The 57102-nt window shown below is 71.7% G+C and carries 53 protein-coding genes and 2 rRNA genes (1 of these 55 only partly in view); 35 read left to right on the top strand and 20 right to left on the bottom strand.

What is annotated here, in order from left to right:
• Positions 1-255: ribosomal RNA gene (locus tag BLS99_RS05235) — 23S ribosomal RNA — on the top strand; the annotation flags it as partial.
• 171 nt (positions 256-426) lie between these two features.
• Positions 427-543 (top strand): 5S ribosomal RNA (rrf, locus tag BLS99_RS05240).
• A 124-nt stretch (positions 544-667) separates the two neighbouring features.
• Here the strand turns inward: rrf and BLS99_RS26030 are convergent.
• Positions 668-817: a hypothetical protein gene (locus BLS99_RS26030; RefSeq protein WP_176953212.1), complete on the bottom strand. Its 150-nt coding sequence runs from the start codon at positions 815-817 to the stop codon at positions 668-670.
• Positions 818-1143: 326 nt separating this feature from the next.
• Between BLS99_RS26030 and BLS99_RS05245 the strand changes: the two genes are divergently transcribed.
• Positions 1144-2589, top strand: a complete 1446-nt coding sequence (locus tag BLS99_RS05245; RefSeq protein ID WP_091044960.1) for a sugar porter family MFS transporter — start codon at positions 1144-1146, stop codon at positions 2587-2589.
• A gap of 71 nt (positions 2590-2660) precedes the next feature.
• Here BLS99_RS05245 and BLS99_RS05250 read toward each other — a convergent pair whose 3' ends face one another.
• The 7 genes from BLS99_RS05250 to BLS99_RS05280 form a co-directional block, all read right to left on the bottom strand.
• Positions 2661-5207 carry an ABC transporter permease gene (locus BLS99_RS05250; RefSeq protein WP_091044962.1) on the bottom strand — a complete coding sequence of 849 codons (2547 nt, stop codon included), beginning with the start codon at positions 5205-5207 and terminating at the stop codon, positions 2661-2663.
• A 3-nt stretch (positions 5208-5210) separates the two neighbouring features.
• The gene (locus tag BLS99_RS05255; RefSeq protein ID WP_218126293.1) at positions 5211-6002 is read right to left on the bottom strand and encodes an ABC transporter ATP-binding protein; all 792 of its coding nucleotides are present in this window, start codon (positions 6000-6002) and stop codon (positions 5211-5213) included.
• Between the two features lie 224 nt (positions 6003-6226).
• Positions 6227-8755: an ABC transporter permease gene (locus BLS99_RS05260; RefSeq protein WP_091044967.1), complete on the bottom strand. Its 2529-nt coding sequence runs from the start codon at positions 8753-8755 to the stop codon at positions 6227-6229.
• Between the two features lie 2 nt (positions 8756-8757).
• Positions 8758-9534 carry an ABC transporter ATP-binding protein gene (locus BLS99_RS05265; protein ID WP_245712166.1) on the bottom strand — a complete coding sequence of 259 codons (777 nt, stop codon included), beginning with the start codon at positions 9532-9534 and terminating at the stop codon, positions 8758-8760.
• 305 nt (positions 9535-9839) lie between these two features.
• Positions 9840-10517: a response regulator gene (locus BLS99_RS05270; RefSeq protein WP_091044973.1), complete on the bottom strand. Its 678-nt coding sequence runs from the start codon at positions 10515-10517 to the stop codon at positions 9840-9842.
• The gene (locus tag BLS99_RS05275) at positions 10514-11752 is read right to left on the bottom strand and encodes a sensor histidine kinase (RefSeq protein ID WP_091044974.1); all 1239 of its coding nucleotides are present in this window, start codon (positions 11750-11752) and stop codon (positions 10514-10516) included. The genes BLS99_RS05270 and BLS99_RS05275 overlap by 4 nt, the downstream gene beginning before the upstream one ends.
• Positions 11753-11817: 65 nt before the next feature.
• Positions 11818-12648: a RecB family exonuclease gene (locus tag BLS99_RS05280; RefSeq protein WP_091044975.1), complete on the bottom strand. Its 831-nt coding sequence runs from the start codon at positions 12646-12648 to the stop codon at positions 11818-11820.
• A 78-nt stretch (positions 12649-12726) separates the two neighbouring features.
• On the opposite strand from BLS99_RS05280, the gene BLS99_RS05285 reads away from it, so the two are divergent.
• The 3 genes from BLS99_RS05285 (at position 12727) to BLS99_RS05295 (ending at position 15604) form a co-directional block, all read left to right on the top strand.
• Positions 12727-13494, top strand: coding sequence for a class I SAM-dependent methyltransferase (locus BLS99_RS05285; protein WP_091044978.1), 768 nt, complete (start codon positions 12727-12729; stop codon positions 13492-13494).
• Positions 13495-13557: 63 nt separating this feature from the next.
• The gene (locus tag BLS99_RS05290) at positions 13558-14661 is read left to right on the top strand and encodes a M50 family metallopeptidase (RefSeq protein WP_143034700.1); all 1104 of its coding nucleotides are present in this window, start codon (positions 13558-13560) and stop codon (positions 14659-14661) included.
• A gap of 37 nt (positions 14662-14698) precedes the next feature.
• Complete coding sequence (locus BLS99_RS05295; RefSeq protein ID WP_091044981.1) at positions 14699-15604, top strand: tRNA (adenine-N1)-methyltransferase; 906 nt, start codon at positions 14699-14701, stop codon at positions 15602-15604.
• 100 nt (positions 15605-15704) lie between these two features.
• On the opposite strand, the gene BLS99_RS05300 is transcribed toward BLS99_RS05295, so the two are convergent.
• Positions 15705-15992, bottom strand: a complete 288-nt coding sequence (locus BLS99_RS05300) for a ferredoxin (RefSeq protein WP_091044982.1) — start codon at positions 15990-15992, stop codon at positions 15705-15707.
• Between the two features lie 117 nt (positions 15993-16109).
• Here BLS99_RS05300 and arc point away from each other — a divergent pair, with 117 nt between their 5' ends.
• From arc to BLS99_RS05335, 7 genes are all read left to right on the top strand, one after another.
• On the top strand, positions 16110-17891 hold the full coding sequence (gene arc, locus BLS99_RS05305) for a proteasome ATPase (RefSeq protein ID WP_091044992.1): 1782 nt from the start codon (positions 16110-16112) through the stop codon (positions 17889-17891).
• 206 nt (positions 17892-18097) lie between these two features.
• Complete coding sequence (dop, locus tag BLS99_RS05310; RefSeq protein WP_091044996.1) at positions 18098-19603, top strand: depupylase/deamidase Dop; 1506 nt, start codon at positions 18098-18100, stop codon at positions 19601-19603.
• Between the two features lie 111 nt (positions 19604-19714).
• Positions 19715-19930: a ubiquitin-like protein Pup gene (locus BLS99_RS05315; RefSeq protein WP_091028433.1), complete on the top strand. Its 216-nt coding sequence runs from the start codon at positions 19715-19717 to the stop codon at positions 19928-19930.
• Between the two features lie 193 nt (positions 19931-20123).
• On the top strand, positions 20124-20918 hold the full coding sequence (gene prcB, locus BLS99_RS05320) for a proteasome subunit beta (RefSeq protein WP_091044999.1): 795 nt from the start codon (positions 20124-20126) through the stop codon (positions 20916-20918).
• 15 nt (positions 20919-20933) lie between these two features.
• Positions 20934-21731, top strand: coding sequence for a proteasome subunit alpha (prcA, locus tag BLS99_RS05325; RefSeq protein ID WP_091045002.1), 798 nt, complete (start codon positions 20934-20936; stop codon positions 21729-21731).
• Between the two features lie 172 nt (positions 21732-21903).
• Complete coding sequence (gene pafA, locus BLS99_RS05330) at positions 21904-23262, top strand: Pup--protein ligase (protein WP_091045005.1); 1359 nt, start codon at positions 21904-21906, stop codon at positions 23260-23262.
• A 9-nt stretch (positions 23263-23271) separates the two neighbouring features.
• On the top strand, positions 23272-23529 hold the full coding sequence (locus BLS99_RS05335) for a hypothetical protein (RefSeq protein ID WP_091045008.1): 258 nt from the start codon (positions 23272-23274) through the stop codon (positions 23527-23529).
• A gap of 323 nt (positions 23530-23852) precedes the next feature.
• On the opposite strand, the gene BLS99_RS05340 is transcribed toward BLS99_RS05335, so the two are convergent.
• Entirely contained in the window at positions 23853-24944 is a 1092-nt protein-coding gene (locus BLS99_RS05340) for a DUF3866 family protein (protein WP_091045011.1), read from the bottom strand.
• A gap of 162 nt (positions 24945-25106) precedes the next feature.
• Between BLS99_RS05340 and BLS99_RS05345 the strand changes: the two genes are divergently transcribed.
• From BLS99_RS05345 to tatC, 5 genes are all read left to right on the top strand, one after another.
• On the top strand, positions 25107-26084 hold the full coding sequence (locus BLS99_RS05345; RefSeq protein ID WP_091045021.1) for a helix-turn-helix transcriptional regulator: 978 nt from the start codon (positions 25107-25109) through the stop codon (positions 26082-26084).
• Between the two features lies 1 nt (position 26085).
• Positions 26086-27021, top strand: coding sequence for a helix-turn-helix transcriptional regulator (locus BLS99_RS05350; protein ID WP_091045023.1), 936 nt, complete (start codon positions 26086-26088; stop codon positions 27019-27021).
• 30 nt (positions 27022-27051) lie between these two features.
• Positions 27052-27261: a hypothetical protein gene (locus BLS99_RS05355; protein ID WP_091045025.1), complete on the top strand. Its 210-nt coding sequence runs from the start codon at positions 27052-27054 to the stop codon at positions 27259-27261.
• Positions 27262-27489: 228 nt separating this feature from the next.
• A complete protein-coding gene (tatA, locus tag BLS99_RS05360) occupies positions 27490-27768 on the top strand; it encodes a Sec-independent protein translocase subunit TatA (protein ID WP_091045027.1) in 279 nt (92 codons plus the stop codon).
• A 22-nt stretch (positions 27769-27790) separates the two neighbouring features.
• Positions 27791-28771 (top strand): twin-arginine translocase subunit TatC, encoded by a 981-nt coding sequence (gene tatC / locus BLS99_RS05365; RefSeq protein WP_091045029.1) that lies wholly within the window; start codon positions 27791-27793, stop codon positions 28769-28771.
• Between the two features lie 75 nt (positions 28772-28846).
• Here tatC and BLS99_RS05370 read toward each other — a convergent pair whose 3' ends face one another.
• Entirely contained in the window at positions 28847-29581 is a 735-nt protein-coding gene (locus BLS99_RS05370; RefSeq protein WP_091045032.1) for an HAD family hydrolase, read from the bottom strand.
• Positions 29582-29713: 132 nt separating this feature from the next.
• Between BLS99_RS05370 and BLS99_RS05375 the strand changes: the two genes are divergently transcribed.
• Positions 29714-32440, top strand: a complete 2727-nt coding sequence (locus BLS99_RS05375) for a DEAD/DEAH box helicase (RefSeq protein WP_091045035.1) — start codon at positions 29714-29716, stop codon at positions 32438-32440.
• Between the two features lie 99 nt (positions 32441-32539).
• On the opposite strand, the gene BLS99_RS05380 is transcribed toward BLS99_RS05375, so the two are convergent.
• On the bottom strand, positions 32540-33439 hold the full coding sequence (locus tag BLS99_RS05380) for a 5'-3' exonuclease (protein WP_218126295.1): 900 nt from the start codon (positions 33437-33439) through the stop codon (positions 32540-32542).
• Positions 33440-33595: 156 nt separating this feature from the next.
• Between BLS99_RS05380 and BLS99_RS05385 the strand changes: the two genes are divergently transcribed.
• The 7 genes from BLS99_RS05385 (at position 33596) to BLS99_RS05415 (ending at position 41026) form a co-directional block, all read left to right on the top strand.
• Positions 33596-34378, top strand: coding sequence for a transporter substrate-binding domain-containing protein (locus tag BLS99_RS05385; RefSeq protein ID WP_091045038.1), 783 nt, complete (start codon positions 33596-33598; stop codon positions 34376-34378).
• 41 nt (positions 34379-34419) lie between these two features.
• The gene (locus BLS99_RS05390) at positions 34420-35202 is read left to right on the top strand and encodes an ABC transporter permease subunit (protein WP_091047629.1); all 783 of its coding nucleotides are present in this window, start codon (positions 34420-34422) and stop codon (positions 35200-35202) included.
• Positions 35199-35945 carry an amino acid ABC transporter ATP-binding protein gene (locus BLS99_RS05395; RefSeq protein WP_091045042.1) on the top strand — a complete coding sequence of 249 codons (747 nt, stop codon included), beginning with the start codon at positions 35199-35201 and terminating at the stop codon, positions 35943-35945. Before BLS99_RS05390 ends, BLS99_RS05395 begins: the two co-directional genes overlap by 4 nt.
• 13 nt (positions 35946-35958) lie before the next feature.
• Positions 35959-37515 (top strand): amidohydrolase, encoded by a 1557-nt coding sequence (locus BLS99_RS05400; RefSeq protein ID WP_091045045.1) that lies wholly within the window; start codon positions 35959-35961, stop codon positions 37513-37515.
• 535 nt (positions 37516-38050) lie between these two features.
• Positions 38051-39697, top strand: coding sequence for an apolipoprotein N-acyltransferase (gene lnt / locus BLS99_RS05405; RefSeq protein WP_245712196.1), 1647 nt, complete (start codon positions 38051-38053; stop codon positions 39695-39697).
• Between the two features lie 13 nt (positions 39698-39710).
• On the top strand, positions 39711-40502 hold the full coding sequence (locus BLS99_RS05410; RefSeq protein WP_091045051.1) for a polyprenol monophosphomannose synthase: 792 nt from the start codon (positions 39711-39713) through the stop codon (positions 40500-40502).
• On the top strand, positions 40499-41026 hold the full coding sequence (locus BLS99_RS05415) for an FxsA family protein (protein WP_176953213.1): 528 nt from the start codon (positions 40499-40501) through the stop codon (positions 41024-41026). The genes BLS99_RS05410 and BLS99_RS05415 overlap by 4 nt, the downstream gene beginning before the upstream one ends.
• A gap of 13 nt (positions 41027-41039) precedes the next feature.
• Here the strand turns inward: BLS99_RS05415 and BLS99_RS05420 are convergent, their stop codons facing one another.
• A complete protein-coding gene (locus BLS99_RS05420; RefSeq protein ID WP_091028371.1) occupies positions 41040-41381 on the bottom strand; it encodes an RNA polymerase-binding protein RbpA in 342 nt (113 codons plus the stop codon).
• A 399-nt stretch (positions 41382-41780) separates the two neighbouring features.
• On the opposite strand from BLS99_RS05420, the gene BLS99_RS05425 reads away from it, so the two are divergent.
• The gene (locus BLS99_RS05425) at positions 41781-43139 is read left to right on the top strand and encodes an Hsp70 family protein (RefSeq protein WP_091045056.1); all 1359 of its coding nucleotides are present in this window, start codon (positions 41781-41783) and stop codon (positions 43137-43139) included.
• 14 nt (positions 43140-43153) lie between these two features.
• On the opposite strand, the gene BLS99_RS05430 is transcribed toward BLS99_RS05425, so the two are convergent.
• Genes BLS99_RS05430 through BLS99_RS05440 form a run of 3 tightly spaced genes read right to left on the bottom strand, consistent with a single transcriptional unit; the run spans position 43154 to position 45305 of the window.
• Positions 43154-44302, bottom strand: coding sequence for an aminotransferase class I/II-fold pyridoxal phosphate-dependent enzyme (locus BLS99_RS05430; protein ID WP_091045059.1), 1149 nt, complete (start codon positions 44300-44302; stop codon positions 43154-43156).
• A 44-nt stretch (positions 44303-44346) separates the two neighbouring features.
• Positions 44347-44910, bottom strand: a complete 564-nt coding sequence (locus tag BLS99_RS05435) for a YdeI/OmpD-associated family protein (protein WP_091045064.1) — start codon at positions 44908-44910, stop codon at positions 44347-44349.
• Positions 44907-45305, bottom strand: a complete 399-nt coding sequence (locus BLS99_RS05440; protein WP_091045066.1) for a VOC family protein — start codon at positions 45303-45305, stop codon at positions 44907-44909. Before BLS99_RS05440 ends, BLS99_RS05435 begins: the two co-directional genes overlap by 4 nt.
• Before the next feature lie 86 nt (positions 45306-45391).
• Here BLS99_RS05440 and BLS99_RS05445 point away from each other — a divergent pair, with 86 nt between their 5' ends.
• Positions 45392-46336 (top strand): helix-turn-helix transcriptional regulator, encoded by a 945-nt coding sequence (locus tag BLS99_RS05445; RefSeq protein ID WP_091045069.1) that lies wholly within the window; start codon positions 45392-45394, stop codon positions 46334-46336.
• Positions 46337-46492: 156 nt separating this feature from the next.
• Here the strand turns inward: BLS99_RS05445 and BLS99_RS05450 are convergent, their stop codons facing one another.
• Positions 46493-46981 carry a MarR family winged helix-turn-helix transcriptional regulator gene (locus BLS99_RS05450; RefSeq protein ID WP_091047632.1) on the bottom strand — a complete coding sequence of 163 codons (489 nt, stop codon included), beginning with the start codon at positions 46979-46981 and terminating at the stop codon, positions 46493-46495.
• A gap of 31 nt (positions 46982-47012) precedes the next feature.
• On the opposite strand from BLS99_RS05450, the gene BLS99_RS05455 reads away from it, so the two are divergent.
• From BLS99_RS05455 to BLS99_RS05465, 3 genes are read left to right on the top strand one after another with little or no spacing between them, the layout of a single operon-like run.
• Positions 47013-47636 (top strand): mycothiol-dependent nitroreductase Rv2466c family protein, encoded by a 624-nt coding sequence (locus BLS99_RS05455; RefSeq protein ID WP_425432605.1) that lies wholly within the window; start codon positions 47013-47015, stop codon positions 47634-47636.
• Entirely contained in the window at positions 47617-48864 is a 1248-nt protein-coding gene (locus tag BLS99_RS05460; RefSeq protein WP_091045075.1) for an MFS transporter, read from the top strand. The genes BLS99_RS05455 and BLS99_RS05460 overlap by 20 nt, the downstream gene beginning before the upstream one ends.
• Before the next feature lie 59 nt (positions 48865-48923).
• Positions 48924-51353, top strand: a complete 2430-nt coding sequence (locus BLS99_RS05465) for a S8 family serine peptidase (RefSeq protein ID WP_091045078.1) — start codon at positions 48924-48926, stop codon at positions 51351-51353.
• Here the strand turns inward: BLS99_RS05465 and BLS99_RS05470 are convergent.
• The gene (locus tag BLS99_RS05470; RefSeq protein ID WP_218126297.1) at positions 51340-51669 is read right to left on the bottom strand and encodes a hypothetical protein; all 330 of its coding nucleotides are present in this window, start codon (positions 51667-51669) and stop codon (positions 51340-51342) included. The genes BLS99_RS05465 and BLS99_RS05470 overlap by 14 nt on opposite strands.
• Before the next feature lie 197 nt (positions 51670-51866).
• Here BLS99_RS05470 and BLS99_RS05475 point away from each other — a divergent pair, with 197 nt between their 5' ends.
• The gene (locus BLS99_RS05475) at positions 51867-52721 is read left to right on the top strand and encodes a serine hydrolase (protein ID WP_176953214.1); all 855 of its coding nucleotides are present in this window, start codon (positions 51867-51869) and stop codon (positions 52719-52721) included.
• A gap of 21 nt (positions 52722-52742) precedes the next feature.
• On the opposite strand, the gene BLS99_RS27290 is transcribed toward BLS99_RS05475, so the two are convergent.
• The gene (locus BLS99_RS27290; protein WP_091047640.1) at positions 52743-53042 is read right to left on the bottom strand and encodes a LysR family transcriptional regulator; all 300 of its coding nucleotides are present in this window, start codon (positions 53040-53042) and stop codon (positions 52743-52745) included.
• A gap of 92 nt (positions 53043-53134) precedes the next feature.
• Here BLS99_RS27290 and BLS99_RS05485 point away from each other — a divergent pair, with 92 nt between their 5' ends.
• The gene (locus BLS99_RS05485) at positions 53135-54082 is read left to right on the top strand and encodes an MBL fold metallo-hydrolase (RefSeq protein WP_091045084.1); all 948 of its coding nucleotides are present in this window, start codon (positions 53135-53137) and stop codon (positions 54080-54082) included.
• Complete coding sequence (locus tag BLS99_RS05490; RefSeq protein WP_091045087.1) at positions 54072-54905, top strand: MBL fold metallo-hydrolase; 834 nt, start codon at positions 54072-54074, stop codon at positions 54903-54905. Before BLS99_RS05485 ends, BLS99_RS05490 begins: the two co-directional genes overlap by 11 nt.
• Before the next feature lie 35 nt (positions 54906-54940).
• Here the strand turns inward: BLS99_RS05490 and BLS99_RS05495 are convergent, their stop codons facing one another.
• On the bottom strand, positions 54941-56131 hold the full coding sequence (locus tag BLS99_RS05495) for a sensor histidine kinase (protein ID WP_091045090.1): 1191 nt from the start codon (positions 56129-56131) through the stop codon (positions 54941-54943).
• 359 nt (positions 56132-56490) lie between these two features.
• Between BLS99_RS05495 and BLS99_RS05500 the strand changes: the two genes are divergently transcribed.
• Positions 56491-57102: the beginning of a SpvB/TcaC N-terminal domain-containing protein gene (locus BLS99_RS05500; RefSeq protein WP_176953215.1), read on the top strand. Its footprint extends 7083 nt past the window's final position; only the first 612 of its 7695 coding nucleotides appear in the window; it begins with the start codon at positions 56491-56493; its stop codon lies beyond the right edge, outside the window.

A 57102-nucleotide genomic window follows, 5' to 3' on the forward strand; every position in this document is an offset into this window, starting at 1 on the left:
CTGTCCCTAGTACGAGAGGACCGGGATGGACGAACCGCTGGTGTGCCAGTTGTACCGCCAGGTGCATGGCTGGTTGGCTACGTTCGGGAGCGATAACCGCTGAAAGCATCTAAGCGGGAAGCGTGCTCTAAGATGAGATCTCCGTCAGCAGCAATGCTGGTGAGGCGCCCTAAAGATGATGGGGTTGATAGGCTCGACATGGAAGAGCAGCAATGCTTGGAGTGGACGGGTACTAACCGCCGAGAACTTAACACAACACTACGGCCGGCAACGGTCAGGTAGAAACCACATTCACGCACACTATGCGATTCTGAGACAACACACCTCAGACTCGAAGGACCCCGGCAGGGGTCCGACAGCTCTGGCTTGACGCCCCCCAGGGGCTCGCCAGACGAACCGACACCCGAGCGGGTGTCCACAGGTTTGTTTGGTGGTGAGAGCGGAAGTGACACACCCGGTCCCATTCCGAACCCGGTCGTTACGGCTTCCAGCGCCGATGGTACTGCACTCGAGAGGGTGTGGGAGAGCAGGACACCGCCAAACATGAAACACAAAAGGAAGGCCCCCACCACAGGTGGGGGCCTTTCCTCATCTTCAAGGACAACGCCGGCCGCACCAGGCCGCAACGAAGAAGGCCCCCACCTCGCGGTGGGGGCCTTCTTCATGTCTACGAGGAAGTCGAGAGCGCGTCTCTGAGCCTGGCGACGCCGACACCGATTCCGAAGATCGCGCCGGTCACCAAGAACGTCAGTAGCGACACTGTCACTAGCGCGATCGCGATTCCGATAGCACCGACGACACTGAAGAATGTGCTCACGTGGCCTCCTCCGTTGCAGGCTCTGGGTGTTGCCCTTTAGGTATTGTCCCACATCGATGCATCAATCATGGTAGGCATCACAAGTTAGATAGGTCACATTAGTGGACTCTGGTCTCATCACCTGTCTTCCTGCCGCTCCCCTCGCTCTGGCGTCACTCCGTCGGTGCTCCGAAGTGTGCTTCTGAGTCCTCTGGGGCGGAACAGGGTTCGACGCACACTTGCCCGGGTAGATCTGGTGATTCCGGCAATTCGTGATGTACAAGGCAATAGCGGCTTAGGATTCGTGCACGTGTGGTATCGGTTCAAGTCGCCTACGGGAGTGAGTGATGACGACAGACAATGACGGTCTGATGCGGGGCGAGCCCGCGTCGCCCACCGGGTCGGCGCTGTTCGTGTCGATCGCCGCCGCACTGGGCGGGTTCCTGTTCGGGTACGACACGGCCGTGATCAACGGGACCACCGGCGCCCTGGAGACGCAGTGGGGGATCGGCTCGGTCGAGACCGGCATCGTGGTCTCCTCAGCACTGCTGGGCTGCGCGGTCGGTGCGTGGTTCGCGGGATCATTGGCGAACAAGATCGGCCGACCGAAGGTCATGATGATCGCGGCGATCGTCTTCTTCATCACCTCGCTGGGCAGCGCGTTGGCGACGGGCCCGGTGGACCTCACGATCTGGCGCATCATCGGCGGCTTCGCGATCGGTGCGGCGAGCGTCATCGCGCCCGCCTACATCGCCGAGATCTCGCCCGCGCACCTGCGCGGCCGGCTCGGCTCGCTCCAGCAGTTCGCGATCGTGCTCGGCATCTTCGGCGCTCTGATCGTCAACTACGGCATCCAGGCGTCGGCGGGTGGCGCGAGCGGTGAGGTCCCGTGGGGCGGCACGGCCTGGCGGTGGATGTTCGCCGCCGCGGCGATCCCCGCGTTCGTGTACTTCATGTTCTCGCTGAACATCCCCGAGTCTCCCCGCTACCTGGTGGCGAAGCAGCAGCTTGACAAGGCGCGGACGGTGCTGCTCAAGTACGTCGGCGGCAACGTCGACCACAAGATCATCGAGATCCAGGGGACGCTCGACAGTGACCACCCGCCGCGCATCTCGGACGTGCGCGGTTCGCGCTTGGGCCTCATGCCGATCGTGTGGGTCGGCATCCTCCTGTCGATGTTCCAGCAGTTCGTGGGCATCAACGTCATCTTCTACTACTCCACGTCGCTGTGGCAGTCCGTCGGGTTCAGCGAGAACGACGCGTTCCTGACCTCGGTCATCAACTCGATCGTGAACATCGCCGGTACGATCCTCGCGATCTACCTCGTGGACCGGATCGGCCGCAAGAAGCTGCTGCTCATGGGTTCCGCGCTCATGTTCGTCGCCCTGGGGACCATGGCCGTGGTCTTCGCGTCGTCCCCCGTGGACGCCGACAACAACCCGGTCCTGAGCGACGCTGCCGGCGTCACCGCGCTCATTGCGGCGAACGTGTTCGTGTTCGGCTTCGCGTTCACCTGGGGCCCGGTCGTGTGGGTGCTCCTGGGGGAGATGTTCCCCAACCGCATCCGCGCCTCGGCGCTCGGCGTCGCGGCGGCCGCGCAGTGGATCTCCAACTGGCTCATCACCGTCACGTTCCCGGAGCTGGCGCAGACCGGCCTGTTCCTGGCGTACGGCCTCTACTCGCTGTTCGCGCTCATCTCCTTCATCTTCGTGTGGAAGATGGTCAAGGAGACGAAGGGCATCGAGCTGGAGGACATGGAGGACCTGGAGCGCCACGGCCTCCCGTCGACCTGACACGCGTGCGAGCGAGGCGGGGCGTCCGAAAGGACGCCCCGCCTCTGTTTCCCCCGCTGCTGACGAAAGCCCTACTCGTAGCTGATCGCGCCGAGGATGTCGACCTTGGAGGCCCGCACCGCCGGGGCGATCGCCGCGAGGAGTCCGACCAGGACGGCCGCGCCGAGGTAGGCGGCGATGAGCGCGGTCGGGACCGCGAACTCCTCGATGCCGCTGGGGACGAGCGCCTGCTGCACGATCCAGCCCAGGAGCAGGCCCGTGCCGATGCCCAGGAGGGCGCCGAAGAGGGCGATGGTGACGCTCTCGACGGTGACCATCCGGGTGGTCTGGCCGCGGGTCATCCCGATCGCGCGGAGCATCCCCAGCTCTCTGGTGCGTTCGAGGACCGACAGGACCAGGGTGTTGACCACTCCGATGACCGCGACGATCATCGCCAGCGCCAGCAGGAGCTGGATCGCGATGACGGCGTAGTCGAAGAACACCGTGACCTGCGCCAGGTACTCCTCGTGGTTCTGGACGCTGACCGCCGGCTCGTCGGCGAGGATCGACTCCACCTCGGCGGTGACCTCGTCGACGTCGGCGCCGTCGGCCACGTCGACCAGGGCCGTGGTGGGCTTCGGCGTGTAGAACTCCGCGGCGTAGGACGGGTCGACGTACCAGCCGTCGGTGTCCTCGTTGTCGGCGAGGATGCCCGTGATCGTGAACTCGTGCGCCTCGGAGCCGCGGCTGAAGGTCATCGTGACGGTGTCGCCGACGCCGATGCCGAGCTCGTTCGCGCTCCACTCGTTGACGACCGTCTGGCCCTCCTCCAGGTCGGCGACGGTCCCTTGCAGGACCTCGCCGCCGAACAGCTCGATGCCGCCTGCGAGGTCGGTGGTGGCGTTGACGTACTGCTCGGTGCCGTCGACCTGGGCGAGGTCGTAGTACAGCTCGACCGCGGCCGCGACGCCGTCGGCGTCGCGGATGTCGTCCATCAGGGCCGGGTCGAAGGTCGCGGGCACCGAGGACGTGACGGGCCCGGTGATGAACAGCTCGGCCTTGATCGAGGACTCGAACTGCTCGGCCAGGCTCGCCTTGACGCTGGTCAGGAGCGTGGCGGTGGCGGTCACCAGAGTCACGCCGATCATGAGCGCGGCGGCGGTGACGGCGGTGCGCCGCGGGTTGCGGGAGGCGTTCAGGCGGCCGAGCCGCCCGGCGAACGACCACGACCAGACCGCGCCCAGGAGCGCGACCACGGGCTTGGAGAGCCACGCGGTCAGCAGTGCGACGCCGACGAACACGATGCCCGCGCCGACGGCGGCCGCCGCGAGGTTCGCCTTGTCGCCGTCGAAGGTCTCGGTGAGGCCCAGGACGATCCCGGTGGCGCCGACGAGCGTGACGAGCAGCCCGGTGACGGTGACGCCGGTGATCGGCTTGTCGGCCTTGACGGCTTCGCGCATCGCCTCGACCGGCGGGGTCTTGGAGGCCCGGACGGCGGGGAGGAGCGCGGACAGGACCGTGACGACCAGGCCGACAGCGACGGCGGCGACCGGTGCGGCGGCCGGGACGGCGACGCTGGTGCTCGCCGTGTCGAGGAAGCTGTTCCCCACCAGGGAGGTCAGGCCCGCTCCGGCGGCGACGCCGAGGCCCGCGCCGACGACGGACGCGACCGCGCCGAGCAGGCCCGCTTCGGCGAGGACCGAGCGGATGATCTGGCCGCGGGAGGCGCCGACGGCGCGCATCATCGCGATCTCCTTGAGCCGCCCGGCGATCACGATGGAGAACGTGTTGGCGATGAGGAACACCGAGACGAACACGGCGATGAGGCCGAACCCGAGCAGGAAGTACCCGATGAGGCTGGTGGCCTCGGCGGTCTCGGCGTTGAGGTCGTCGACGTACGCCTGCCAGGTCAGGGCCTCGGCTTCGTCGCCGACGGCCGGTTCCAGCGCGGCGAGCAGTTCATCGCCGCTGACGCCGTCGGCGCCGGTGACGGCCACGGTGGTGTAGACGTCCTCGCCGTCGAAGACCAGGCGCTGCGCCTCGGCGGTGGTGAACGCGAGTTCCGTTGCGCCCGAGAGTGAGTCGCGGTCGCCGGAGTAGCCGAAGACCCCGACGATCTCGTACGCGGTCTGATCGGTGGCGAGCGAGTACGCCTCGACGGTGTCGCCGAGGCCGAGTCCGGACTCGGTGACGAACCGGGCCGAGACGGCGACCTCGCCGGCGGTCTCGGGGCCGCGGCCCTCGCGCAGCTCGCGTTCGACGGACTCGTCGCCCCAGTTGACGGCCATGGTCGGGGCGAAGCCGCCGACGATCTTGCCGTCGTCGCCGAGGGCGTTGACCATCCACGTGACCGTGGTGCTCACGCTCGCGACGTCGTCGTTCGCCTCGATGGCGGCGAGGGTCTCGGCGGAGACGCCGTCGCGCACGAGCCGGTCGCCGCGGTTCTCGGGCTCGACGGGCTGGACGATGACGTCGGCGCCCGCGTAGGCGTCGCCGTTGAGGTCGTCCACGGTGGCCTGGATGGAGGCGGTGAGGACCAGTGCCGCGGCGATGAACGCCGATCCGAGGACGACGGCGATGCTGGTGAGGATCAGGCGGGCCTTGCGGGCCGCCATGCCTTTGAGGGTGGCGCGGAGCATGTCCTAGCGGCCCTCTCCGGCGAGGGGGACGCGGTTCTCGAAGCCGCGCATGGTGTCGATGACGCTGTCGGCGGTCGGCCGGTGCAGGTCCTCGACGATCTGGCCGTCGGCGAGGAACACGACGCGGTCGGCGTGCGCGGCGGCGCTCGGGTCGTGCGTGACCATGACGATCGTCTGCCCGAAGTCGTCCACGGACCGGCGCAGGAACCGCAGCACCTCGCCGCTGGAGCGGGTGTCGAGGTTGCCGGTGGGCTCGTCGGCGAAGACGACCTCCGGTCGGGTCGCGAGCGCTCGGGCGCACGCCACGCGCTGCTGCTGGCCGCCCGAGAGCTCGGTCGGCTTGTGCGTCAGGCGGTCGGCGAGGTCGAGGGTCGCGATGACGCGGCCGATCCAGGCCGGGTCGGCCTTGGCGCCGGCGATCGAGGCGGGCAGGAGGATGTTCTCCTCGGCCGTCAGGGTCGGCAGCAGGTTGAACTGCTGGAAGATGAAGCCGATCTTGTCGCGGCGGAGCCTGGTGAGCGCCTTGTCGTTCAGGCCCGTGATCTCGGTGTCGCCGATGCGGACCGAGCCGCGGTCGACGGTGTCGAGCCCGGCGAGGCAGTGCATGAGCGTCGACTTGCCCGAGCCCGAGGGGCCCATGATCGCGGTGAAGGCGCCGGAGGCGAACTGGACCGAGACGTTCCGCAGGGCCACGACCTGGGCCTCGCCGGAGCCGTACGCGCGCAACAGGTTCGTGGCGTCGACGGCTGCGCGGGTCCGGGTGAGCTGCGGGGCGGGGGGATTCGCGAGTGGCACGGGAGCGCCTTTCTGATCGGGTGCGTTTCCTGTGCTCCCAAGGCTATGGACGCGCCCTTCCGTCCGCTTCGGTCCGCGGGCCACACTCGCGCTCCTCCGCAGGTCGGAACCGTGCCCGCGGCCTCCGCCATTCGGCCGAGGGCCCCGGCGCCGAAAGGCGGGCAGACGGGAGGGGCGGCGCCCGAAGGCGCCGCCCCTCTCCTGGTTTCCTTTGGGAGTGAAGACTATTCGTAAGCGATCGCGTTGAGCACGTTCAGCTTCGCCGCCCGGGCGGCGGGGGCGATCGCGGCCAGCAGGCCGACGGCCACGGCCGCGATGAGGTACCCGGCGATGAGGGGCCACGGGAGCGCGAAGCTCGTCAGGCCCTCCTCTTCGAGCGCCTGCTGGACGGTCCAGCCGAGGCCGATGCCGACGGCGATGCCGAGCACCGCGCCGAACAGGCAGATAATGACCGACTCCACGGTGATCATGCGCCTGGCCTGGCCGCGGGTCATGCCGATCGCGCGCAGGAGGCCGAGCTCCCTGGTGCGTTCGAGGACCGACAGGACCAGCGTGTTCACGACGCCGATGATCGCGATGATGATCGCCAGCGCCAGCAGGACCTGCACCGAGTTGAGGAGCAGGTCGAGCTGCGAGGTCTGCTGCTCCACGAAGTCGGCGTTGTTGGCGACGCTCACCTCGGGCTCGTCGGCGAGGATGTCGTCGACCTGGTCCTGGACCGCGTCGACGTCGGCGCCGTCCTCGACCTGGATGTACGCCTGCATCGGCTTCGGCACGGTGAAGTGCGCGATCTGCGCCGGCGCGACCCAGAACCCGTCGGTGAGGAGCTGGTCCTCCAGGACGGCGACGACGGTGAGCTGGGCGCTCTCGCCGTCGGCGAAGGTCACGGGGACGGTGTCGCCGAGGGCGAGGCCCGCGTCCTGCGCGGCGGACTCGTTCACGACCAGGCCGTCGTCGGGCAGGTCCTCGACCGTGCCTTCGGCGACGGTGCCGCTGAAGACCTGGAGGCTGGTGGCGAGGTCCTCGCTGGCGAACAGCGCAGTCGACTCGCCGTCGATCTCGGCGCCGAAGAACTCGCCGTAGAGGTCGCCGACCGCCGCGACGTCGGGGAGCGCCTTGATCTCCGCCAGGGTCTCGGGGGCGAACGTGGGGATGTTGGCCCCCTGCTGCCCCATGACGATGAGGTCGGAGTCGAGGTTCTGGTCCGTGAGGTCCGCGGTGGTCTCCTTGAAGCTGGAGACGATCGTGGCGATGCCGGTGACCAGGGCGACGGCGATCATGAGCGCCGAGGCGGTGATCGCGGTGCGCCGCGGATTGCGGCCGGCGTTGAGCTTGCCGAGGCGGCCCGAGAACGACCACGACATGACCGCGCCGAGGAGCGCGACCAGCGGCCGCGACAGGATCGGCGTGAGCAGCGTGATGCCCACGAACGCGATGCCGACGCCGGTGAGGAACCCGCCGAGGCCGAGGTCGCCGAGGTTGTCGGTGAGCCCGAGGCCGACCAGGACGCCGCCCGCGGCGGTGACCGCGAGCCCGGCGATGGTGATGCCGCGCAGCGGCTTCGGCGGGTTGACCGCCTCGCGCATGGCGGCGACCGGCGGGACCCCGGACGCCTTGACGGCCGGGACGATCGCGGAGAGCACGGTGACGCCGATGCCGACCGCCAGCGCCCACAGGGCCGTGAGCGGGACTTCGAGCTTGACGGCGAGGCCGCCCATCGCCGAGGAGCTGACGAGCTGGGACAGGCCCCAGCCGAGCAGCACCCCGAGGCCGAGGCCCGCGATGGAGGCGATGACGCCGATGACGGCGGCTTCGGCGAGGACCGAGCCGACGACCTGGTTCCGTCCGGCGCCGATGGCCCGCAGCAGCGCGAGTTCGCGCTGGCGCTGGGCGACGATGATCGTGAAGGTGTTGATGATGAGGAACACCGACACGAACACGGCGACGAGGCCGAAGCCGAGGAAGATGTAGCCCATGATGTCGGCGACGACGGCGAAGCCCTGTGCGGCCTCTTCGGACGCCTCTTCACCGGTCTGGACCCGGAAGTCCGCGCCGACCGCGTCGGCGATCGTGTCGGTGGAGGCGTCGCCCTCGACGTAGATCGTCATGTACGCGTCCTCGCCCTGGGTGAGGAGGCGCTGGGCTTCGGCGGTGGTGAAGCCGATCTGGGTCTCGCCGGCGAGCGAGTCGCGGCCGCCGGGGAGGCCGAAGACGCCGACGATCTCGTAGTCGGCGCGCTCGGCGGTGTAGGAGTAGGCGGTGACGGTGTCGCCGACGTCGAACCCGGAGTCCTTGACGAACTGGGCGGAGACGATGACCTCGCCGTCGGCCTCGGGGCCGCGGCCGTCGCGGATCTCGTTGTAGCCGGTGGTCTGGTCGTTCCAGTTGAAGCCGATGGTGGGCGCGAAGGCGCCGACGAGCTTCCCGTTGTCGCCGATGGCGTTGACCTGGCCGGAGACGTCGCCGTCGGCGGACTCGACGCCGTCGACGCCGCGGACGTCGTCGAGCACGGAGGCGGGGATCAGGGTCGCGCTGGGGGTGTTCCCCTGGGCGGCGGCGGGGTCTTCGGCGGCGGTGACCACCGCGTCGACGCCGGTGAAGGCGTCGGAGATGACGCCGGTGACGGACTTCTCCATCGTGGCGGTGAGGACCATCGCGGCGGCGACGAACATCGTGCCGAGGACGACGGCGAGGCTGGTGAGGACAAGGCGGGCTTTGCGGCTCGCCATGCCCTTGAGGGTGGCGCGCAGCATGGCTAGGCGTTCTCTCCCTGGGCGGCGGCGACGAGCTCTTCGAAGTGCTTCATCTTGTCGATGACCTTGTCGGCGGTCGGGTCGGCCATGTCCTCGACGATCTGTCCGTCGGCGAGGAACACGACGCGGTCGGCGTAGGCGGCGGCGCCGGGGTCGTGGGTGACCATGACGATGGTCTGCCCGAAGTCGTCCACGGACGTGCGCAGGAAGCGCAGGACCTCGGCGCCCGAGCGGGTGTCGAGGTTGCCGGTGGGCTCGTCGGCGAAGACCACGTCGGGGCGGGTCGCGAGGGCCCGGGCGCAGGCGACGCGCTGCTGCTGGCCGCCGGAGAGCTCGGTCGGCTTGTGCGTCAGGCGGTCGGTGAGGTCGAGGGTGTGGATGATCCGCTTCAGCCAGTCGGGGTCGGCCTTGGCGCCGGCGATCGCGGCGGGGAGGGTGATGTTCTCCTCGGCGGTGAGCGTCGGCAGCAGGTTGAACTGCTGGAAGATGAAGCCGATCTTGTCGCGGCGGAGCTTGGTGAGGGCCTTGTCGCTCAGGCCGGTCACGGGCGTGTCGCCGATGTGGACGGCGCCGCGGTCGGTGGTGTCGAGGCCCGCGAGGCAGTGCATGAGGGTGGACTTGCCGGACCCGGAGGGGCCCATGATGGCGGTGAAGGCGCCGGAGGCGAACTGGACCGAGACGTCGCGGAGGGCGATGACCTGGGCCTCGCCCGAGCCGTACGCCTTCCAGACGCCTTCGGCCGATACGGCGGTGGACTTGACAGGGGAAGCGGTGGACACGACGCTCTCGCTTTCGGGTGAAGGTGTCGGGTTCCGAGGGATTCGGTGCTCTGGTTTCCTTGCGCTCCCCGGGGCGCCGCCCCGTGAAGCCTTGGTGCTATTCGTGATGCGGATCGATGACGTCGATTCGCCAGATTGTGACATCATACCTGATGTCACTCGGCGTCGCTGCCCGCATGATCCACTTCGACCATATGGCCTCCCGGGCGCGGCCGCATCCGCTTCGAGAACGGTCTTCCACTACTTCCCGAGGCGGTCTCGGACTACACCGCAAGTCGGAGTGCGGCCGGGCCCGGGGAGGAGCCTCAGTCGGTCGCGCCGGGCTTGACCAGGCCCGTCTCGTAGGCCAGGACCACGGCCTGGACCCGGTCGCGCACGCCGAGCTTGGTGAGCAGGTGGCCGACGTGGGTCTTGACGGTGGTCTCGCCGACGGTCAGGGAGTCGGCGATCTCGGCGTTCGTGAGGCCCTTCGCCAGCAGCATGAGGACCTCCTTCTCGCGGGTGGTGAGCGCGCCGAGGAGCGCGGGGGAGCGCTCGTCGTCGGTGCCGCGGTGCTGCGCGAAGCGCCCCAGCAGCGTCGAGAGGATGTGCGGGGCCACGACCGCGCCGCCGCGGTGGACGGTGCGGATCGCCTCGACCAGGTCGGCGGCGGGGGCGTCCTTGGTGAGGAACCCGGCCGCCCCGGCCCGGAGCGCGCCCACGACGTACTCGTCGAGGTCGAACGTGGTGAGCACCAGGACCCGGGTCGGCAGGTTCGCCTGCACGATGTCGGCGGTCGCGGCCACGCCGTCGCGCCGCGGCATCCGGATGTCCATGAGGACGACGTCGGGGACCAGCCTGCGGGTGAGTTCGAACGCCTCGACGCCGTCGCCGGCCTCGCCGACGATGTCGATGTCGGTCTCGGCGCCGAGCACCATCTTGAAGCCCGCGCGCAGCAGCTGCTGGTCGTCGGCGAGCAGGAGGCGGATCGGCCGGTCGCTCATGTGGTCACTCCCTGGAGGTGGGCGTTCTTGGGGAAGCGGGCCTCGACGAGGTACCCGCCGCCGGGCCGGGGCCCGGCCTCGAGCGTGCCCCCGTAGAGGGTCGCGCGCTCGCGCATCCCGATCAGGCCGTGGCCGCCGGAGAACCCGGAGACGACGGGCGCCCCGGTTCCCGAGTCGCCCACGGAGATCCGGAACTCCTGGTCGCCGTAGTCGACGACGACGCCGGCCCTGGCCTGCGGCCCGGCGTGCTTGATCGTGTTCGTCAGGGCCTCCTGGGCGATGCGGAACACCGCCAGGCTGACGCCCGTCGGCAGCGGGTACTCCTCGCCGCGGACGGTGTAGCGCACCGGCAGGCCGGCGTCCTTGGTCTGCGCCACCAGCGCCCGCAGCGAGTCCACTGTAGGCTGCGGTTCGAGGTCGGCGGGGTCGTTGTCCTCGTGTCCGTGGCGCAGGACGGTGAGGATGTCCCGCATCTCGCGCAGCGCGGTGCGCGCGGTCTGGTTCACCGTCGTCAGCGCGTCCTCGGCCGCGTCGGGGTCGGTCCGCAGGACCCGCTTGGCGCCCTCCGACATCACCCCGATCACCGAGATGTGGTGCGCCACGACGTCGTGCAGCTCGCGGGCGATGCGCCGCTGCTCGTCGGCGACCGCCTGGGCCGCCAGGGCCTCCTGCCGCTCCTCGGCGAACCGGGCCCGGTCCGACAGCTCCTCGACCTTCTCGCGCCTGTTGCGCACGACCCATCCGATCCAGAACGCGGTGACGGCCAGGACCAGGTTGACCAGGACCAGCATCGTGCTCGTCAGGTGGTCGGCGCCCTCGGTCATGGGGAACGTGTAGATGACCAGCGAGACCGGCACCCAGAGCGCGCCCGCGGCCGCGAGCGCCTGCTGGACCGGCCGGTGGGCCGCGGCGGTGTAGGTGAGCACGAACAGGCCGATGCCGCTGTCGGCGCCCATGCTCTGGATCGGGTCGATGTACACCGCGCAGCACAGGATCACCAGCGCCAGCGCGATCGCGCCCCACAGCCACCTCCGGCGCAGGCAGATCGCGGCGAACGGGACCAGGATCAGGGCCGCGTCGGCCCACCCGTAGTCGAGCTCGGGGACCAGCTGGGCGCTGGCGGAGTAGAACGCGACGTAGCCCAGGCCGAGGGTGAGCGCCAGCACGCAGTCGGCGGCGAAGGGCCGCTGGTGGAGCCAGTGGCGGAGGCGGCTGAACGTGAACGCGGCTTGCACGCTCTATACCGTATCCGCCGGTCACTCCCGTTTCATCGAACGTGGGAATGATTCGCGGCTCCGCCTCAGGTAGGAGGCATCTCCAGTCCTGGAAGGACGGTCGGCAGCGGGTACGCCGGCGGCTCCCCGCCGAACTCGGGGCAGATCTTCTGGTGGGCGCACCAGCCGCACAACTTCGACTTCTGCGGCCGGAACTGCCCGGTGGCGATCGCCTCGCGCATCGAGGCCCACAGGACCTTGAGGGTGCGCTCGAACTGCTCCAGCTCGCCCTTGGTGGGCGTGTAGTCCAGGACCTCGCCGTCGCCGAGGTACATCAGCCGCAGCAGGGTCGGCACCGTGCCCCGCGTGCGCCACCACACCAGGGCGTAGAACTTCATCTGGAACAGCGCCTTGTCGGCGAAGCGGTCCGGCGGGCGCTTCCCGGTCTTGTAGTCCACCAGGCGCACCAGCCCGGCCGGGTTGACGTCGGCGCGGTCGATGAAGCCCTTGAGCTGCGTACCGTCGTCGAGCGTGGTCGTCACCAGGCACTCGGTGCGGTGCGGCTGGAGGCGCTGCGGGTCCTCCATCGAGAAGTAGGTCTCGACCAGGCGCCGCACGCCCCGCAGCCAGTCCGACTCGTCGCCGAGGCCGTCGAAGAGCTCCGAGTACTCCTGGGACGCGTTCAGCTTCGTCCACTCCGGCTCGATGAGCGCCAGAGCCTCCTTCGGGGTGCGCCGGCCGGCGTCGAGCTCGTAGAGCCGCTCCAGCACCGAGTGGACGAGCGTGCCCTGCACCTGCGCCCGCGAGGGCGGCTCGGGGAGGCGGTCGACCGCCCGGAACCGGTAGAGCAGGGGGCACTGCTTGAAGTCCCCGGCGCGCGAAGGGGACAACTGGGTCGGTCGGGTGGCGTTCGACATCCTTCGAGCATAAAGCGGGGGACCGACAGGCCCGCACGGCGCTGGACATTTCAACATAACGCCCGTACTGTTTGGGGCATGAGCACCGACGACACCTTCGGACCCGACCCGCGCGCGCAGGCCCGCTCCTTCGGCCGGGCCGCCGACCTCTACGACGCCGCCCGCCCGAGCTACCCCGCCGAGGCCCTCGCCTGGCTCGCCGGCGAGGGACCCGCCGACGTCGTCGACGTCGGCGCCGGCACCGGCCTGCTCACCCGCGGCCTCATCGCGCTCGGCCACCGCGTCACCGCCGTCGAACCCGACGGGCAGATGCTCGCCAAGCTCACCGCCGCCACCACCGGCCTCGCCGCCGCCCGCACCGGCAGCGCCGAAGCCCTCGGCCTCCCCGACGCCAGCGCCGACGTCGTCACCGCCGGCCAGGCGTTCCACTGGTTCGACCGCGCCGCGGCCCTCCCCGAGATCCGCCGCGTCCTGCGCCCCGGCGGCGTCCTGGCCCCCATCTGGAACCTCCGCGACGAGACCGTCGACTGGGTCGAGCGCCTCACCGAGGTCATCGGCTCCTCCAAGGGCGAGATCACCGCCCTCGGCGCCACCGAGCCCGGCTACTTCGCGCCCGGCTTCGCCGAACCCGAGGTCCGCGTCTTCCGCCACGAGAAGCCCCTCGACCCCGCCGGGCTCGTCCGCCTCGTCCAGTCCCGCTCCTACTACCTCACCGCCGACGACAGGCGGCAGCGCGAACTCGTCGCCGCCGTCGAAGACCTCATCGCCACCCACCCCGACCTCGCCGGACGCGACACCTTCGCCATGCCCTACGCGACCTACGCCTTCCGCGTGCGCCCCGCCTAGCGGCACCGCCGCCCGCCGAACCGCGCCCGGGCCCGGCGGCCCGGGCGCGTAGCATTGCCGCCGATGTCGACCAACGTGCTGGCCTTCCGCCGATCCGGTTTCACGCTCGCCCGCGTCAAGGGCATCCCCGTCACACTCGGCTACACGTGGCTCATCCTCGCCGCCATGGTCGTCGCCGTGTACGCGCCGGTCGTCCAGCGCTCGGTGCCCGGCATCGGCGCGGGCGCCTCGCTCGCGGTCGCCGCGCTCTTCGCGGTCACCCTGCTCCTGTCGGTGCTCCTGCACGAACTCGGCCACGCGCTCGTCAGCCTGCGCGCCGGGATCGGGGTGCGCCGCATCAACCTCGACGCCCTCGGCGGCTTCACCGAGATGGACCGCGAGGCCCCCCGGCCCGGCACGGCCGCCGCGATCGCGCTGGCCGGACCCGCCGTCTCGCTCCTGCTCGGCCTCGCCGGGCTCGCCGGACTCGCCGCCATCGAGATCGGCACCCTCGGCTGGCAGCTGTGCTTCCAGGTCTGCGTCGCCAACCTCCTCGTCGCCGTCTACAACCTCCTGCCGGGCCTGCCACTGGACGGCGGCAAGGCCCTCCAGGCGGGCATCTGGGCCGCCACCGGCGACCGCTGGCGCGGCTACCGCGTCGCCGGGTGGGCCGGGCGCGTCGTCGCCGTCGGCACCGTCGGCGCGGGCCTGTGGCTGTTCGCCAACCGCTGGTTCTCCTGGATCGGCCTCATCCTCCTGCTCATGGTCGCGTTCGAGCTGTGGCGCGGCGCCGGCGGCGCGATCCGCGCCGCCCGCATGGGCCCGCGCGTCAAGGCCCTCGACGCCGCCGCGCTGGCGCGCCCGGTGGCCGTGGTCAGCGCCACGGCGACCCTCGGGCAGGCGCTGGCCGCCGCGGAGGGCCGCGAGGTCGTGGCCGTCGACGGCCGCCCGGTGGGCGTGCTCGACCGCGCCAGCGCCGAGGCCGTCCCGGCCGACCAGGTCGACGCGATGCCGCTGAGCGGGCTGCTGCGCTCGGCGGTGAAGATCCCCGGCCTGGAGGCCGGACTCAAGGGCCAGGCCCTGGTCGACGCGATCGGCGCGAGCGGCGCGGACCGCTTCTTCGTGGTCGATGAGGGGCGCCTGACAGGGCTGCTCTACACCGCGGACGTGGTCAGAGCCCTCCGTTAAGATGCTTCGGACCTGACCGAAGGAGACACGAGGCAAAGTGGCATCTGACCTGCTGGCGCCGGGCGACCGCGTCCAACTGACCGACGCGAAGAACCGGAAGGCCACGATCACCCTCGCCGAGGGCGGCGCCTTCCACACCCACCGCGGGCGGCTCTTCCACGACGACCTCATCGGCAGGCCCGACGGCGTCACGGTCACCACCGAGGGCGGCACCGCCTACCTCGCGCTGCGCCCGCTCCTGCCCGACTACGGGCTGTCGATGCGCCGCGGGGCCCAGGTCATCTACCCCAAGGACATCGCCCAGATCCTCACGTTCGGCGACATCTACCCGGGCGCGCGCGTGGTCGAGGCCGGCGCCGGGTCGGGGGCGCTCACGAACTGGCTGCTGCGGGCCGTGGGCCCGACCGGGAAGGTCTTCTCCTGGGAGCTGCGCGAGGACTTCGCGAAGATCGCCCAGGAGAACGTCGCGGGCTACTACGGGGAGCTGCCCGAGCAGTGGACGCTGACGGTGGGCGACGTGGCCGGGGCGGAGCTCGACGCGCCGGTCGACCGGGTCGTGCTCGACATGCTCTCGCCGTGGGAGGTGCTGGACACTGTGGAGCGCCTGCTGCGCCCCGGCGGCGTCTTCATCGGATACGTCGCGACCACCACGCAGATGTCGGAGCTCGTCGAGGCCCTGCGCGAGCGCAAGACCTTCACCGAGCCCGAGGCGTGGGAGTCGCTCGTCCGCGGCTGGCACCTGGAGGGCCTGGCCGTCCGCCCCGACCACCGCATGATCGCGCACACCGCGTTCCTGATCACCGCGCGGAAGCTCGCCCCCGGGACGGTGGCCCCGGCGCGCAAGCTGAAGCCCTCGAAGGGCCAGCAGGCGCTGCGCGAGCGCAACGCGCGGATCGCCGCCGAGGCCGAGACGGCTCCGGCGGACGACGCCCCCCAGGGGTAACAATCTGATTACTTCTTGAGTCGGATTCACGACTTCTCAAGTGCTGAAACGCAACCGGGCGGGAATCATTGTCGACGACTCCCGCCCGACCCGCGTCCGATCAGTCGTCCGCCCCCGGCCCCGCGACGGGCGTCTTGTCGTCCCGGTCGCGCACGTAGATGCACTCCCCGGGGCAGTCGTGGGCTGCGTTCACAATGTCCAGTCGCAGGTGTTCGGGCACCTTGACCTGCGAACCCGGTGTAGTCAACAGCTCGCCGTCCGTGTCCTTCACGTAGGCGAGCCCGTCGATGTCGAACTCGAAGACGGCGGGTGCGTACTGCACGCAGAGGCCGTCACCGGTGCAGGCGTCTTGGTCGATCGACACTTCGATCTCACGCTCGGTCTTCATGGCCCAAGACTAGCCGCGCGGCAATCCCCCTTCCGAATGTCGGTGTCGAGCCTTACTATTGGCCTCCCCGACCAGATACGGTTGGGAGTACGAACACTCTCCTGGGAGGTGTGACCCGTGGCACGAAGCAACGATGACCGTCGACAGAACCTGGGCCAGGGCTCAGAGCGCGACGAACTGTCAGGACAGGTCGAAGAGCTCCAGGAAGAACTGGCCGCGGCCCGGCGCCGTCTCACCGAGACCCCCCGACACATGCACATCCTGGAGGAGCGGCTCGCCGCCGCCCAGTCCCAGATCGATCGCCTGTCGGAGCAGAACGAGCGGCTCGTGTCGACCTTGAAAGAGGCCCGCGAGCAGATCGTCTCACTGAAAGAGGAAATCGACCGGCTCGCCCAGCCGCCGTCCGGATACGGCGTGTTCCTGGGCGCGCGCGAGGACGGCACCGTCGACGTCTTCACCTCCGGCCGGAAGTTCCGCGTGTCGCTCGCCCCCTCGATCGACCCCGAGGAGCTGGAGCGCGGCCAGGAGGTCCTGCTCAACGACGCCATGAACGTGGTCGAGGTCCTCGACTACGAGCGCATCGGCGAAGTGGTCACGCTCAAGGAGCTCATCGAGGTCCCCGGCGGCGGCCCGCCCGACCGCGCGCTCGTCACCAGCCACGCCGACGAGGAGCGGGTCGTGCTGCTCTCCGACGCGCTCATCAACGGGCCGCTGCGCGCCGGCGACTCGGTCATGATCGAGCCGCGCGCGGGCTACGCGTACGAGCGCATCCAGAAGAGCGAGGTCGAGGAGCTGGTCCTCGAAGAGGTCCCCGACGTCGACTACTACGACATCGGCGGCCTCGACGGGCAGATCGAGATGATCCGCGACGCCGTGGAGCTCCCGTTCCTGCACGCCGACCTCTTCCGCGAGCACGAGCTGCGCCCGCCGAAGGGCATCCTGCTCTACGGCCCGCCCGGCTGCGGCAAGACGCTCATCGCCAAGGCCGTCGCCAACTCGCTGGCCAAGAAGGTCGCCGAGATGCGCGGCGAGGAGGCCTCCGGGCGCTCCTACTTCCTCAACATCAAGGGCCCCGAGCTGCTGAACAAGTACGTCGGCGAGACCGAGCGGCACATCCGCCTGGTCTTCCAGCGGGCCCGCGAGAAGGCCAGCGAGGGCATGCCGGTCATCGTGTTCTTCGACGAGATGGACTCGATCTTCCGCACCCGCGGCTCGGGCGTGTCCTCCGACGTCGAGAACACCATCGTCCCGCAGCTGCTGTCGGAGATCGACGGCGTCGAGGGCCTGGAGAACGTCATCGTCATCGGCGCCTCCAACCGCGAGGACATGATCGACCCGGCGATCCTGCGGCCCGGCCGCCTGGACGTCAAGATCAAGATCGAGCGGCCCGACGCCGAGTCCGCCAAGGACATCTTCTCGAAGTACATCACCACGACCCTGCCGCTGCACGACGACGACCTGCGCGAGCACGACAAGGACCGCGACGCCACGGTGAACTCGATGATCCAGGCGGTCGTCGAGCGCATGTACTCCGAGGTCGACGAGAACCGCTTCCTCGAGGTCACCTACGCCGACGGCGACAAGGAGGTCCTGTACTTCAAGGACTTCAACTCCGGTGCCATGATCGAGAACATCGTGGCCCGCGCGAAGAAGATGGCCATCAAGGACTTCCTGACCAACCAGTCCAGGGGCATCCGGCTCACCCACCTGATCGACTCCACGGTGGACGAGTTCCGCGAGAACGAGGACCTGCCGAACACCACCAACCCGGACGACTGGGCCCGCATCTCCGGCAAGAAGGGCGAGCGGATCGTCTACATCCGCACGCTCGTCTCCGGCAAGGGCGCCGACTCCGGACGCAGCATCGACACCGTCTCCAACACCGGCCAGTACCTGTAGCACCTGCGGGAACGGCCCGAACAGCAATTGAGGAGATCGGCCGGCGGGCCCGCCCCGCCGGCCGATTCCCCCTGTCCGGCGCGTGTCGGGCCCCATTCCGCGGGTAACCGATATCCATGAGGCAATTGCACATCGAGCTGGCGGAAATCCAGTCGGACGCCCTCCGAGGGGGCGCAAAGGGGCCCGGACGGACTAGGCTCGAAGGCATGACCGTTCGCCGCATCATGGGCACCGAGATCGAATACGGGATCTCCGTGCCGGGCCAGCCGGGGGCCAACCCGATGGTGACCTCCTCGCAGATCGTCAACGCCTACGCCGCGCGCCCGGAACTGTCCAAGGGCGGCCGGGCCAGGTGGGACTACGAGGAGGAGACCCCCCTACGCGACGCCCGCGGCTTCACGTACACCGGGGCCCTCTACGACCCCGCCGAGAACCTCGCCGACGAGGACTCCGGGCTCGCCAACGTCATCCTCACCAACGGCGCCCGCCTCTACGTCGACCACGCGCACCCCGAGTACTCAACGCCCGAGGTCACCAACCCCCGCGAGATCGTCCTGTTCGACAAGGCCGGCGAGATGACCATGGCCGAGGCCGCCCTCCGGGCCGCCCACACGCCCGGCATCGGCCCCATCAACCTCTACAAGAACAACACCGACAACAAGGGCGCCTCCTACGGCGCGCACGAGAACTACCTCATGTCGCGCCAGACCCCCTTCGCCGACATCGTCGCCCACTTCACGCCGTTCCTGGTCACCCGCCAGGTCTACGCCGGCGCCGGGCGCATCGGCATCGGCCAGGACGCCTCCGAGCACCGCTACCAGATCTCCCAGCGCGCCGACTTCTTCGAGGTCGAGGTCGGCCTGGAGACCACCCTCAAGCGGCCCATCATCAACACCCGCGACGAGCCCCACGCCGACGCCGAGCGGTACCGCCGCCTCCACGTCATCATCGGCGACGCCAACCTCGCCGAGTACGCCACCTTCCTCAAGGTCGGCACCGCCTCGATCGTCCTCGCCATGATCGAGTCCGGCGCCTTCGACGGCTCCCTCGCCGTCGCCGAGCCCGTCGCCGAACTCCGCGCCGTCTCCCACGACCCGAGCCTCGCCCACAAGATCGAACTGCGCAACGGCAAGCGCCTCACCGCGGTCGAACTCCAGATGTCCATCCTGGAGCAGGCCGAGGCGTACTGCGGCCCCGACGCCGACCCCGACACCCGCGAGGTCCTCGACCAGTGGGCGTTCGTCCTCGACGCGCTGGCCCGCGACCCCATGGAGCTGGCCGACATGCTCGACTGGCCCGCCAAGCTCTCCCTCCTGGAGCGCTACCGCGAGCGCGAGGGCCTCGACTGGGGCGCCGCCAAGCTCCACGCCATCGACCTCCAGTACCACGACGTGCGCCCCGAGAAGGGCCTCTACCACCGGCTCGTGGCCCGCGGCAAGATGAAGCGGCTCCTCACCGACACCGAGATCATCGACGCGATGACCGAGCCGCCCGCCGACACCCGCGCGTTCTTCCGCGGCCGGTGCCTCTCGCGGTACCCCTCCGAGGTCGTCGCCGCCTCCTGGGACTCCGTCATCTTCGACGTCGGCGCCGACTCGCTCGTGCGAGTGCCCATGATGGAGCCCGAGAAGGGCACCAAAGCCCATGTGGGGGAGCTGTTCGAGCGCTGCGAGGCCGCGAAGGACCTCCTCGACGTCATCACGGCCGATTAGCCGACACCGGGCCGCCGCGGGAATATTACAGAGCGGTACAGCGTCGTATCTGGCGTGCTGTCGTACTCTCGCGGTACGGTTTATGCACCGTCGAGGTAGAAGGGAACAGCTATGGCAGCGAAGGACTCCGGCGGGCAGTCGCAGTCGCAGCGGTCACGGCAGGAAGCAGACGCCGAGACCACCGAGGCCGCTGTAGACCCCGAGATCGCCGAACGACACGAAGCGATCACCGAAGAAGTCGACGACCTGCTCGACGAGATCGACGAGGTCCTGGAGACCAACTCCGAGGAGTTCGTGCGCTCGTTCGTGCAGAAGGGCGGCCAGTAGCCGCACCTGCGGTCGACAGGGCCTGGTGCGACGGCCGAGCACGTACTCGGCTCGCAAGCATCGCCAAGACCGGCGCACCGGGACCCTGGCACCGTTCAGTCGCAATCTCGGCCGAGCGTCGAAAAGAATAGAGAATCAGGGAGGTCATGTCGTGACAGGTCAAGGATTCCCAGGCAAACTGCCGCACGCGTATATGACGGCCGGAACCTCCTCCTTCTCGGAGTTCCTCATGCAGGCGGCGCCGGAACTGCTGCCGGGGCGCAGGCCCCTGCCCCCCGGCGACTTCGCCGAGATGAGCGCCCACGCGACCACCATCGTCGCGCTCAAGACGGCCGAAGGCGTCGTCATGGCGGGCGACCGGCGCGCGACGTCCGGCAACTACATCGCCAGCCGCGACATCGAGAAGGTCTTCCCCGCGGACGCCTACTCGCTCGTGGGCATGGCCGGCACCGCCGGCCTCGGCATCGAACTCATCAAGCTCTACCAGGTCGAACTCGAGCACTACGAGAAGATCGAGGGCGCACCGCTCACCCTGAACGGCAAGGCGAACCGCCTCGCCACCATGCTGCGCGGCAACCTCGGCATGGCCATGCAGGGCCTCGCCGTCGTCCCCCTGTTCGCAGGGTTCGACAACGACGCCCCCAGCGTCGCCGAAGCCGGGAAGATCTACAGCTTCGACGTCGTCGGCGGCGTCTACGCCGAACGCGACTACGACTCGATCGGCTCCGGCTCGATCTTCGCCAAGGGCTCGCTCAAGAAGCGGTACCGGCGCGGCCTCAGCACCGAGGACGCCGTCAAGGCCGCCGTCGAGGCGCTCTACGACGCGGCGGACGACGACTCCGCCACCGGCGGACCCGACCCGATCCGCGACCTCTACCCCGTCGTCATGAGCGCCACCGCCGAAGGCTCCAAGCGGATCGACGAGGCCACCGTGGCCGACCTCGCCCGCGCGGTCATCGCGGCGCGCACCGAGAACCCCTACGGATAACGAGAGGAGCCTGACATGGCCATGCAGTTCTACACCAGTCCCGAGCAGATCATGCGGGACCGGGCCGAGTTCGCCCGCAAGAACATCTCCCGCGGCCGCAACGTCGTGGTGCTCTCGTGCGCCGACGGGGTCCTCCTGGTCGCCGAGAACGTCTCCTCGGCGCTCCACAAGGTCTACGAGCTCTACGACCGCATCGGCTTCGCCGCCGTCGGCAAGTACAACGAGTTCGAGAACCTCCGCACCGCCGGCGTCCGGATGGCCGACCTGCGCGGCTACTCCTACGACCGCCGCGACGTCAACGCCGCCAGCCTCGCCAAGGCGTACGCGCAGACGCTCGGCGCGATCTTCTCCGAGCAGACCAAGCCCTTCGAGGTCGAGATCTGCGTCGCCGGCGTCGGGTCCTCGCCCGACGGCGACGAGCTGTACCGGCTGACCTTCGACGGGTCGATCAACGACGAGCCCGGCTACCTCGCCATGGGCGGCGCCGCCGAGCAGCTGGTCGAGGTCCTCTCCGAGGGCCACGACTCCGAGGCCCCGCTCGCCGACGCGTTCGCGCTCGCCCTGCGGGCGCTCTCCTCGGACGGGGGCAACGGCGTCCGGCGCGAGCTGACCACCGACGTCCTCGAGGTCGCGGTCCTCGAACGGGCCCGCCCCGGCCGCGCGTTCCGGCGCATCGAGGGCCTCGCCCTCGACGCGCTCATGCCGAGCACCGAGGCCGAGGCCGAACTCGACCCCGACGAGGTCCTCGGCGACGAGCCCGAGGACGGCGCCGACACGCCGGACAAGGGCGAAAGGCCCCAGCCGAGCGAATAGGCAACGGCCCGAACCACAATCAGAGACACGAAACTCCCGCACGCAAGTGGACGGTCGCGGGGGCCCGCGAGCCCCCGCGACCGTGCGAACACCGTCAACACGCCCGTCGCGGAGCGAAACCGTTCGACCGCGAGGGGTGTTCTCCTCATAAGAATCGGGGTAGGGTTTCGACATGGACAGGCGCATTTTCGGACTGGAGACCGAATACGGGGTCACTTGCACCTTCAGGGGACAGCGCCGCCTGTCTCCGGACGAAGTGGCCCGATACCTCTTCAGGCGCGTGGTCTCCTGGGGCCGCTCCTCCAACGTGTTCCTCCGCAACGGCGCCCGCCTCTACCTCGACGTGGGCTCCCACCCCGAGTACGCCACCCCCGAATGCGACTCCGTCGAGGACCTGGTCAAGCACGACCGGGCCGGGGAGCGCATCCTCGAGGGCCTGATGATCGACGCGGAGAAGCGCCTCCACGACGAGGGCATCGCCGGCGACATCTACCTGTTCAAGAACAACACCGACTCCGCCGGGAACTCCTACGGCTGCCACGAGAACTACCTCGTCAGCCGCCACGGCGAGTTCGGGCGCCTCGCCGAGGTCCTCATCCCGTTCCTGGTCACCCGGCAGCTCATCTGCGGCGCCGGCAAGGTCCTCCAGACCCCGCGCGGGGCCCGCTTCTGCCTCTCCCAGCGCGCCGAGCACATCTGGGAGGGCGTCTCCTCCGCGACCACCCGCTCGCGCCCCATCATCAACACCCGCGACGAGCCCCACGCCGACGCCGAGCGGTACCGCCGCCTCCACGTCATCGTCGGCGACTCCAACATCAACGAGATCACCACGCTGCTCAAGATCGGCTCGGCCGACCTGGTGCTGCGGATGATCGAGACCGGCGTGACGATGCGCGACCTCACCCTGGAGAACCCGATCCGGGCCATCCGCGAGATCAGCCACGACACCACCGGGAAGCGCCTGGTGCGCCTGGCGAGCGGCCGCGAGGCGTCCGCACTGGACATCCAGCGCGAGTACCTCGAGAAGGCCATGGACTTCGTCGACCAGCGCGGCGCCGACGCGACCACCAAGCGCGTCATCGAGCTGTGGGGCCGGGTCCTCCAGGCCGTCGAGGACGGCAACCTCGACACGATCTCGCGCGAGATCGACTGGGTCGCCAAGTACAAGCTCATCGAGCGGTACCGCGAGAAGCGCGGCCTGCCGCTGTCGAGCCCACGCGTCGCCCAGCTCGACCTCGCCTACCACGACATCCGGCGCGGGCGCGGGCTCCACCACCTGATGGAGAAGCGCGGCGAGGCCGAGCGGATCACGCACGACGTCGAGGTCTTCGAGGCGAAGGAAGTGCCGCCGCAGACCACGCGCGCGCGGCTGCGCGGCGAGTTCATCCGCAAGGCGCAGGAGAAGCGGCGCGACTTCACCGTCGACTGGGTGCACCTGAAGCTCAACGACCAGGCGCAGCGGACCGTGCTGTGCAAGGACCCGTTCCGCTCGCGGGACGAGCGGGTGGACAAGCTCATCGCCAGCATGTGAGCATGAACCGTGCCCGACACCCCTGAGACCGAGAACCCCGAGACCGACACGGCCGCCGAGCGGCGGCCGGGTGGACGCGAGCAGGCCGGCAGGTCCGGCCTGCTCGGTTCGTTCGACCCCGTGGCCGCCACCGAGAAGCGCAAGGCCCGCATCCGCGACGAGATCGCCCGCAACAGGCGCGGCGAGTACTCGGTCCCGACCTGGGCCCTCGCCCTCGCCCTGGCGGGCGTCGTGGGCGTCTGGCTGCTGGTGCTGTTCGTGCTCTAGGGCATGCCGCAGGTGCGGTCCGGCGCTGGGAAAGGGCCCCCGGTTTCGAAGCTAGCTCGGGAGACCTGAAGCGGAGCTGAAGCCGGAACCGAGGCGATTTCGCGGGGGCACGCCTCATGGTCGGGGCGCGTCAGGCGCCCCCGGCTTCGACGCTAACTCGGGGAACCTGAAGCGGAGCTGAAACCGGAACCGAGGCGATTTGGCGGGGGCACGCCTCATGGTCGGGGCGCGTCAGGCGCCCCCGGCTTCGACGCTAGCTCGGGGTTGCTGAAGGGGAGCTGAAGCCGGTCGCGGGAGCGTCGGAGGTCGGTGACCGGGGAGGGTCAGTCGCGGCGCTTGGCTATCTGGGCCGCGTGGCGGCCCGCCGCGGCTTCGGCGATGAAGTAGACGCGGTCCTTGTCGAGGCCGCGGCCCATGGTGGAGAGCCTGACCGGGAGGGCCTGCATGGCCTCGGCCAGGCCGGAGCAGTCGATCTCGATCTGGCGGTGGCGCTCGGGGAGCTCGGCGAGCTGGGCCCGGATCTTCGGTTCCAGGTCGGCGGGGAGCTCGTCGGGGACCGGGATGTCGGCCGCGGCGAGCGCGACCTTGCCGTACGCGGTCATCGAGTGGTGCGAGACGCCGCGGTGGCGCTCGCGCGCGTCGCCCTCGGAGATCCGCAGCGAGGCGACCGGCCGGCCGCCGAGGACCGAGGCCGCGTTGACCGCCTCGCCCGCGGCGGTCCCGGAGAAGCCCCACACCGTGCCGGTGCCGAGGTTGCCCGGGCCCTGGGCCACGATCGCGATGTCGGCGCCGCCGACCGTGCGCGCCGCGATGAGCGCGTTGTGGATGTTCGTCGCCTCCAGGTCCCCGCCGAAGCACTGCCCGGCGGTGACCACCGTGCGGATCCGGTCCGAGAGCTGGTCGAGCTGCCGCGAGAACCACGCCGGGAGCGACCCGCCGTCGGTCATCACGTACGCGACCTTCGCGTCGGGCGCGGTCGCGTGGATCCCCGCCAGGACCGGCGCGAGCGCCGAGTGCAGGTCCGCGACCACCACCGGCATCCCGCCGAGGTCCTCGCAGTCCTCCACCGCCGCGCGGTACGGCGAGTCGTCCTCGTCGACGGCAAGGCGCATCGCCTGCATCGGCGTGTACCGGGCCTTGACGATGTGCCCCGGCCCGTCGACGTCGGCCGGGAGCCGGTCGGGGACGGCGATGACCAGGGCGTACCCGCCCGTGCCCAGGCCCTTGGCGATGGCGTTGCAGTTGAGCAGGACCCGGTCGCCGACCTCGGGGACCCCCACGAGCTGGTCGTACGCCAGGCCCCGCGCCGAGTACGCGTCCTCGCCCTCGCGGGCCTCGACGTCGACCTCCAGCTCGGTGCAGCCGCGCCAGCCGCCGCGCACGCCGGTGACGGTCCCGTATCGCCATCTGATCACGCCCGGACACTATCAAAGGGGCCGCGAACGGCCCGGGGGGCGCTTGCGGGGCATGGCGAACCGGCGCCCGACGCCGTACCCCCCGGTCCCGCGCGCGGCGCCCCGGACCGCGGGCGCCGGGCGTGCTGGCGGGCCGCTCAGGCGCTGGCATAGGCTGGGCGGGTGTCCAACGATCGCACTGAACGACTGGTGAACCTGGTGCTCTGCCTGCTGTCCTCGCGGCGCTTCCAGACCGCCGGCAGGATCGCCCGGACCGTGCCCGGATACGAGCACGACCTCGAGGACAAGAAGGCGCACGAGGCGTTCCAGCGCAAGTTCGAGCGCGACAAGGCCGAACTGCGCCGCATCGGCATCCCGCTCCAGTCCGGCGTCGACTACCTCGCCGACGGCGAGCCCGGCTACCGGATCGCCCGCTCGGACTTCGAGCTGCCGCAGATCGAGTTCACCGACGCCGAGGCCGCCGCCGTCGCGGCCGCCGCGCGCCTGTGGCAGCAGCCCGAGCTCCAGTCCGGGAGCGCCGAGGCCCTGCTCAAACTGCGTGCCGCCGGGATCGACGTCGAGTCGCACGCCGCCACCGCGACCGTGAAGTCCCTGCCCGGCGCCGAGGCCGCCCTCTCGCCGTTCTTCGAGGCCATCGCCGCCCGCCGCGCCGTCGTCTTCGACTACCTGGGCTCGCGCGACGAGTCCGCGCAGCAGCGCCGCATCCAGCCCTGGGGCTGCGCCGCCTGGCGCGGGCGCTGGTACGTCGCCGGCCTCGACCTGGAGCGGAACGCCCAGCGGTGCTTCCGGCTCTCGCGCATCTCCGGGAAGGTCCGCCTCACCGGTCCCGAAGGCGCCTACACGATCCCCGCGGACGTCGACGTCCTCGCGTTCGCCTCCGAGTCCGAGGCCCGCCAGCAGCCCGTCCGCGCCACCGTCCTCGTCCGCCCCAAGCGGGCGTGGGGCGTGCGCCGCCGCGCCGACCAGATCGGGCCGCGCACCGCCGAGGGCGACCAGGTCTGCTTCTCCTTCACCGAGACGGCCCCGACCGCCGCCTGGCTCGCGTCCTTCGGCGCCGACGTGCTCGTGGTCGACCCGCCCGAACTGGTCAAGGAGACCGTCGCCTGCCTGCAAGCCCTCGCCGACGAGGAGGAGTCCTGACATGACCACCAACCGTCTCGCACGCCTGCTCAACCTCGTCCCGTACCTGGTCGCGCGCCCCGGCGGGGTGCCGATCCACGAGATCGCCGCCGACTTCGGCGTCGACGCCGAGCAGGTCCAGGCCGACCTGACCATGCTGTGGATGTGCGGCCTGCCCGGCTACGGCCCCGGCGACCTCATCGACATCGCCTTCGACGCCGACGCCGTCCGCGTCCTGTTCGCCGCCGGCATGGACCGCCCGGTCCGCCTCGCCGCCCACGAGGCGCTCGCGCTCTCGGTGGCCCTGCGGGTCCTCGCCGACACGCCCGGGGTCGGCGACCGCGGCGCCATCGCCTCGGCGCTCGACAAGCTCGCCGCCGCCGCGGGCGAGGCCCCGGCCGACGTGACCGTGCGCGACACCGTCACCGACCCGCAGGCCGAGAAGTACGCCGCGCTCGTCGCCTCCGGGCACGCCGCGCGCATCACCTACTACTCCGCGCACCGCGACACCACCTCTGAGCGGGTCGTCGACCCCATCGAGATCGTCGTCGCCGAAGGCCACGCCTACCTGCGCGCCTGGTGCCGCACCGCGGGGGAGATCCGCCAGTTCCGCATCGACCGGATCGACGCCTGCACCGAGCTCGACGAGCCCTCCGAGCCGCTGCGCCTGACCAACCAGCCCGCGCCGACCGCGTTCCTCGCCTCCGAGCTGCCGCGCATCGAACTCCTGCTCGGCGCCGGCGCCAAGGGCGTCTCCGACTCCTACCCGTGCGAGGAGGTCGTCGGCGAGCCCGACGGGCGCCGCCGCGTCGTCATGCGCGTGCGCGACCTCGACTGGGCCCGCCGCTTCGTGCTCGGCCTCGGCGGCGAGGCCGAGGTGGTGGCCCCGGCCGAACTGCGCGAGTCGGTGCGCCAGACCGCGCGCTCGGCGCTGGACCGGTACGCCCCGGCGGCCTGACCCGGCCCCGCGTCGGCTTAGAATGGCCCGATGATCTGGGCGATATCGGTCGTGCTGGCACTCGCCGGACTGGTGCTCCTCGCCGTCGCGGCGTGGCGCCTCCTCGGCGGGCTGAAACAACTGGGACACGGGCTCGAACGCGTCCAGGAGCGGGCCGAAGAGGCTCAGGAGCTGCAGGAACGGTTGAACCTGACGCTGGCGGAAGTGCAGCGCACGACCGCCGCCCTGCCCGAGAAGTGACACCGTCCGGTCGCACTCGCCACATTCTGATAAAGATCGGCGATCCCGAAGGCTCCAGTGTTGACGGAAGTGTCAAACGTCGGTCATGCTTGTCCGGCTCGACGATGTCGTAGCCGCGCCTACCAACGGTGACCACGGGGTGAACCCGGTCTCAGGCTCCGTGGCGGCGGCCTCCACGGAGGCATACGATGGTTAACGTCACCGACACATATCCGGAGGGACCGAACAATGGGTGCACTCAAGCCCTGGCACATCATCATTCTCGTCGTTGTCATCCTGCTGGTGTTCGGCTCCCGGAAGCTCCCGGACATGGCCCGCGGTCTGGGTCGCTCCATGCGCATCCTGAAGTCCGAGACCGAGGCCATGAAGTCGGACTCGACCAACCCCGAGAAGGACGGCGACGTCCGCGCCGAGCCCAAGCACACGCGCGAGCCGCTCGAGCCGCCGGCGCCCGTCAACGAGACCGTGATCGACGGCGAATCCGTCGACCGCAAGCAGACGCGCTAAGACGGTCACGGCCGTTACGGACATGACGGACGAACCACCGCGGCGCCGAGGCAGGAAACGCCAGACCAAGTTCCAGCGCGCCGCAGACGGCTCCATGACGCTCATGGAGCACCTCATGGACCTGCGCTCGCGTCTGATGATCGCGGTCCTGGTGATCCTGATCGGCACCGCGCTGGGCCTGGTCTTCTCGAAGCAGGCCATCGAGTTCCTCGCCCAGCCGTACTGCAACACCTCGGGCGCGAACGTCGAGGACAGCGAGCAGGTGCTGTGCAACTTCACCCTGAACTCGCCGGCCTCGCACATCGCGCTGTACCTCAAGGTCTCGCTGTACATGGGCCTGGTCGCGACCTCCCCGATCTGGCTGTACCAGCTCTGGGCGTTCATCGCCCCCGGTCTGCACCGCAACGAGCGCCGGTACGCCTACACGTTCATCGGGATCGCCGCACCGCTGTTCCTCGGCGGCGCGCTCCTCGCGTACTTCGTGGTCAGCCACGGCATCCAGTTCATCATGGTGCTCCAAGAGGGCACAGGATTCACGATCGCGCTGAACCTCGAGGAGTACATCAACTTCTACCTCACGGTGATGGTGGTCTTCGGGATCGGATTCGAGTTCCCGCTGATCATGCTGATGCTCAACGTGATGGGCCTGGTGACGGCCAAGCGGATGCGCGGCTGGTGGCGGATCGTGGTCGTGGTGAGCTTCATCTTCACCGCGATCTTCACCCCCACCCCCGACCCGTTCGGCATGACCGCGCTCGCGATCTGCATGCTGTTCCTCTACGGACTCGCGCTCATCGTCGCCCATCTCAACGACAAGCGCAAGGGCATCACCGACGAGGAGGACTGGGACGACGAGGAGGCCAGCGACATCGGCGCCTCCGACGACGTCGAATCGGCGACCTCGATCCGCGCGGGAGGCCTGGACGACGAGGACTACCCGGCCGAGAACGAGCGCCGCAACCGCTTCGGCAGGCGCGTCGACGGCTACGACGACATCACCTGAGTCCCCTGAGGACGACGGCCGAGCGACAGTGAAGGGCCCCGGAGCATCCGCCCCGGGGCCCTTCGACGTCCCGTCTCAGCAGCCGCGCACCAGGCGCAGCACCGCGTCCAGCCCCACGGACCGGCCCGCCTCGGCGTGCGGCACCAGGTAGCAGCGCGCCCCGATCCGGGCCGCGCCCGCGTCGGCCATCGTGTCGCCGACCATGAGCACCCGGCCCGGCTCCACGTCGAGCGCGTGGCACGCCGAGTAGAAGATCTTCTCGTCCGGCTTGCAGAAGCCGACCTCGTAGGACAGCACCCACGCGTCGATGAACCGGTCGATGCCCAGGCGCCGCAGGATCGGGCGGGCGTCGAAGCCGATGTTGGACACCAGCGCGATCGGATACCCCTGCGCCTTCAGCGAGACCAGGGTCGAGAACGTGTCGGCGAAGGCCACCCACCCCTCGGGCGAGGCCAGCCGGTCGTACAGGGCGTCGGCGAGCCCGTCGAACACGCCGTGCGCCTGGGCCGCGAGCTCGGTGAACGCCTCGCGGTGGGCGTCCTCGTCGAGGTCCCTGTCGGCCCACGCCTCAGCGAAGTGGGGCCGCACCCGGGGCTCCATGCCCGAACCGAGCCAGCCCTGCGCGCCGATGGCGTCCGCCAAGGCGGTCACCGCGAGCGGCGAGAGCTGTCGGCCGCACGCCTCGGAGGCCAGAGCGACCGACCGGGTCAAGGGTTCGAGCTGCGCCAAGGTGCCGTGGAAGTCGAACAGGACCGCGTCGACCCCTCCGCGTCCCGCATCGTCGTCTCCTGGTGAGGAATCACGGTGCACAACCGGGACGATACCCGGCCGTGTAGGCGTCGTCACAGCCGGGTGCGCTGGCGTGTTGCCGGAACGCGCTAGTCGGGCCCGTGCGCATTTCTGACTCGCGAGCGTCGTCGCGTCTGGACTAGTGTTGGGGCCATGGTTAACGCCGACGTGCCTTACGCCGACGACCGCTCCCCGGCCGAACGCCACGCTGCCGCGCAGGCACGCCGGCAATGGCCCCAGCTGGCGGCATTCGCGGGGGACTACCCGTTCGAACTCGACGACTTCCAGGTCGGGGCCTGCCGCGCCCTCGAATCCGGCCACGGCGTCCTCGTCTGTGCCCCCACGGGCGCCGGCAAGACCGTGGTCGGGGAGTTCGCGGTCCACCTCGCGCTCGCCGAGGGCCGCAAGTGCTTCTACACCACGCCCATCAAGGCGCTGTCGAATCAGAAGTACAACGACCTCGTCGCCGCCCACGGCGCCGAGAACGTCGGCCTGCTCACCGGCGACACGGTCGTCAACGGCGAGGCCCCGATCGTCATCATGACGACCGAGGTCCTGCGCAACATGATCTACGCGGGCTCGCCCACCCTCCAGGGGCTGCGGTACGTGGTCATGGACGAGGTCCACTACCTCGCCGACCGCTTCCGCGGCGCCGTCTGGGAGGAGATCATCATCGAGCTCCCGCAGGAGGTCCGGGTCGTCTCGCTGTCGGCCACGGTCTCCAACGCCGAGGAGTTCGGCGACTGGCTCAAGAGCGTCCGCGGCTCCACCGAGGTCGTCGTCTCCGAGACCCGCCCGGTCCCGCTGTGGCAGCACATGATGATCGGCGGCGCCCTGCTCGACCTGTTCGAGCCCGACGGCGACTTCGTCTCCAAGGACCTGCTCAAGAAGGACGCCCGCATGCGCGAGCGCGGCGAGCGCCAGGGCGGCGGGCGCCGCCGCGGACGGCCCCATGTGGACCGCGGCCGCGTCGTCTCCCGCCTCGACCAGGCCGCGCTGCTCCCGGCGATCTACTTCATCTTCTCGCGCGCCGGCTGCGACGCCGCCGTCGACGAGTGCGTGCGCGCCGGCCTGCGCCTCACCGACGGGCGCGAACGCGACGAGATCGTCGACTACGCGACCGCCTCGGTCGCCCACATCGACCCCGCCGACCTCGACGCCGTCGGCTTCGACCGGTGGCTCGCCGGCCTCGCCGCCGGCATCGCCGCCCACCACGCCGGGCTCCTGCCGGTGTTCAAGGAGGTCGTCGAGAAGCTGTTCGAGCGCGGCCTCCTCAAGGCCGTGTTCGCCACCGAGACCCTCGCGCTGGGCATCAACATGCCCGCCCGCTCGGTGGTCCTGGAGCGGCTCATCAAGTACGACGGCTCCGACCACGTCATGCTCACCCCCGGCCAGTACACGCAGCTCACCGGGCGCGCCGGGCGCCGCGGCATCGACATCGAGGGCCACGCGGTCACCGTCTGGGCCGAGGACGTGCGCCCCAAGGAGCTCGCCGGGCTCGCCTCCAAGCGCACCTACCCGCTCAACTCCTCGTTCGCGCCCTCGTACAACATGGCCGTGAACCTCATCGGCGCCGCCGGAGTCGAACGCGCCCAAGAGGTCCTGGCCTCCTCGTTCGCGCAGTTCCAATCGGACTCCGAGGCCGTCCACATCGCCGAGCAGGCCCGCTCGCTCGGGCGCCGCGCGGCCGAGGCCGCCAAGGGCGCCGAGTGCCACAAGGGCGACTTCCTCGCGTACTTCGAGATGACGCACGAGCTCTCGCAGGCCGAGCGCGCGAACCAGAAGCGCCGCAAGGGCGCCCTGCGCGACGAGGCCCGCACCAACCTGGAGGGGCTGCGCGGCGGCGACGTCGTGTGGATCTCCCGCGGCAAGCGCACCGGCTGGGCCGTGTTCCTGCGCCCCACCGGCGGCTCGCGCCACCACGACCCGCGCTGGGCCGTGCTCACCGCCGACGGCTGGGCCGGCACGGTCGAGACCGCCGCGTTCGACGGCGGCCTCGAAGTGGTCACCAAGCTCCGCATGCCCAAGCGCTTCGACCGCCGCGACCCCAAGTCCCGCAGCGACCTCGCCTCCAGCCTGCGCGAGGCCACCCGGGACCGGTCCCGCCCGACCCGCCGCGGCGGCGCCGCCGAGACCCCCGAGATCGCGCGCCTGCGCGACGAGGTCAAGAACCACCCGTGCCGCACCTGCCCTGACGCCGGGCAGCACACCGTGCACGCCTCCCGGTGGTCGCGCCTGCGCCGCGAGGAGGAGACGCTGCGGCGCCGCTCCGAGCGCCGCGAGCACTCGCTGGCCCGCCAGTTCACGGCCGTGCGCGAGGTCCTCACCGAGTTCGGGTACCTCGAGGGCGAGACCGTCACCGAGTCCGGCCGGCTGCTGCGCAACCTCTTCGTGGAGACCGACCTGCTCGTGGCCCAGTGCCTGCGCGACGGCATCTGGGAGGGGCTGGACCCCGCGTCCCTCGCGGCCATCGCCTCCACGGTCATCTACGAGTCCCGCTTCGAGGAGGACGAGTTCTTCGTGGCCGTCCCCGGCCAGATCACCGAGCTCGTCGCCAAGACCGCGCGGCGCTGGGAGGCCATCCGCCGCGCCGAGAACCAGCGCGGCCTCGCGCTCATCTCCCGCCCGCAGCTGGGCCTGGCCTGGCCGATCTACCGGTGGACCAAGGGCGAGGAGCTGTCCAAGGCCCTCGCCGCGGCCGACGGCCCGTGGCCGATGCCCGGCGGCGACTTCGTCCGCTGGGCCCGCCGCACCGCCGACCTGCTGCACCAGATGGGCACGGCCGCGCGGTTCATCGGCACCGAGTCCTCCAACAAGCTCGCCGACGCGGCGTTCGAAGCGGTGGACGCGATCCGCCGCGGCGTGGTCGCCGACGTCTAACGCGCTCGGCCCGGCCGCCCGACGCGGCCGGACCGGGCCTCCCCGACGCGGGCGGCCCGATGTCTCGGCCGCGACGGGCCGGTTCGCGCCGCCGGGCCCCTAGTCCTGCCCGATCGCGTCCGCGAACCGCTGCAGGGCCGAGCCCACGTTCCACTCCTCCGAGAGCGCCGCGACCGCAGCCGGGTCCTTCCACGCGGCCGGGAGCGCCGCGTCGACCACCGGGACGTCGACGTCGGCGGCCACGGTCGACGTGCGCACCGCCCGGTCGAGGTAGTCGGCCGAGTCGGTCACGGCCGCGCGCTGGCGGGCCGGGACCTCCGAGGCCGGGTCGGCCGCGGCGGCCCTGAGCCCCGCGATGCCGCCGTAGGCGTTCACGAGCGCGACCGCGGTCTTGGCGCCGATGCCCTTGACGCCGGGCAGCCCGTCCGAGGGGTCGCCGCGCAGGACCGCGAAGTCCACGTAGTGGCTGGGGCTGACGCCGAACTTGGTGGCGACGGCCTCGCCGTCGAACAGCTCCGCCTTCGAGATGCCCTTCGCGAGGTACACGACTTTGCGCTCGCGCTCGTCGTCGACGAGCTGGAACAGGTCCCTGTCGCCGGTGACCACCAGGACCGGCTCGGCCGTGCGCGAGGCGAGCGTGGCGATGACGTCGTCGGCCTCGTAGTCCGGGTGCGCCGCGGTGGCGATCCCCAGGGCCGGCAGCAGCGCCTCGATCGCGGCCACCTGGTCGTCGAGGCCCTCGGGGGTGTCCTCGGCGCCGTCGGGGAGCGCCCGGTCGGCCTTGTAGCCGGGCATGAGGTCCAGGCGCCACTGCGGACGCCAGTTCCCTTCGAGGCAGCACACCATCCCGGTGGGGGAGAAGCGCTTCGAGAGGACCGCCAGGCCGTCGAAGAAGCCCCGCACCGCCCCCGAGCGCCGCCCGTCCGGGGCCTTGATCGAGGAGGGGAGCCCGTAGTAGGCGCGGTACCACAGTGACGCGGCGTCGATGAGCATCAGCATGCGCACCACTCTCTCATGCGCGGACGACACCGCGGGCCATCGGCGATTCACCCCGCCCGTACTGCGAAACCTGCCACATTGCGGACCAGGTGGCACAACTATGGGAGGGTCCGACCGGAATGATCGGCGCGAACGCCAACTACGAGGAGCCTTCAGGTGAACAACCACACCCGCCGCGCCGCGGCCGCCCTGGCCCTGATCGGGACCGGGCTCGCCGCCGCATGCTCGTCCGGTGCCGAGGACGACAGCACGCTCACCGTGTGCACCAACGTCCCCTTCGAACCCTTCGAGTTCTCCGAGGACGGCGAGTACGCGGGCTTCGACATCGACCTCATGAACATGCTCGCCGAGCGCCTCGACCAGACCGTGGAGGTCGTCGAGATCAGCTTCGACTCGATCTCCTCGGGCGAGGCCCTGAACGCCGGCACGTGCGACATCGCCGCCGCCGGCCTCTCCATCACCGAGGAGCGCCAGGCCGCCATGGGCATGTCCCAGGCGTACTACCGCGCCGACCAGGCCCTCGTGGTGCCCGCCGGCTCGGCCGTGGCCGCCCTGGAGGACCTCGACGGGCTCCAGGTCGCCGTCCAGTCCGGCTCCACCGGCGAGGCGTACGCCAACGACAACGCCGAGCAGTACGGCTACGAGGTCGTCGCCTTCGAGTCCATGGGCGACATCGCCTCCGCGCTCACCGCCGGGTCCGTGCAGGCCAGCATCGCCGACCTCGCCACCTGGAACGAGATGATCGCGACCGCGACCGACCTCGCCCTCGTGCAGACCATCGAGACCGCCGAGCACTACGGCTTCGCCGTCCAGAAGGACGACACCGAACTGCTCGACGAGGTCGACACGATGCTCGACGAGGTCTTCGCGGACGGCACCTACGCGGAGCTGTACGAGAAGTGGATCGGCGAGCCCTACACCGGGGACCTCGACCAGTAGTGGACACCGCCACCGACACCGCCCCCGCCCGAGGCGCCCGCATGACGGCCCGCGGGCGGCGGCGCCTCGCGCGCACCCTCCAGTACGCCGCGATCGTCGCCGTCGTCGCGGTGCTCGCCTTCGCGGCCGACTGGGACCGGATCGCCGCCTCGTTCCTCCAGTTCGACATCGCGGCCGACATGTTCCCGGACGTGTGGACCTCGTTCTGGAACACGATCGTCTACACCGTCCTCGCGTTCGCCTTCGGCATGGTCGTCGGCATCCCGATCGCGCTCATGCGCGTCTCCGCGTTCGGTCCCTACCGGTGGTTCGCCACCGCCTACGTCGAGGTCTTCCGCGGCCTGCCCGCGCTGCTCGTGCTCTTCCTCGTCGGCTTCGGCGTCCCGCAGGCGTTCCCGGGCATCCAGTACCCCGGCGGCGTCTACGGGCAGGTCGCGATCGGCCTGGGCCTCACCTCCTCCGCCTACATCGCCGAGAGTGTGCGCGCCGGCATCCAGGCCGTCCCCAAGGGACAGGTCGAGGCCGCCCGCTCCCTCGGCATGAGCCACACCCGCACCATGGTCACCGTGGTCCTCCCGCAGGCGCTGCGGATCGTCGTGCCCCCGCTGACGAACGAGCTCGTCATGCTCACCAAGGACTCCTCCCTCGTGTTCGTCCTCGGCGTCACCACCGCCACGATGGAGCTGTCCAAGTTCGCCCGCAACGAGCTCACCGACACCGCCAACGCCACCCCGCTGCTCGTCGGCGGCCTGCTCTACCTGCTGCTGACCATCCCGCTGGGCCTGCTCGCCCGCCGCCTCGAGAACCGGGAGGACAAGCGATGACCGCCCCCATCGTCCGCATCGAGGGACTGCGCAAGCGCTTCGGCGACAACGAGGTCCTGCGCGGCATCGACCTGGAGATCGCCGAGGGCGAGGTGGTGTGCCTCATCGGGCCCTCCGGCTCCGGCAAGTCCACGCTCCTGCGCTGCGTCAACCTCCTGGAGGAGCCCACCGAGGGCGCGATCACCGCCGCCGGGCACGACATGACCGCGCCCGACGCCGACCTCGACCTCGCCCGCCGCGACATCGGCATGGTCTTCCAGCACTTCAACCTGTTCAGCCACATGACGATCCTCGACAACCTCGTCATCCCGCAGCGGCGGGTCTGCAAGACCCCCAAGGCCGAGGCCGTCGCCGAGGCCCGGCGCCTCCTCGCCGAGGTCGGCATCGAGGGCAAGGAGGACGCCAGGCCCGCGCAGCTCTCCGGCGGGCAGCAGCAGCGCGTCGCCATCGCCCGCGCGCTCGCCGTCAAACCCCGCCTCATGCTCTTCGACGAGCCCACCAGCGCCCTCGACCCCGAGATCGTCGGCGAGGTCCTGGAGGTCATGAAGGGGCTCGCCGCCGAGGGCATGACGATGCTCGTGGTCACCCACGAGATGGCCTTCGCCCGCGAGGTCGCCGACCGGGTCCTGTTCCTCGACGGCGGCGTCATCGTCGAGCAGGGGCCGCCCGCCGAGGTCCTCACCGCGCCCAAGACCGAGCGGGCGCGCAGCTTCCTCCACCGCGTCCTGCACCCGGCCGACTGACATCATTGGGGGCATGAGCCTCCTCGAGAACACCGAGCGTCGCGAACGCACCCTGTGGCGGGGCGGGCGGGTCGCCAGCCCGACCCACCGGGACGCGACCGCCCTGCTCACCGACGGCGACCGCATCGCCTGGATCGGCGAGGGCGCCGACGCGCCCGCCGCCGACCGCACCGTCGACCTCGACGGGGCCCTGGTGACCCCGGCGTTCGTGGACTCGCACGTCCACCTCACCGGCACCGGGGCCTCGCTCACCGGCCTCCACCTCGCGGGCCTGCCCTCGGCCGCCGCCGTCCTCGACCGGGTCGCCGCGTTCGCCGCCGCGCTCCCCGCGGACGCGATCGTCCTCGCCCACGGCTGGGACGAGACCGCCTGGGACGACCCCGCCCCGCCCTCGGCCGCCGCCCTCGACCGGGCCGCGGGCGGGCGCCTCGCCTACCTCTCGCGCACCTGCGGCCACATCGGCGTCGCCGGACCGCGCCTCCTCGCCGAGCAGCCCGGCCTCGCCGCCCTCGACGGCTTCGACCCCTCCGGGCTCCTCACCCGCGCCGCCCACCGCGCCGCCCGCGCCACCGTCAACGCCGCGATCCCCGTCGCCCAGCGCCTCGACACCGCCCGCGCCGGCCTCGCGCACGCCGCGTCCCTCGGCATCGCCGCCCTCGCCGAGATGGCCATCCCCGCCGACGCCGACCCCCTCGCCGAAGCCGAGTTCTCCGGCCTCGTCGCCCTCGGGAAGGAACCGGGCAACCCCGGCGTCTACGGCTGGTGGGGCGAGCTCGGCGCCGCCGAGAAGGCCCGCGACCTCGGCGCCCACGGCGCCGGCGGCGACCTCTCCGCCGACGGCTCCCTCGGCGCCCGCACCGCGTTCCTGCGCACCCCCTACGCCGACGAGGACACCTTCGGCGCCGAATACCTCACCGCCGACGACGTCGCCGCCCACCTGCGCGCCGCCCACCGCGCGGGCCTGTCGGCCGCCTTCCACGCCATCGGCGACGGCGCCATCGCCAACGTCCTCGGCGGCCTCGACGCTGTGGAGCGCGAACTCGGCCTCGACGCCATCCGCCACGCCCGCCACCGCATCGAGCACGCCGAACTCCTCGACGCCGGGCTCATCGCCCGCATGGTCCACCACGGCGTCCACGCCTCCGTCCAGCCCGCGTTCGACGCCGCGTGGGGCGGCCCCGGCGGCATGTACGCCGCCCGCCTCGGCCGCGACCGCGCGCTGGCGGCCAACCCGCTCTCGCGCCTCGCGGGCGTCGGCGTCCCCCTCGCGTTCGGCTCCGACTCCCCGGTGACCGCGCTGGACCCCTGGGGCGGCGTGAGAGCCGCCGTGCGCCACTGGAACCCCGTCTCCCGCCTCCCGATGGCCGCGGCGTTCACCGCGGCCACCAGGGGCGGCTGGAGGGCCCTGGGGATCGACGACGCCGGGTCGCTCGTGCCGAACACCCGCGCCAACTTCACCGTGTGGGACCTCACCGGCGGGCGGCTCCCCGACTTGAGTGATCCCGGCGTCCCCGACCCGGTGTGCCTGCGCACGGTGGCCGACGGAACACTCGTCCACGAGCGCGCCTGACCTGGCCCCGGGGCCGCGCCGGCCCTGACGCGAGAAAAATTGCTGGACCAAAATTCCGACCCGGTCGACGCCCTCGGCGCTGTTTGGCTTACGGTGGTCTGGTCCTCGGCGGAAGACCTGAAACGGTGGCCCGCCGAACGTCGGGGGCGACTCGACTTGCTTTGCTCCCACGCAGACTGGACAAGGTGGCAGCGCGGCCGCACTGTCACCGGCGGCCAGGTCCAGATCGCGGGGGTCGGCGGAGGAAGGCGGGCCGGTCGCCGGTGGTGGACCCGCGGCGGATGCAGGTGATCCCTAGACAACAGCTCGTAGACGCTCAGCCAGACGGGTGCGAGTTGGTCCGAAGATCACCAGTGAACGCGGCAGGGGACACCGGCCGTACAGGGACTGGGAGAAACCCGTGCGAGGGGCGTAGCCGGACACAGCTACGCCCCTTTGCCGTCCCCGCAGTACGCTGGAGCCCGTCGACCGCGAGCGCCGCTCGCGGTCGCAGACCAGGCCAGCGCACGACCGAGGAGCGCCCTTCTTGAGCACCGTGATCGACGACGACCGCGACGCGCCCCCGGCCGCGGACCGCCCCGCGCCCCGACGCCGCCCCGCGCTCCTCGTCGCCTCGCCCCTCGGGCGCCGCCTCAGCCTCCCCGCCGCGCTCGGGCTCGCGCTCGCCTCCGGCCTGCTCGCCGTCCTCGCGTTCCCGCCCTACGGCGCCTGGCCCCTCGCGGCCGTCTCCGTCGCCGGGTTCGGCGCTGCCGTCCACCGCAGGCGCCTGCGCGGCGGCCTCGGCATCGGTTTCGTCTACGGCATGGCGTTCTTCCTGCCGCTCCTGTCGTGGTCCTCCACGCAGGTCGGCCAGTGGCCCTGGCTGTTCCTCTCCGCGCTCGAAGCGCTCGGCACCGGCCTCCTCGGCGCCGGACTCGCCGTCTGCTCGCGCCTGATCGACCGCCACCGCTGGACCTGGGCCCCGCTCACCGGCGTCGCCTGGGTCGCCCAGGAGGCCCTGCGCGACCGCCAGCCCTTCGGCGGCTTCCCCTGGGCCCGCCTCGCCTTCAGCCAGGCCGACGCGCCCACCGCCTTCGCCGCCTGGCTCGGCGGCGCCCCGCTCCTCAGCTTCGTCGTGGCCCTCACCGGCGGACTCCTCCTCGTCGCGGGCCACGCGCTCGCCACCCGGCGCCGCGCCGGGCTCCGCAAGGCCGCCGCGTTCGTCGCGGCCGCCGCCGTCGCCACCCTCGCGCCCCTCGCGCTCCCGGTCGGCGCCACCGCCCCCGCGGGCGACACCGTCACCGTCGCCGTCGTCCAGGGCAACGTTCCGCGCCTGGGCCTGGGCTTCAACGAGCAGCGCCGCGCCGTCCTCGACAACCACGTCGAGGCCACGCTCGACCTCGCCGACGCCGTGCGGGAGGGCACCGCCGAGCAGCCCGACTTCGTGGTCTGGCCCGAGAACGCCTCCGACATCGACCCCATCGAGAACCAGGACGCGTACGACCGCATCAGCCAGGCCGCGCTCGCCATCGGCGCGCCGATCGTCCTCGGCGGCATCGTCCACAACGACGACGGCACCGTCTCCAACATGAGCATCGTGTGGGACCCCCAGGACGGCCCGGTCCACATGTACGCCAAGCGCCACCCGGTGCCCTTCGCCGAGTACGTGCCCTACAAGGACTTCTTCAGCACCCTCGCCGGCTGGATCGACCCGCGCATGTCCGAGGGCCTCGACAACGTCGCCGGCTTCGCCGCCGGCACCGGCGAGGGCGTCATCCCCGTCGCCGGTACCGACGTCTCCGGGCTCATCTGCTTCGAGATCGCCTTCGACGCCGAGACCCGCGACTCCGTCCTCGCCGGCGCCCAGCTCATGGTCGTGCAGACCAACAACGCCACCTTCGACACCAACGAGGCCCAGCAGCAGCTCGCGATGGTCCAGATCCGCTCCATCGAGCACGGCCGCGACGGCCTCATGGCCTCCACCGTCGGCGTCTCCGGCTTCACCGACCACACCGGAGCGGTCTCCCAGGCGACCGAGTTCAACACCGCCGCGGTCATCCGAACGGACCTAACCCTCTCCGACGCCTCGACTCCCGCCACCGCAGTGGGTATCCTGCCTGAAGCGGTCCTCACCGGAGCGGCACTGGTGGCCCTGGCCTGCGCAATCGCCATCAATTTCAGGCACCGCCGCAGCCAGCACTAGAAAGACCATCCACATGAGTCGAACCCCGGACCGGAACGTCCCCGGCAGCGATGTCGGTCCGGCCATTGTGGCCATACCCACCTACAACGAGCGCGACAACATCGAGACCACCGTCCAGGCCGCCCTCACCGGCTGCCCCGGCATCGACGTGCTCATCGTGGACGACAGCTCGCCCGACGGCACCGGCGACCTCGCCGACGCCCTCGCCGCGGCCCACGAGCGCGTCCACGTCCTCCACCGGCCCGAGAAGCAGGGCCTCGGCGCGGCCTATCTCGCCGCCTTCGCCTGGGCCGCCGAACGCGGCTACCGCATCGTCGTCGAGATGGACGCGGACGGCTCCCACGACCCCGCCGACCTGCCCCGCCTCCTCGCCGCCGTCGAGGACGGCGCCGAGGTCTCCCTCGGCTCGCGCTACATCCCCGGCGGCTCGGTCGAGAACTGGGCCCTGCACCGGCTCGCGCTCTCGCGCTGCGCCGGGATCTACACCCGCGCCATGCTCGGCCTCAAGGTCCAGGACGTCACCGCGGGCTACCGCGCCTACCGCCTCGACGCGCTCCAGAAGCTCGAACTCGAGACCGTCAACTCCGTCGGCTACTGCTTCCAGATCGACCTCACCTGGCGCGCGGTCAAGGCGGGCTTCACCATCCGCGAGGTCCCCATCGTCTTCACCGAGCGCCGCGCCGGCGCCTCGAAGATGAACGGCGCCATCACGGTCGAGGCACTGTGGAACGTGACCCGGTGGGGAGTGGCCCACCGCGCACGGCAACTGCGACGCCTCTTCTCCCGTGGCACAATCGGAGGGTGACGCACCAGCAGCCGCCGCAGGCACCGAAGCGCGCCCCGTTCGCACTCAGGCTCGCGCTGGCGGTGTGGCTCGTCTCCGAGGCCGCCGCCTTCTTCGGCCTGGCCTACCTCATCGGGATCGGCTACACGCTGATGGTCTTCATCGGCACGACGTTCATCGGCATCCTGCTCATCCAGTACGTCGGCGCGAAGTCGTTCCGGGCCGCCCGCGACTACCTCAACTCCGGCGGCGACCCCTCGCGGGAGCTGCCGAACGGGTACGCGCTGGCGGGCGCGTTCTGCCTCATCATCCCCGGGTTCGTGACCGACCTGGCCGGCCTGCTCCTGCTGTTCCCGCCGACCCGGTTCGTCTTCCGGGGCCTGGGCCGGTGGATCGCCGCCCGGACCCCGGTCATGCGCTTCGGCGGCGACGTCATCGACGGCGAGGTGGTCGAGGAGCGCGACTCCGCGGCGAACCCGGACTTCCCCGACGACGAGCCCAAGAGATACGACAACGGACCCCGGTCGATCGACCAGGGTCCGTGAGTCTCGTCTGCGCCTAGCGCTCGCCGCGGCGGGCGCGCATCTCCTGCAGGCGCTCGTCGAGGATCTCCTCGAGCTCCTCCATCGACCGGCGCTCCAGCAGCATGTCCCAGTGGGTGCGCGGCGGCTTGACCTTCTTCGTCTCCGGCTCCTCGCCGTCGACGAGCTTCGCGGTCGTCCCGTCGAGACGGCACTCCCACGTGAGCGGGATCTCTGCCTCCACGGCGAACGGCACCTCGAAGCGGTGGCCCTGCGGGCACACGTAATCACGGGTCTGGCGGGGCGCCAGCTCCGTGTTGCGGTCCGATTCGTAGCTGACGGCGCCGAGACGGGAGCCCCTCAGCATTCTGTCGCCCATGTTCCCCTGCACTTCCTTTGAGCATTGCCCTGACCCACGCGGCCGGGCCGGTCGGCCCCGGCCGCTCTGCGCGTCCCCCCGGATCACGCCGAACCCTGGGGCTTTCGCTTCGTACAACGCCGGGACCTGGCCGGTTCCTTCCCGGCGCCGCCGTCCGAGGACGCGGCCGTCCCGACGCGGACCCCCAAGTGTGGCCCGGCGAGGCCGCGGCCGCCACGGACGTCCCCTTGAAGTGTGACACAACACGGGCCCCGATCCGCGCGGGCGAGCACGTGAGACCCGACTCGCGACCGGTGCGAAGCGGGTGCGAACGGTGCGTGAGCGACGCGTGAACACCGAACGGGTCGCATCGGGGGTGGACGCGCCCAGTAAGGTGTGCACCAGACAAGGAGTTCTCACATGCACGTGCTTGGAATCGACTTCGGAACCTCGAACACCGTCGCCGTGCTGCGTTCGGCCGACGGACGCGTACGCCCGCTGCTGTTCGACGGCGCTCCGATCCTGCCCTCGTCGGTCTACTACAACTCCGACGGGCGCATGCTCGTCGGACGCGACGCCGAGCGCAACGCCCGCATGGACCCCGCGCGGTTCGAGCCCAACCCGAAGCGCCGCATCGACGACGGCTCGCTCTTCCTGGGCACCTCCGAGATCCCGGTGCCCCAGGTCTTCGCGTACGTGCTCCAGCAGGTGGCCCTGGAGGCCCAGCGCCAGGCCGGCCAGATGCCCGGCCAGGTCCGGCTCACCCACCCCGCCCGCTGGGGCGAGCGCCGCCGCTCGATCCTGGTCGACTCCGCGCGCCTCGCCGGGCTGCCCGCCCCGCAGCTCATCCCCGAGCCGGTCGCCGCGGCCTCGTACTTCACCTCGGTGCTCGGCACCGCCGTCCCGCCCGGCCGCTCGCTGGCGATCTACGACCTCGGCGGCGGCACGTTCGACGCCACCGTGGTGCGCCGCACCCAGACCGGCTTCGAGGTCCTCGCCGAAGAGGGCATCGGCGACATCGGCGGCCTCGACTTCGACCACGGCATCGTCGAGCACCTGGGCAAGACCTACGGCGCCTCCCACCAGAGCGACTGGCAGCGGCTCCTCTCGCCCGCCGACGACCGCGACCGCCGGTACCGCCGGATGCTCTACGAGGACGTCCGCGGCGCCAAGGAGACCCTGTCGCGCACCGCGAGCGCCGACATCCACCTGCCCGCGCTCGAAGTCGACGCGCACCTGACGCGCGCCGAGTTCGAGGACATCGCGCGCCCGCCCCTGGAGCGCACGGTCGACTGCCTCCAGCGGGCCATCAGCTCCGCCCGCATGAACCCGGCCGACCTCGTCGGGATCTTCCTCGTCGGCGGCTCCTCGCGCATCCCGATGATCTCGCAGCTCATCCACTCCAAGCTGGGCGTGCCGCCGCAGACGTTCGAGCAGCCCGAGACCGTGGTCGTGGAGGGCGCCGTGCGCGCCGCCTCCGGCCCGGCCCCGACCGACCAGCAGTCGATGGCCCGCCCGACCTCGGGCGGACCCGTCTCGCCCGCCGGGCACATGTCGGCCCCGCGCCCGCCCGTGCAGGCGCCGCACCAGCCGCCGGTCCAGGCCCCGCAGATGCTGCCGCCGCAGACGAACTACCAGCCCGCGCCCCAGGCGCAGCCGTCCTACCAGCAGCAGGCCGCCAAGCGGCCGCTGTCGCAGGAGCCGGCCGTCCTGGTGACCGGCGCGGCCGTCATCATCCTGCTCGTGGTGTTCTTCGTGCTCCTGTCGGTGATCCTCTAGCGGCCGGCGGTCCCTTAGAGGCCCTTGCGCAGGCGCTCCAGGCCCTCCTCCAGGACGGCCCGGGGCTTGCAGAAGGTGAAGCGGACCTCCGGCCTCGCGGCCGCGGGGTCCGCGTAGAACACCTGGTTCGGGATCGCGACGACCCCGCACCGCTCGGGCAGGCCGAGGCAGAACGCCATGCCGTCCTCGTACCCCAGCGGCGCGGCGCTCGTGGTCACGAAGTAGGTGCCCTGCGGCTCGTACACGGTGAACCCGAGCGCGGCCAGGCCCGCGGTCAGCAGGTCGCGCCGCTCGGCGTAGTCGGCGACGAAGCCGTCGTAGAACTCCCGGCCCGAACCGAGCGCCGCGGCGATCCCGTACTGGAACGGGGTGCCCGACGCGAACGTCAGGTACTGCTTGACGCCCTTGACGCGGTCCACGAGCGCCGCCGGGCCGGTGGCCCACCCGATCTTCCAGCCGGTCACCGAGAACGTCTTCCCGGCCGAGCCGATCGACAGCGTCCGGTCCCACATGCCCGGCAGCCCCGCGACCGGCTCGTGGCGGCTCCCCGCGAACACCAGGTGCTCGTACACCTCGTCGGTGACCACGAGCAGGTCCCGCTCGACCGCGAGGCGCGCGACGGCCTCCAGTTCGGCCCGGTCCAGGACCGTCCCGGTCGGGTTGTGCGGGGTGTTCAGCAGCAGCACCCGGGTGCGCTCGGTGACGAGCCCGCCGAGCCGTGCCAGGTCGGGTCGGAACCCGGGGGCGTCCAGGCGCCACGGCACGATCGTGCCGCCCGCCAGCTCGACGGCCGCCTTGTAGGAGTCGTAGAACGGCTCCATCGCCACGACCTCGTCGCCGGGGCGCACGAACGCGAGCATCGACGCCGCGATCGCCTCGGTGGCCCCGGCGGTCACCACGACCCCGTCCTCGGGGCTCGGTGCGAGCCCGTACCAGTCGCGCTGGTGGGCCGCGATCGCCTCGCGCAGCTCGGGGACGCCCGGCATCGGCGGGTACTGGTTGCGCCCGTCCCGCATCGCGGCGACGGCCGCCTCGACGACGTGCTCGGGCCCGGACTCGTCGGGGAAGCCCTGCCCGAGGTTCACCGCGCCGTGCCGCTGCGCGAGCGCGGACATGACGGTGAAGATGGTGGTCTGCGGCTTGGCCGGGCCCGGTAGGTCCATGGGGGTTCCTCCTCTGCGAACCCGGCCATCATCGCGCACCGCGCTCAGCCGGGACCGCCCGCCCGCTTCCCGGCGAGCGACGCGGCGATCCGCGCGGCGATGCGCTCGCGCGCGGCCGCGGTGCGGGCCTGGAGCACCGGGAGCATGAGCGCGTACCGCTCGCTCCGGGGCAGGGCCGCGAGGGCCGCCTCCGCGCTCGCGGCGGCGACGGCCGCCGCGAGTTCGGCCGGGACCTCCGCGGTCCGCTGCGACTCGTAGGCCGCGTCCCACCGGCCGTCGGCCTTCGCGGCCGCGACCTGCGCCTCCCCGGCGGGTCGCATCCGGCCCGCGGCGGTGAGCGCCGCGATCTTCACCCGGTTGACCTGCGACCACGCGCTGCCGGCCCGGCGCGGGGAGTACCGCTGGAGGAACGAGTCCCCGTCGAGGGCCTTGCGCTGCCCGTCGATCCACCCGAAGCACAGCGCCCCGTCCAGGGCGTCCTCGATGCGGATGAGTTCGAGTGCGCTGCGGCGCTTGCCGATCCGCAGCCACGCCTCGGTCGCGCCGGCGTGGTGCTCCGCGAGCCAGGACTCCCAGTCCGCGAGGTCGGCGAACTCGAGCGCGCTCACCGCCGCGCCCCGAGCACGTCGAGGTAGTGCTGGTTGAACATGACGCCGAGGACGTTCCCGAACGGGTCGAGGAACGAGGCGGTGACGAACCCGTCCCCGCGCACGGTCTTCGGCTCGTACTCCTTCGCGCCCATGGCGGTCAGGCGCTCGACGGCCGCGTCGAGGTCGTCGACGTGCCAGTAGGCGATGGCCCCGCCCGGGGCCGCCCGCAGGTCGTGGGGCGCCCACGAGCCCTGGACCAGGCCCAGCTCGTGCCCGTAGTCGCCGACGCGGAACTCCTTGTACCCGCCCGGGACCTGGAAGTACGCCTCGATGCCGAGCAGTTCGGCGTACCACGCCTCGGCGGCGTCCAGGTCCTCGGCGAAATAGGTGACGGTGGCGAATCCTCGCAGCATGGCCCTTGCCCCTTCGTTGTCGTTGGCACCCACGCTACGGCGCATTGCGGACGACTTCCTTCCGCAATGCGTGGCAGAATCCGGGAATGCTCGAGACCTCCGCGCGCCTGCTGCGCCTCCTCTCACTCCTCCAGACCCACCGCGAGTGGTCCGGTGCGGCGCTGGCCGAGCGCTTGGAGGTGAGCACCCGGACCGTGCGCACCGACGTGGGCAAGCTCCGGCGGCTCGGCTACCGGGTCGCCTCCACCACGGGCGCGGCCGGCGGCTACCGGCTCGAGGCGGGGAGCGCGGTGCCGCCGCTGCTGCTCGACGACGAGGAGGCCGTGGCGGTCGCGGTGGGCCTGCGCGCGGCGGCCTCCGGCTCGGTGGCGGGGATCGAGGAGACCTCCTTGCGGGCCTTGGCGAAGCTGGAGCAGACGCTCCCCTCGCGGCTGCGGCGGCGCATCGAGGTGCTGCGCTCGGCCACGGTCTCGGCGGCGGCGGCCGGGCCCGCCGTCGACGCCGGCGTGCTCACCGCGATCGCCGAGGCCGCGCACCGGAGCGAGCAGCTGCGGTTCGACTACCTCGACCGCGACGGGGCGGCGTCGCGGCGCCGGGCCGAGCCGCACCGGCTCGTCTACACCGGGCGCCGCTGGTACCTGCTGGCCTGGGACGTCGACCGCGGCGACTGGCGCACCTTCCGCGCCGACCGGGTGCGGCCCCGCACCCCGAACGGCCCGCGCTTCGCGCCGCGCGACCCGCCGGAGGAGGCCGTCGCGCACGTCCTGCGGGGGGTCGGCCGGACGGCCTGGCGCCACCCGGCCCGGCTGCGACTCCACGTCTCGGCCGAGACCGCGGCCGACCGCCTGCCGCCCGGCAGCGGCCTCATCGAGCCGGCCGGACCGGACGAGTGCCTGTGGGAGACCGGCAGCGACTCGCTGCGCGACCTCGCGCGCTTCGCGGCCTCGCTCGACGTGCCGTTCACTGTGGAGGAGCCGCCGGAGCTGCGCGAGGAGCTGCGGGTGCTCGCGCAGCGGCTGCTGCGGGCCTGAGCGGGCCCGGTGCCGTCGAGTCATGGGTGCTGTGTGACATGTGACGTGCCACCCGGGTTCCGCAAGGCGGTGGCGGGAGTTCGCTCCGGCCGCCGGTCGCCCATGCCGTGTGGCATGTGACGTATTACCGTGACGGCCGCTCGGCGGTCGGCCCGCTCACTCGCCTTCGGCGGCGAGCTTCGCCAGGAGGCCCGCGAGCGCGTCCCGCTCCTTCGCCGTCAGGGGTGCGAGGAGCCGGTCCTGGTTCGCCAGGTGCACGCCCATGAGCCGGTCGGTGAGCCCGACGCCCTCCGGCGTCAGCGTGATCCGGCGTCCGCGCGCGTCCTCGTCGGTGACCGCCCGCGCGACCAGGCCCTTCGCCTCGAGCCGGTCGACGCGCTTGGTGATCGCGCCGGTCGTCACCAGCACCGTGCGGCTCAACTCGCCCGCCGAGAGCGAGTACGGCTCGCCCGCGCGCCGCAGGGCCGCGAGCACGTCGAAGTCGCCGTTGCCGAGCCCGGCCTCGGCGAAGGGCGGGCGCAGGCGCCGGTCGAACCCCTCGGCGAGCCGGAACAGCCGGCCGACCACGAGCATGGGGGAGGAGTCCAGGTCAGGGCGTTCGCGCCGCCATTGGACGACCATGTCGGCGACATCGTCTCTCTGCATGACTTGCATTCTAGCTTCCGAGGAAGATATTATGTCTTCCATGGAAGATACTTCATCGAGGCCGGTCGTCGACTGCTACTTCGACCCCGCCTGCCCCTTCGCCTGGATCACCTCCCGCTGGCTCCTGGAAGTGGAAAGAGCGACCCCGATCGACCTGCGCTTCAAGCTCATGAGCCTGTCCGTCCTCAACGAGGGCCGCGACCTGGAGCCCTGGTACCGCGAGTTCAACGACCGCGCCTGGGGACCCGCCCGCGTCTGCGCCGCCGCCGCGGCCGCGCACGGCCCCGGCGTCCTCCGCGACCTCTACACCGCCCTCGGCACCCGCATCCACACCGGCCGCGACAAGGACTTCCCCGCCGTCATCGCCGCCGCCCTCGCCGAGACCGGCCTCCCCGCCGCGCTCGCCGACGCCGCGCACACCGACGCCCACGACGGCCTCCTGCGCGCCGCCCACGCCGAGAGCCAGGCGGCCGCCGGAGAGGAGTCCGGCACGCCCGTCACCGCGATCGACGGCGCCGCGTTCTTCGGACCGGTCCTCTCCGCGATCCCCAAGGGCCCCGAGGCCGCCGAGCTCTTCGCGGCCCTGCGCACCCTCGCCGGGCAGCGCGCCTTCGCCGAGCTGAAGCGAGGCCGCGGTGACCTCGACTTCTCCTGAGGCCGTGCGGCGCCGCTTCATCGCCGCCAGCTTCGTCGACGCGCTCGGACAAGGCGTCTACGTGCCCCTCACCATGCTCTTCGTCCACGCCCTCACCGGCCAGACCCTCACCGCGATCGGCACCGGCCTCACCCTCGCCGGGCTCGGCGCCCTCGCCTCGATGCCCGCCGTCGGCTCCCTCATCGACCGGTTCGGCGGCAAGCGCGTCTACACCGGCGCGCTCGCCCTGCGCGCCATCGGGTTCGCGCTCTACCCGCTCGCCCACTCCTACCCCGCGTTCCTCGCCGTCGCCCTCCTCCTCGCCGTCGCCATGTGGGCCTCCCCGCCGAGCCAGCAGTCCCTCATCGGCGACATCGCCGAAGGCGCCGAGCGCGACCGCCTCCTCGCCTGGGACCGGAGCCTGCGCAACGGCGGCATGGGCTTCGGCAGCCTCGCCGCCGCCGGGATGCTCGCCTTCGGCGGCACCGCCACCGGGTTCCTCGCGGCGGCCGCCGTCCTCGCCGCCGCCTGCGCCGCCGCGGCCCTCATCGTCGCACGCCTCCCCGTCGCCCGCCGCGAGGCGCCCGCGCCCGAGGCCGCCCGCGGCGGCTACCGCGACGTCCTCGCCGACCGGCCCTACCTCGCGCTCACCGCCGCGAACTTCCTCATCGGCTTCGGCTACACCGCCCAGGCCATCGCCCTCCCGGTGTTCCTCACCCGCGACGTCGGGCTCCCCGACGCGCTCGCGGGCGCCGTCTTCGCCGTCAACACCGCCCTCGTGGCCGTCTTCGGCGTGCCCGTCGCCCGCGCCATGGCCCGGGCCCGCCGCGCCCGCGGTGCCGCCCTCGGCACGGTCGTCTTCGCGGCCTCCTTCGCCGCCTTCGCGCTCCTGCCCGCCCTCGGCGGCGGCGCCGTCGCGGTCCTCATCGTCGCGATCGTCTACACCGCAGGCGAACTCATCCACTCCGCACCCGCCCAGAGCCTCTCGGTGCAGGCCGCCCGCGACCACCTCAGAGGCCGCTACCTCTCGGTCTACCAGCTCTCGTGGTCCCTGTGCCGCACCGTCGCCCCCATGCTCCTCGGCCTGCTCCTCGACGCCGGGACGTGGCAGCTGTGGGCCGCGCTGGCCGCCGCCGTCCTCGCGGGCGGACTGATCCTCCTGTGCACCGAACGGGCCCTGCCCGCGGCCCCCGTTTTCAGCCGTTCGGCGGATACGTTGCGTACCGTCGCCGTCACGCGATCCGCGTAGCCTGGGAAGACGGCCGAGCCCCCGACGGCGCCGACCGCCCCTCCCGGAAGAAGGCACCCATGTCGAAACTCCTCGTCACCCTGCGCACCCCCGGCGACCGCGACGCCGTCCGCGACGCCGGGGCCGAAGTCCTCGCCGAGTACCCCGACACCCTCCTCGTGTCGACCACCGCCCGGCAGGCCCGCGACCTCGCCGACCGCGGCGTCGAGACCGCGCCGCTCCCCGAGCAGCCCGTCCAGACCGCCGGCGCCAGCTTCGCGTTCGCCGCCGCGGTCGGCGCGCAGGAGCGGGTCGCCCTCGAACCCGAACCCGGCCGCACCGCCTACTGGCTCGTCAAGCTCATCGGCCCGCCGACCGCCGACTGGCTCGACGAGCTCTCCGCCGCGGGCGCCGCGATCCACGGCAGCCTCTCCGGCTTCACGCTCCTGGTCGGCGCGCTCCCCGAACGCGTGCAGGCGATCCGGGACCTCCCGCGGGTCGAGGAGGTCACCCCCTACCGGCCCGCGATGAAGGTCTCCACCAAGCTCCGGCAGCTCCCGCGCGAACTCGGCGCCGCCCAGCTCGCCGCCGTCGACCCCGACGCGTTCGCCGACGACGCCCTCCAGATGGTCGAGGTCTCCGTCTTCCCCGGCGAGGACACGGGCGCGCTCGCCGCCCGCATCCGCCGCTCCGGCGGCACCGTCCTCACCGCCCTGCCCTCCTCGGTCGTCGCCAGCCTGCCCCGGCCCGTCATCTCCGACCTCGCCGACCTCCAAGGCGTGCAGGCGATCGTGCCCTACGCGTTCTCCCGGACCAGCAACGACCGCGCCGCCGCCGTCATGGGCGTCCCCGACGACCGGGTCTTCGCCGGGCTCCCCCTCACCGGCGAGGGCCAGATCGTCGCCGTCTGCGACTCCGGCCTCGACAACGGCGACCCCGAGACCGTCCACCCCGACGTGCGCGGGCGCGTCGCCGGGATCACCTCCTGGCCCACCCGCGCGGTCCTCGCCCCCTTCACCAACGACCCGCCCGCCCACGACGACGGCCCCGCCGACATCGAGTCCGGCCACGGCACCCACGTCACCGGCTCCGTCCTCGGCAACGGCGAGGCCGCGCGCCTCGCCGGCGCCGGACCCGTCCCCGCCGGGATCGCCCCCGGCGCCCAGGTCTTCTTCCAGGCCATCGCGCAGCGCATCCGCTGGAAGTCCCGCGGCGAACTCGCCGCCGCCGGGCTCCAGCCCTTCACGTTCCCCTGGCCCCCACCCGAATCGGGGCTCTACGGCATCCCCGGCGACATCGCCGACCTCTTCGCCGAGGCGTACGAGGCCGGCGCCCGCGTCCACACCAACTCCTGGGGCGCCCCCCTCGCGGGCGAGTACAGCCAGAACGCCCGCTCCGTGGACGCCTTCACCTGGCACCACCCCGACATGCTCGTCCTCTTCGCCGCCGGCAACGACGGCGAGGACACCGACGCGGACGGCCAGATCGACCGCGACTCCATGGGCTCGCCCGGCACCGCCAAGAACTGCCTCACCGTGGGCGCCAGCGAGAACGACCGGCCGCCCGGCTCCGACCCCGCGCCCGGCCTCGACCGGAACTGGAGCGACTGGTCCGGCTACCCCAAGCTCGCCGCCGCCGGGCACGTCTCCGACAACATCGACGGCATGGCCGCGTTCTCCTCCCGCGGCCCCACCGACGACCTCCGCATCAAGCCCGACGTGGTCGCCCCCGGCACCAACGTCCTCTCCATGCTCACCTCCGTCTACGACGGCGACGGCGAACCCCTTTGGGGCCGCCTGCCCGAGGACCACCCCCTGCGCGACCGCTACTGCTGGAGCGGCGGCACCAGCATGGCCACGCCCCTCGTCGCGGGCGCCGCCGCGCTCGTGCGCCAGCGCCTCGCCGCCGCCGGCCACGTCGAGGACGGCCGCCGCCCCTCCGGCGCGCTCCTCAAGGCGCTCCTGGTCAACGGCGCCGTCCCGCTCACCGGCCAGTACCAGGGCGAGGTCCCCGCCGGGCCCAACCCCGTCTCCGGCTTCGGCCGCGTCGACGTCACCGGCGCCGTCGGCCCCGAGCAGCGGGTCGCCTTCGCCGACGCCCCCGACCACGCCGTCGCCACCGGCGAGATCCGCACCTTCCGCATCGAGGCCGCCGACGCCTCCCGGCCCCTCAAGGCCACCCTCGTGTGGACCGACGCGCCCTCCCTCGAAGGGCTCGGCGGCCTCGTCAACGAGCTGTACCTCCAGCTCGAGACCCCTTCGGGGGAGGTCCGCAACTGGGACGCGAACCCGGTCACCCGCGTCACCAACAACGTCCAGCAGATCACCGTCGCCGCCCCCGGGCCCGGCGTCTACACCGTCCGCGTCCGCGGCGTCTCCGTCACCGAGCACGCGCCCGGCGCGGCCCCCGCGGGCGGGCTCCGCCAGGACTTCGCGCTTGCGGTCGCCAACGCCGCGCCCGAAGGCGGGGGAGGGGAGGCGCTCTGGGCGGTCGCGCCTACGGCCTCGTGACCGGGCCGCGGGCCATCGGGGGCCGGAACAGGATCTCGACGTAGACGATCCGCTCGTGCAGCACGTCCAGGACGAGCATGCCCTCCTCGGGGTCGAGCAGCACGTTCCGGTGCCCCGGCCCGTACGGCTGCCCCTCGGGGTGCGGCGCGGTGCGCACGCTCTGGCAGAAGTCGTCCGCGCACCCGCACTCGGCCACGATCCGCAGGTCCCGCACGGCGATCGACAGGTACCGCTCGCCCTCGCCCTCCAGCAGCCGCACCAGCTCCTCGACGAGGTCCGGGTACACCTCGCGCAGCAGCGGGCCCTCGTCCTCCATGGGCCCGATTCTAGAACCGGGCCGCCGCGCGGGCCGGACTCGCGGTCCGCGCCCGAACGCGCTGGCGGCCCGCGCCCGCGGCCGGTACCGTGTCAGCCGACGGAAGGACGCCTGTTGACCGGAACCGAGACCCCCTGCGACGCGCACGCCCCCGATGGGGTCCCCGCCGGCCTCGTCCCCGCCGGGCGGGCCGAGCGGTGATCGAGGACTTCTTCGCGCCGCTCGGGGCCCGCGCGCACGTCCACGTCAGGGACCTCGCCGACGGGCGCGGCCTCGGCGCGGGCGAGGACGAGCCGGTGATCCTCGTGTCCGTCGTCAAGCTCTTCATCGCCTGGGAGTTCCGCCGCCAGGTCGCCGAGGGCCTGGTCGACCCCGCCGCGCCCGTGCGCGTCACCGCCGCCGACCGCCTCGGCGGCACCGGCACCGCGGGGTTCCTCTACGACGCGCAGATCAGCGTGTGGGACCTCGCGGCCCTCATGATGGAGGTCTCCGACAACTCCGCGGCCGACCTCGTCGCCCGCCGCATCGGGCTCGGCTCCCTGCGGTCCCTGCCGTCCCGCCTGGGGCTCAAGGGCACCCGGCTCATCGGCTCCCCGCGCACCATCCTGGAGGACGTCGCCAAGGACCTCGGGATCGCCGGCATCGACGCGCTCGCGCACGTCCTCGACAGCGGCTCGGTGACCACCGACGAGCTGCGCGCCACGAGCGCCTGGGACCCCGACCGGACCAACGTCTCCACGCCCGCCGACCTCACCGAGTTCCTGCGGCAGGTCTGGAACGGGCCCGCGGCCGTCGCCGCCGACATGCGCACCTGGATGCGCCGCCAGCTCACCGGCGGGCGCCTCTCCCGGCTCGCCCCCAGCGAGGTCGAGGTCCACGGCCGCTCCGGGTCGCTGCCCGGCTGGCTCAACGAGGTCGCCGTCTGGGAGTGGCCCGACGGGCGCCGCCACGCGCTCGCGGTCTTCGCGCGGCCCACGCGCGGGAACTTCCGGGAGGTCGAGCTCGCCATGAGCCGCGCCGCCCTCGCGCTCACCGAGGCGATCTCGGAGTAGTCCGAGTCCAGCGGCGGGCGCTCAGTAGATCGAGGTCCACGGGCGCGGCGGGCGCTCGGTGTCGGCCTCGGCCGCGCGCTTGACCAGGCTCCGCATCCGCTGATGGCGCCGCAGCAGCTCCGGCGCCTCCCGCATGAGCACGTGCCCGGCCGGGGTCAGCGCCACCTGCCCGCCGCTGCGGTCGAACAGCTCCGCGTCGAGCTCCTTCTCCAGCCGCCGGATGCGCTGGCTCAGCGGCGGCTGCTCCATGCCCAACCGCTCCGCGGCCCGGCCGAAGTGACGTTCTTCACCTACCGCCAGGAAGCACTCCAGATGCCGCATGATGTCCACCGAGCCACGATATCAATCCGCGTATCACGTCATGGGCGCGTTGATATTGGACGGATCGGGCGTCACCGGCTTGACTGTCGGCCATGACCACGAACGCAGACCGATCCCCGGCGCTCCGGCGCCGCAACCTCCTCAAGGGCACCGGCGCCGCCGCCGTCGCCGCGGCGGCCGTGGGGGGCGGCGTCGCCGCGGCCCAGACCGACACCGCGGGCGTGCGCCTGCGCTGGCTGGGCACGAACGCCTGGGAGTTCACGACCGAGACCGCGACCGTGCTCATCGACCCGTGGGTGAGCCGCTTCCCGACCGGCGCGTACTCCTCTCCCGGGGGCGCCGACCCCGAGACCCGCATCGAGGTCCACGAGGACGTCATCGACGAGCACCTGCCGAAGGCCGACACCATCCTCGTCACGCACGGGCACTGGGACCACATCGCCGACGTCCCCTACCTCGCGGCGCGGACCGGCGCCACGGTGCTCGGCACCGAGACGCACCTCAACCTCATGCGGGCCATGGACGCCCCCGACGCCCAGCTCTGCCAGGTCGGCGGCGGGGAGCTGTACCAGTTCGACGGCTACACCGTCGAGGTCTTCCGCTCCTCCCACTCCACCACCGGCGAGCACAAGCGGATCCAGTTCGGCGGCACCCGCCCGGCCGAGGTCCCCAAGCGCCCCAAGAAGATCAAGGACCTCGTGGAGGGCGGCAGCCTCACCTACCTGATCGACTTCGGGAGCGTCTCCTTCTTCAGCATGGGGTCGGCGAGCTTCCACGAGCACGAGATCGCGGGCATCCGCCCGACGGTGCTGTTCCTCCAGCCCGGCGGCGGCCACACCCCCGACTTCGTCGAGCGCGCCCTGGAGGCCACCGGCTTCCCGCCGTACGTGGTCGCCTCCCACTGGGACGACTTCGACCAGCCGCTCACCGAGCCCGGCGTCAAGGGCGGCGACTGGGAGGCCCTGCGCGACCGCGTGGCCGCCGCGAGCCCCGACACCGAGTTCCTGCTCATCGACCACCTGGAGAGCCATGAGTTCTGAGGTCACCGTCCGCTGGCTCGGCACCAACGCCTGGGAGGTCACCGGGAACGGCGCGACCGTGCTGGTCGACCCGTACGTCTCGCGCACCTACACCGGCGCCACCGTGCCCGGCGAGTTCGACCCGGACACGCCGATCACCGTGGACGAGGGCGAGGTCGACAAGTACGTCACCGCGGCCGACAGCATCCTCATCACGCACGCGCACTTCGACCACATCGCCGACGTCCCGTACGTCGCCGCGAAGACCGGCGCCACGGTGCTCGGCACCGAGACGCACCTGAACCTGCTGCGCGCCATGGACGCGCCCGACGAGCAGCTCGCGCAGGTCGGGGGCGGGGAGCTCTACCGGTTCGACGGCTACACCGTCGAGGTCTTCCGCTCCTCCCACGGGGTCTCGGGCGAGCACAAGACGCTGCTGTTCCCGGGCACGCGCCCCGGTGCGGTCCCCAAGCGCCCCAGGAAGATCAAGGACCTCGTGGAGGGCGGCAGCCTCGCCTACCTCGTGACCTTCGGGGAGACCTCGCTGTTCTTCAACGGCCTGCCGTCGTTCCACGAGCGGGAGGTCGCGGGCGTCGAGCCCACGGTGCTGTTCATGCAGGGCCCCAACCCGAACTACCCGGACTACGTGGAGCGGATGCTCGCCGCCACCGGGTACCCGCCGCACATCGTGCCGACCCACTGGGACGACTACGAGCTGCCGCTGGACGAGCCGGCCGTCGACCTGTTCGGCGCGGCCGCGCTGGGGGAGCTGGTCGCCGCGGCCAGCCCCGGCTCCGAGTGGGTCCTGCTGGACCACCTGGAGTCGCACACGTTCGGCGCCTGACCGACCGGGGCCGCGTTCGCGCGCGGCCCCGCGGGTCAGCGGCGGATCCGCCGCAGCCGCGGTCGCGGAGCCTGGCGCGGGCGGGGGACCGGCTTCGGGAGGGTCCCCCTGATGGTCCAGCGGTCGCCGTCGAGCGCGTGCTCGACGCTGCCGCCCGCCTCGTCGAACCGCTTGGCGAGCATCGACAGGCCGTTGCCGCCCTCGCCGCGCTCGGGGGCGCCGTCGTTCACCACCGTCACCGTCACCTCGGCGTCGATCTCCACGATCGAGACGTCGGCGGCGGTCGGCTCGGCGTGGCGGATGAGGTTCGTGGTGGCCTCGCGCACGAGCAGGCCCAGCAGCCGCTCGGTGTCCTCGTCGAGACTCGGCGCCGCGTCGGGGACGCTCGCCTCGACCCCGGCGGACTTGAGGATCCGCGCGGCCGAGTCGATCTCGTCGGCCAGCGCGGTCTTGCGGTAGCCGCCCACGACGGCGCGCATGTCGCGCAGCGCCTCCCGCGCCAGCTCCTCGACCGCGCGGACCTCGCTCGCGGCCAGTTCGGGGTCGGCGTCGGCGAACCGGCGCGCCACCTGGGCCTTGAGCATGATCGCCTGGAGGTGCCCGCCCTGGACGTCGTGCAGCTCGCCCGCGAACCGCAGCCGCTCCTCGGCCACGGCGAGCTCGGCGGCGAGGCCCCGGGCCTGCTCCAGCTCCTGCGCGACCCGGTAGTGCCACAGCTGGCACACGATCCCGGCCGCGACCGACGGGACCAGGATCGCGGTCATGAGGACCACCGGCGGCTGCATGTACCCCAGCTGCGCGGCCAGGGCCGCCAGTCCGGTGGCGACGGCGGTGCCCGTGAGGAGGGCGAGCGTGCGCCGCCCCTGCCGCGACCACAGCAGCGCGCCCTCGGCGGCGAGCAGCCCGCCCGGGGCGGCCCAGGCCGCGCCGATGTCGCCCGCGGCGGCCTCGACCGCGACGCCCGCGAGCAGGAGCACCAGGGCCGCGAACCAGAGGACGCGGCGCCGCAGCGGGCCCTGCCCGTGCCAGTGCAGCGCCAGTCCCGCCGTGCACAGCACGACCGAGGCGGTCGCGGCGCCGACGGCGAGCGGCAGCGCGCCCGTCTCGCTGTTGGCCAGGAACAGGGCGGCCATGAACAGGGCCAGCGGTCCGGAGCCGATGACGGTGACGAACGTGTAGTGGCGCAGGCGTCGCAGATCGCGCGCCGGGGTCGGTTCGGGGGTCACCCGGAGATTCAACCATTCGGCCCCCCGATCGCGCATGTCAGATGGTCCGCGCTCCGGGGAGACGAGGACCACGCGTGGGGCGCGCGAGCGGTACAGTCGGCTTGAGCGACGCGGTTCGCCTTATCTCCACAGTCGCCGGAACGGTCGCGATCGTCCACATTGGTCAACCATTCGGTGTCACTTCATTTCCCTTGGTACCACTGGAAACAGCGACGGATTGTACCAATGCGCGAGTACTCCGGCAGCCCCCGAAACGGTACGCGCGGTCAATTGTGCGGGCGGCGCCGCCGCATTACGCTCCGTGAATGGGCGCCCCTCGACGCCCGGAACCGCCTTTCTCCCGCGAAGGGGCCGCGATCGTGGACGCATACCGCGGAGCAGCCGAGCACCCGATGCAGCGGCCGGGCGCGCCCGCTCCCCCCGGCGGCGCCCCCGACGCGGCCCCGACCCTGCCCGCCGTCGGCAACCCGCCCGGGCGCCTCGGCGAGACGTTCCAGACCAACCCCGTCACCGGATCGGCCTCGCTGTCGTTCCCGCTGCCCTTCAGCTCCGGCCGCGGCGCCCCCGCGCTCGCGGTCGCCTACGACTCCTCCGCGGGGCCCGGCCTGTTCGGTTACGGCTGGGACCTCCCCGTCCCGCGCATCAGCCGCCGCACCGACCGCGGCACGCCCCGCTACCGCGACGCCGAGGACTCCGACGTGTTCCTCGCCGCCGGCGCCGAGGACCTCGTCCCCGACGCCGCGCCCGCCGCGGTGCGCACCGTCGCCGGGACCGCGTACTCCGTCCAGCGCTACCGGCCGCGCATCGACGACGGGCTCACCCGCATCGAGCGCTGGAGCGCCGTCGCCGACCGCGCCGACGTCAAGTGGCGCACCCTCTCCAGCGACAACCAGACCTCCTGGTTCGGCGAGGGGCCCGAGAGCCGGATCGCCGACCCCGCCGACCCGGCCCGGATCTTCGCCTGGCTCCTG

This window comes from Glycomyces sambucus (assembly GCF_900102815.1).
GTDB lineage: Bacteria > Actinomycetota > Actinomycetes > Mycobacteriales > Micromonosporaceae > Glycomyces > Glycomyces sambucus.

Bases quoted from the DNA above. Each gene is read 5' to 3' on its own strand.
- BLS99_RS05390 (WP_091047629.1), top strand. From the start codon at position 34,420: ATGACGGCCCGCGGGCGGCGGCGCCTCGCGCGCACCCTCCAGTACGCC.
- BLS99_RS05270 (WP_091044973.1), bottom strand. From the start codon at position 10,517: ATGAGCGACCGGCCGATCCGCCTCCTGCTCGCCGACGACCAGCAGCTG.
- BLS99_RS05470 (WP_218126297.1), bottom strand. From the start codon at position 51,669: ATGGAGGACGAGGGCCCGCTGCTGCGCGAGGTGTACCCGGACCTCGTC.
- BLS99_RS05450 (WP_091047632.1), bottom strand. From the start codon at position 46,981: ATGCAGAGAGACGATGTCGCCGACATGGTCGTCCAATGGCGGCGCGAA.
- BLS99_RS05465 (WP_091045078.1), top strand. From the start codon at position 48,924: ATGTCGAAACTCCTCGTCACCCTGCGCACCCCCGGCGACCGCGACGCC.
- BLS99_RS05485 (WP_091045084.1), top strand. From the start codon at position 53,135: ATGACCACGAACGCAGACCGATCCCCGGCGCTCCGGCGCCGCAACCTC.
- BLS99_RS05245 (WP_091044960.1), top strand. From the start codon at position 1,144: ATGACGACAGACAATGACGGTCTGATGCGGGGCGAGCCCGCGTCGCCC.
- BLS99_RS05420 (WP_091028371.1), bottom strand. From the start codon at position 41,381: ATGGGCGACAGAATGCTGAGGGGCTCCCGTCTCGGCGCCGTCAGCTAC.
- BLS99_RS05300 (WP_091044982.1), bottom strand. From the start codon at position 15,992: ATGAAGACCGAGCGTGAGATCGAAGTGTCGATCGACCAAGACGCCTGC.
- BLS99_RS05355 (WP_091045025.1), top strand. From the start codon at position 27,052: ATGATCTGGGCGATATCGGTCGTGCTGGCACTCGCCGGACTGGTGCTC.
- BLS99_RS27290 (WP_091047640.1), bottom strand. From the start codon at position 53,042: ATGCGGCATCTGGAGTGCTTCCTGGCGGTAGGTGAAGAACGTCACTTC.
- pafA (WP_091045005.1), top strand. From the start codon at position 21,904: ATGGACAGGCGCATTTTCGGACTGGAGACCGAATACGGGGTCACTTGC.
- BLS99_RS05410 (WP_091045051.1), top strand. From the start codon at position 39,711: ATGAGTCGAACCCCGGACCGGAACGTCCCCGGCAGCGATGTCGGTCCG.
- BLS99_RS05250 (WP_091044962.1), bottom strand. From the start codon at position 5,207: ATGCTCCGCGCCACCCTCAAAGGCATGGCGGCCCGCAAGGCCCGCCTG.
- BLS99_RS05445 (WP_091045069.1), top strand. From the start codon at position 45,392: ATGCTCGAGACCTCCGCGCGCCTGCTGCGCCTCCTCTCACTCCTCCAG.
- BLS99_RS05455 (WP_425432605.1), top strand. From the start codon at position 47,013: ATGTCTTCCATGGAAGATACTTCATCGAGGCCGGTCGTCGACTGCTAC.
- BLS99_RS05260 (WP_091044967.1), bottom strand. From the start codon at position 8,755: ATGCTGCGCGCCACCCTCAAGGGCATGGCGAGCCGCAAAGCCCGCCTT.
- BLS99_RS05440 (WP_091045066.1), bottom strand. From the start codon at position 45,305: ATGCTGCGAGGATTCGCCACCGTCACCTATTTCGCCGAGGACCTGGAC.
- BLS99_RS05490 (WP_091045087.1), top strand. From the start codon at position 54,072: ATGAGTTCTGAGGTCACCGTCCGCTGGCTCGGCACCAACGCCTGGGAG.
- prcA (WP_091045002.1), top strand. From the start codon at position 20,934: ATGGCCATGCAGTTCTACACCAGTCCCGAGCAGATCATGCGGGACCGG.
- BLS99_RS05395 (WP_091045042.1), top strand. From the start codon at position 35,199: ATGACCGCCCCCATCGTCCGCATCGAGGGACTGCGCAAGCGCTTCGGC.
- BLS99_RS05280 (WP_091044975.1), bottom strand. From the start codon at position 12,648: ATGTCGAACGCCACCCGACCGACCCAGTTGTCCCCTTCGCGCGCCGGG.
- BLS99_RS05290 (WP_143034700.1), top strand. From the start codon at position 13,558: ATGTCGACCAACGTGCTGGCCTTCCGCCGATCCGGTTTCACGCTCGCC.
- tatC (WP_091045029.1), top strand. From the start codon at position 27,791: ATGACGGACGAACCACCGCGGCGCCGAGGCAGGAAACGCCAGACCAAG.
- BLS99_RS05375 (WP_091045035.1), top strand. From the start codon at position 29,714: ATGGTTAACGCCGACGTGCCTTACGCCGACGACCGCTCCCCGGCCGAA.
- BLS99_RS05285 (WP_091044978.1), top strand. From the start codon at position 12,727: ATGAGCACCGACGACACCTTCGGACCCGACCCGCGCGCGCAGGCCCGC.
- BLS99_RS05430 (WP_091045059.1), bottom strand. From the start codon at position 44,302: ATGGACCTACCGGGCCCGGCCAAGCCGCAGACCACCATCTTCACCGTC.
- tatA (WP_091045027.1), top strand. From the start codon at position 27,490: ATGGGTGCACTCAAGCCCTGGCACATCATCATTCTCGTCGTTGTCATC.
- BLS99_RS05425 (WP_091045056.1), top strand. From the start codon at position 41,781: ATGCACGTGCTTGGAATCGACTTCGGAACCTCGAACACCGTCGCCGTG.
- dop (WP_091044996.1), top strand. From the start codon at position 18,098: ATGACCGTTCGCCGCATCATGGGCACCGAGATCGAATACGGGATCTCC.
- BLS99_RS05350 (WP_091045023.1), top strand. From the start codon at position 26,086: ATGACCACCAACCGTCTCGCACGCCTGCTCAACCTCGTCCCGTACCTG.
- prcB (WP_091044999.1), top strand. From the start codon at position 20,124: ATGACGGCCGGAACCTCCTCCTTCTCGGAGTTCCTCATGCAGGCGGCG.
- BLS99_RS05400 (WP_091045045.1), top strand. From the start codon at position 35,959: ATGAGCCTCCTCGAGAACACCGAGCGTCGCGAACGCACCCTGTGGCGG.
- BLS99_RS05315 (WP_091028433.1), top strand. From the start codon at position 19,715: ATGGCAGCGAAGGACTCCGGCGGGCAGTCGCAGTCGCAGCGGTCACGG.
- BLS99_RS05380 (WP_218126295.1), bottom strand. From the start codon at position 33,439: ATGCTGATGCTCATCGACGCCGCGTCACTGTGGTACCGCGCCTACTAC.